Raw genomic sequence first — 57,671 nt, 5'->3', positions numbered from 1 at the left:
GTCGTTTGGGGCAAATTCGTATTGGATTGAGAAAATGAAAGGCGGTTTAACTGGTGTAGTAGGCATTTGGGATACAGGGCGGATTGGTCCAACACTTGCCTTCAGATTTGATATTGATGCATTGGAAATAGCTGAGAATAAAGGATCAAATCATGTTCCATGGAATCGAGGTTTTCATTCGAAAGTAGAAGGCTATATGCATGCTTGTGGACACGATGGACATATTGCAATTGGGTTAGGAATGGCACAATTGATTTCAAAAATGAAAGGGGAGCTTTCAGGAAAAATTAAACTCATATTTCAACCTGCTGAAGAAGGTGCGCGTGGTGCGAGAGCGATGGTTGATTCGGGAGTCTTAGATGATGTTAATTATTTCTTTAGTGGTCATATTGGTGTAACAGCAACAAAACAAAACCAACTTGTCTGTGGCGTAACAGATTTTTTCGCGTCAACCAAGTTTGATTTAGAACTGGAAGGTGTGCAGGCCCATGCTGCATTAGCACCACATGAAGGTAGGAATGCATTACTTGCGGCATCTACTATTACATTGCAATTGTATGCAATCTCACGTCATGGATTAGGAGATTCAAGAATAAATGTTGGAGTGATTCAAGGTGGAGAAGGTCGAAACATTATTCCAGCGCATGCTAAGCTAAAATTTGAAACAAGAGGAACGACCAATGAGGTTGATCAATATATGAAGAATGAATCTATACGGATCATACAATCTGTTGCTCAGTTGTATGGGATTAAGGAACATACCGAAGTAGTAGGACGTTCGATTATAGCAGATTGTGACGCTGATCTTGCAAATCTTGTATATGATATAGGATCAAAAGTTAAACAAACGAGTGAAATTGTTATTTCTCAGCCTTTTCTTGCTTCAGAAGATGTAACGTATATGATGAAAGAGGTTCAAAAAAATGGTGGGATGGCTACTTATCTATTGTTTGGAACTGAATTGGCTGCAGGACATCATAATTGTTCATTCGACTTTAATGAAAAAACAATTACGTATGCAGTTGAAGTTTATGGAAACTTACTTGTACATTTAGCCAGATAATGAACTAGAGAGAGAGGGGAATATAGTATGTTTTTTCTTGCATTAATTAGTTCTTTTTTGAATGCAGTAAATGCGTTGTATGCTAAAAAAATAACAATGCAAATGAAGGATAATAATAGTTTTATTGTAACATCTTTTCTAGTGGTCACCATTTTGTTAGGTTGCGTAATGCCTTGGTATTATTCCTTTTCTATTACCCCAGCTACAATAGGTTTATTAATCATTGTAATTATTTTGGATGCATTGTCTAATGTAACATTTTTCTTAGCGCTAGGACGAATAGAAGTATCTCAACTAGCAGTGTATACTGCGTTAACTCCATTATTCACGTTTATTCCAAATAGCATATTGCATGGATTCGATATACATATTTTAATTCCGGTATTGCTTATTGTGCTTGGTGTATATTTCCTGAACGTAAGAGGTAGAAACATGTTATCTCCATTAGTAGAAATAAAAAAATCAGGGAATTTATTAGGAGTTGCAGCTGCAGTTACTGCTGGACTCAGCATGGTTCCTACACAACAATTGCTCGTTCATCAATGGATAAACGCCCCCACACTTTATTTTTTCAGAGCGAGTGGGATTGCCCTAATAATCTATTTAATACATCGTCCGAAAATTTGGTACCCTAAACTGAATATGCACCTTTCGATTCGCGGGGTGCTTGCGATTTCTCAATGGATCGCATTGTTTGCAGCCTTAAAGATTGCCAATGGGACTCTAGTTGTAGCTTTAGCTTATACCTCACCAATATTTGCATTGTTTTTAGCAAGAATTTATTATAAAGAAAAAATTACAGCAGCTAAGTTGATTGCCTGCTGCATTACCATTTTAGGAATTTTATTTATTTTAGAGTAGTGGAGGAAATGATGAAAAAAATCCGTTTAGGTTTACTTGGATCTGATGATTCGATTGACGTTATTCAATCTGTAATAAAGGAATACCCTGAATTTGAATGTACTCCAATTATCTATTGGAGAGAAGAGGAAATACCTGATCTTTTAAGTCCTATTGCAAATGATTATGATATTTGGCTTTTTTCAGGCAAGGTCCCTTATGCAATAGCAAAAAGTTGGGGTGGAATTACAAAACCCATGTTTTTTACGCCCCACACTGGACCGAGTCTATATAAAACTTTGTTACAAATATTCTATCATAACCAGATTGCAATGGAGCAAATCAGCTTTGATAACTTCCATTATGATGAACTCAAAAGTATTTTAGATGAAGCCGAAATTAAAGCTGATCATTTATTTTTGAAATATTATGAAGGGGAAGTTGATGCAAATGTACTTGCAGGATACCACTATGATTTATGGAAAAGTGGGAAAACGAAAGCAGCAGTTACATGTCTTCGTTCGGCACATATCGAACTTGAGAAAATGGGTGTCCCTGTTTATCGCGTACTTCCTGCTAAGTCAGCTATTGAGTCTGTCCTAAATTTAGCACTTCGAACTTATGAGATGTTACATTTTAAGGAAAGTCAAATTGCAGTTCAAATGATTGAGATTGACTCTTATTTTGGTTTGGCGAAGGATACTTTTTCAACTGATGAAATTTACAAAATAGAAATTAAAATGGCAGAGAAGCTTCTTGTTTACGCAAATAAACTTCAAGGATCACTTAAATCTGCTGGTCCTGGTAGATATGTCATTTTTACAACCCGAGGGCTTTTACAGGATATAACGAATGAATTTTCTATTATACCGAATTTGGAAGATCTCGAAGAATTAAAGAAAGAAGTCATTACGTGTGGAATTGGAATCGGTAAAACGGCTTACGAAGCAGAAATTCATGCCGGAAGAGCGTTATTTCATGCTAGAGAGTATGGAAAAGGAAGTTGGATGGTTGCTCTCGATAATCAAACGATAGCGGGTCCATTGGGAAGAGAGGAACAAATTACATATTCTTATGTCTCAAAAGAACTACAAAAAATAAGCGAACAAACATCTTTAAGCATTTCGACACTTAGTAAGTTAGAATCTATTCTTAAAAAAATAGGAAAGAGTGAGATTGGAGCTCACGAACTAGCACAATATATGCAAATCATGCCGAGAAGCGCGCGTAGAATTTTAAAAGAATTAGAGGAACAAGGAATTGCTCAAGTTGTTGGAGAGGAAACCCCTTATTCGCGTGGAAGGCCTAGAAATATTTATAAAATTAGCCTTTGATATTAGAAAAATAGGAAAATTTAATATTCTGAATATTATTACTTAACAAAATAAATAATTAGTGATATAGTTATGGTCATAGCCATAAATAGACCTTAAATATTAGTTTGTAATGGGAGGAAAAATGATTAATCAGGATAGATTGTGGAATCGCCTTATGGAACTCGGGTCCGTAGGAAAACAAGAATCTGGAGGAATTACTCGTTTGTCCTTTACTGAAAATGAGAGAAAAGCTAAAGAATTAGTTACTTCCTATATGGTTGAAGCAGGATTAAAAGTTTACGAAGACACCGTTGGAAATCTTATTGGACGTAAAGAAGGAACTAATCAAAACGCACCTGTTGTACTCGTAGGCTCTCATATTGATTCTGTATATAATGGCGGAAATTTTGACGGACCACTTGGCGTTCTCTCTGGGATTGAAATTCTCCAGACGATGAATGAACAGGGAATTACAACAGTACATCCTATTGAAGTAATTGTCTTTACAGATGAAGAAGGTGCAAGATTTAGCTTTGGAATGATTGGGAGTCGAGGAATTGCTGGAACACTCACTTTGGAAGAACTCCAAAATAAGGATCAACAAGGAATTACTGTAGCTCAAGCGATGAGCGAGGCAGGTTATGACCCATTATTAATTGATCAGTCAGTCAGAAGTATTGGATCAGTAAAAGCCTATGTAGAATTACATATTGAACAAGGTAAGGTGCTTGAAAACGATAATTTATCGGTTGGTATTGTTACAGGAATCGCAGGCCCATTGTGGCTTAAATTCACAATTGAAGGTAAAGCAGGGCATGCGGGGACAACTCCAATGAATGACCGTAACGATGCCTTAGTTGCTGCTTCCCAGATTGTTCAACTAATTGAAACTGAGTCAGCTAAGACAGGTTCAACGGTTGGAACAGTTGGTCAATTGCAGCTGTTTCCTGGAGGAATCAATATAATTCCTGGGAAGGTTGAATTCACCTTGGATCTGCGTGATGTAAATGAAGCAATTCGGGATGGGGTAGAAAACCGAATTTTAGAAGGAGCTAAAAATTTATGTGGACAACGTGGTGTAGGATTGCAAGTTGAAGTTTTACAACGCATTGCACCTTCATTATGCTCTAATGAAATACAAGATATAGCAAAACTAGCTTGTGAAACGATAGGTGTAGAACCATTTTTTATCCCAAGTGGAGCTGGGCACGATTGCATGCAGCTTACAAGTCTATGTCCTATCGGGATGCTTTTTATCCGTTCAAAAGATGGAATAAGCCATAATCCAGCTGAATGGAGTTCAAAGGAAGATTGTACAGACGGTGCTAATGTACTTTATCATACTGTACTTCAGTTATCTAATAATGAATAGAGGGAGATACAATAATGCAAACAATATCATTAGATAGTTTAGTAGAGCAAACAAAAGAAGAAGTAATTAAGTGGAGAAGGCATTTCCATCAGAATCCGGAGTTATCTTTTCACGAGGAAAAAACAGCTCAATATGTGTATGATACACTTCAAACTTTCGGGAATTTAGAGATATCTCGTCCAACAAAGACTAGTGTTATGGCTCGTCTGATTGGTTCTCAGCCCGGCAAGGTGCTAGCAATTCGTGCAGATATGGATGCTTTACCGATCGAGGAAGAAAACACTTTTGAATTTGCCTCTACAAATCCAGGTGTAATGCATGCTTGTGGGCATGATGGTCATACAGCAATGCTTCTAGGCACAGCAAAAATTTTAACTAGTTTAAAAGATAAGATCAAAGGTGAAGTTCGCTTTTTGTTTCAACACGCCGAAGAGTTGTTTCCTGGTGGTGCAGAGGAAATGGTACAAGCAGGAGTAATGGATGGAGTTGATATGGTAATTGGTGCTCATCTTTGGGCTCCTATGAAACTAGGTACAGTAGGTGTAGCTTATGGACCGATGATGGCTGCTCCAGATACTTTCTATATTACTGTTGAAGGTAAGGGTGGACATGCAGCACTTCCTCATGACACGATTGATTCAATTGCGATCGCTTCTCAAGTTGTAACGAATCTTCAACATATCGTTTCTAGAAATACTGATCCGCTTGATAATCTAGTACTTTCTGTTACCAAGTTTATTGGAGGTACAACTCATAACGTAATCCCAGGTTCGGTTGAAATCTGTGGAACAGTTCGAAGTTTCAACGCCGACCTTAGGAAATCAGTTCCTGACCTTATGGAACGAATTATAAAAGGAATAACTGAGGCTCATGGGGCACAATACAAATTTGATTATGAGTTTGGATATCGCCCTGTTATCAACGATGAGCAGATTACGAAGGCTATTGAAGAAACGATTCTAGAAGTGTTTGATGAAAAGACTCTCGACCTTATGAAACCAAACATGGGCGGTGAAGATTTCTCTGCTTTCCAACAAAAGGCACCAGGAACTTTCTTCTATGTGGGAGCAGGAAACAAAGAAAAAGATATTACTTATCCGCATCATCATGCACGTTTTACAATAGACGAGGATGCTTTGGAAATTGGTGTAAAGTTATTCGTTCATGCAACATTTAAGCTTTTAGATTAATAGACTTATGGTTAAGTAGACCTTATTTTATAAGGATCTACTTAATCTAAACCTTTATTTTCTGAATATTAAAACTAATATAAATTTAAAATTGAAAGTGGGGAACAATTTTTGAAAATCTATCATTTATTAGCACTTATTCCATTTATTGCTATTCTGGGCTTTTCATCTTGGGCAAACCACGTTGAGCCATTTGTATTAGGAATGCCTTTTCTACTTTTTTGGGTTGTACTTTGGACTGTTTTATCAACACCAGTTATGTTGATTATCTTTAAATTAGATACGGCGAATAAGGGGGACAGATAAGATGAATAGTGCATTAATTATAATTTTTCTTTTTCTTGCAGTATCGATTTTTCTAGGGGTACAAGCTAGGAAAGGAAAAGACATGAATCTTGAGCAATGGAGTGTTGGTGGAAGAGGATTTGGTACGATTTTCGTCTTTCTTTTAATGGCAGGTGAAATCTATACAACCTTTACGTTCCTAGGTGGAAGTGGTTGGGCTTATGGAAAAGGTGGTCCAACATACTATATCACTGCTTACGGTGCACTTGCTTACATTATGTCTTACTGGTTGCTTCCAAAAATATGGAAATATGCTAAAGAAAATAATTTAATGTCTCAACCGGACTTTTTTGCAAGTAAATACAAAAGTAAAGCCCTTGGCGTTTTAGTTTCATTAGTTGGTGTATCTGCTGTAATTCCTTACCTAGTACTACAATTAAAAGGGTTAGGAAGCATCGTTTCAGAGGCTTCTTATGGAATGATTTCACCAACTTTTGCAATTTGGATCGGTGCTATTTCAGTGACTATTTATGTAATGATATCTGGTATCCATGGATCTGCATGGACTGCAGCGTTAAAGGACATTATGATTCTTGGTGTTGTTCTTTTTCTAGGAATTTATCTACCTTTTCATTATTATGGTGGATTCCAAGCGATGTTTGAAGCAGTTGATAAAGCTAAACCAGGTTTTCTAAATCTCCCTAAAGAGGGATTAAGTGTATCTTGGTTTAATTCTACAGTTCTTCTAACAGCCTTAGGTTTTTATATGTGGCCGCATACTTTTGGCTCCATTTATTCAGCTAAAAGTGAAAACGTATTTCGTAAAAATGCGATTATCATGCCTTTATACCAACTTGTGTTGCTTTTTGTGTTTTTCGTAGGATTTGCAGCAATTCTTCAAGTTCCTGGACTACAAGGTCCGGATGCCGATCTGTCTTTATTAAAATTAAGTAAACAATCTTTTAACCCGTGGTTTGTTGGAATCATTGGTGGAGCAGGGGTATTGACGGCAATCGTGCCGGGTTCGATGATTCTAATGGCATCTGCTACTTTAATTTCAAAAAATATTTATAAAGTGTTTGTACCAACTGCAACAGAAAAGCAGGTTGCAGTTTTAGCTAAATATCTAGTTCCTGTAGTTGCATTATTCGCAGTTTTTTTCACATTTAATGGTGGAACTACATTAGTAACTCTGCTTTTAATGGGATACAGTCTAGTTACTCAATTGTTCCCAACACTTGTCTTTAGTTTAATGAAAAAGAACTTTGTAACGAAGCAAGGTGCATTTGCTGGTATTTTTACTGGAGTTGCAACAGTTACTTATGTCACTATAAGTAATACAACAATCGGATCATTATTCCCAGCACTGCCTCAATATATTAAAGATTTGAATATCGGTGTGATTGGTTTAGTTGTAAATCTTGTATTTTTAGTCGTAGTTAGCTTACTTACTAAAAATATAGCGGTTCAAAGTAAAAAAGAAATTGTAGCTTAAATAAGTATTACTTTTTAGCAAAGGGGGTGATTGATTTAATCAACCCCTATATTTTGTGGAAACATTCTTAAAAATCTAGTAGATTTACAAAGTTAGGTTTTTATCTATGAACTCTTCAAAACTTTTAAAGTATCTGGAACTTGCTTTATACATAGCTAGTCCAATAATTGTTCCAATTGTATTTAGTATTATGTCATCAATATCACATGATCTGTAGTTATAGCCAAGGAACAGTCCAGAAATAGCTTGAATTAATTCGATTGCTAGACTTAATGTAAAACCTATTAAAATCGTTTTTTTGTTTGTTATTTTAAAAAATAGAATAGGGAATGCAAATCCTAGTGGTATAAATAATAAAACATTACCAGCAATTTGTTTTAGAACAATTGAAATTGAGCCATAATTGATGGTATCTACGATCGATTTAAAGGGAATAAAATTATGATTATGTCCCAACTGATCTTCTATCATTACTTGAATTAAATATTTTTGATAGGGGAAAGGAAATAAAGTGAAGTTAATAATACATGTAAAGTAAATACCAAAAATTAACCAATAAAGAAGTTTTAGGAGAGTTATTGAACCTTTTAGAAATTGATATCCAAAATAAAGGATAAAAAAAGTAGAAATAATTGTGCTAGGAAATAAGAAATTTAACAATCAATTGTACCAGCCTTTCATATTAGCAGACTTAATAACTTAGTGATCCTGAACCTTGAATTCTTTTTCCATTCATATTTTCCATATTTCATAAGTATATGTGTGACCAGTAATGACTGAATCATCGGTATCCACATATGGGGAACCAATACTGGACTCTTCAAATCCTAATCTAGTGATTAATACACTTGAGCCACCTTTTACTTCATATACATGAATTGTGAAGTATTTGTCACCTCCCCAATTTTTCATATTAACCTTACCAGTTACACTTCCTTTTGTAGATTTATAGGTTCCAATGGAAAGTTGATGTGTCATACTAAAAGTAAAATTTTTAGTTGCAGCATGTACTGCTAAGGGGCTCATCATAAGCGTTCAAAAAAATAATAGAGAAATTATTTTTTTGCTTGTTCTTCTGTGAATAAAACTCACAATATTTACCTCCGTTTCCAATCGTTTTTATTACACATAGAGAATATCATATTTGTATAGTTTTCCTTCATCATTTTTATGTCAAATTTTAGAAACTTACTAAATTAGTTTGATTAGTTCACAAACTTTATAAGCAACTGAGGAAGTAACTAGTTTGATTTAAGCCGTATTAATAATTAAATTTTGCTTAGAAATATAGTGTGTTAACAAGCTTTTTTGGAAAAAATAATAGCTTTTAACCCAATTCCCCCAAATGAATATTTATAGTTAAAAAGATTTTAAGAATAGAGAATCCCTTAGAAAACCACCAATTATAGGTGGTTTTTCTATTTGAGTAATATAATATTGGCCTATTTAACATAGATTTCTTCTGAAATTAGCCGTATCAAACTGGAAAATTCAATAAAATCAAGGCAAAAATAACCCAAGTTTAAATCAAAGGGAAATCAATTTTAATTGTAGAACTTTTCCTTTATTGGTTGGTATTATTTGAAATTGTTCAGTTGGTTTTTAGGAAGGAGATTACATACGCAGTTATAAACGATTAATTCAGTGAAAAATCATTATTTAATCAGAAAAAACAATATTGATACTTTTTTTCAAAATTAAAATCACATCAACACTTAATATAATAAAACTAGATCAGGAAAAGGAACATCTTAGAGTATGGAGGAAGTAATATGAAAATTGAACAATTAAGTCATCTTTGTGGGGTTTTAGAGAGTGGTTCCTTTACGATTGCAGCACAGAAATTTTTTATGAATGAAGCTGACTTGAAAGAATCAATCATTAGTTTAGAAATTGAATTCGGCATAAAGTTAATTGAGTGTGACGACGAATCTAAAGTGGTGCCTTCTTTTGGATGTTTACAAATTATTTCATATATAAAGGAAATCGTAAGGAATTGTCGAGAAATTGAAGAGGAAATTAAATCCTTACATAAAAAATCTTCTGTTAATACAATGTATGATGTGAGTATGTTTTAACTCATTATAGTTTTAAATATAGGACCAAATCATAATTGATTTGGTCTTTTTGAATAACGCTTACTTTTCAAATAAACGGCAAAAAAAAGGCTACAAATTCAGTAGCCTTCTTTTAATTTGTCTCATATATAATTTTCCCGGTCCTGGAAGTATCATAATCTCCTAAAGAATCAACCTCTGATTGAAACTGATTTGAAGATAAAATTTCTGTGACAATTCTGATCAGTCGTTCATTTGGAGGTTTTTTTAAGATGACAAGGTCATATTGTTCTGTGATTAGTGGAATAAAATCAATTCCTACAATTTTAGCAGCTTTTTCAATTCCGACTCCAACATCTGCTACCCCGGTAGAGACAGCAGAGGCCACGCTTAAATGATTGCTTTCTTCATGCTCATATCCGTTAATTTTTTTAGACGAAATTTCGTTGATACGGAGCTGTTCATCGAGAAGAATTCGTGCACCCGAACCTTTCTCTCTATTTATGATCTTTATATCTTCACGTTCTAAATCTTTCCAAGATGTAATCTTTAAAGGGTTACCTTTTTTAACATATAAACCTGCTTTCCTAGATAGCAGATTGAATAAAATAAATGGATGTCCCACTAAAATTTTTTTAAGATATGGTAGATTATACTCTCCTGTATCTCCGTCAAAAAGATGAAGGCTAACGATGTCACATTCGCCATTATACATAGAAATAAGACTGTTTAAGCTTCCAGTAAAAGATCTTAAAGATTTATAGGATGAGTTTTTCTCGATCTGTTTACCGAGCATATCTAAAACTAAATCTTGGCCACTAATAACAACATGATTTGATTCTTTTGGATCGCTTCTGCGAGGTTCAGAAACAGAGGCAGGCAATGTGGTGTTCGGATTGGTTTTATTGTTTTTTATGTAATTATCCAAGTCATTTGCTGCTATTCTCATCTGTCTTCCTACACGGAATACAGGTAATTCACCTTTTTTGACAAGGTCATAAATGGTTAATTTCGATACTTTTAAAAACTGTGACACTTCCTCGATTGTATAGGAAAGTTCCATCGTCATTTACATCCCTCCATTTTCTATTTTAACTCAATGCCTTTTAAAAAGCATATTCCTAGTAAGGTTAATGGAAATTTTAAAATTCTATTTCTTATTTAGTTATAACTAAATATAATTAGATATAACTAGTTATGTTTTAGAAAGGAAGGCTGATGAATAATGAAAAAATTTTATTCTTTATTTTTATCGATAACGATGTTATTAGGACTAGCAGTATCCGGTTGTTCAACAAATGAACAAGCTACAAAGTCTACAGGCAAGAAACAAGAAACTGTTCAAAAGAATGTGGAATTGACGATCTCAGCAGCAGCTAGCTTACAGGATGCACTAAATGATATTAAAGCAAACTTTGAAAAGGCAAATCCTAATGTGAAAATAAATTTTAACTTTGGAGCATCCGGAGCATTACAACAACAAATTTCTCAAGGAGCACCGGTAGATCTTTTCTTCTCGGCTGCAGAAGACAAATTTAATAATCTAGTACAAGATGATCTAATTGATAAGAGCCAAGGTAAAGATGTAGTTGGGAATGAACTGGTATTAGTTGTACCAAAAGATACAAAAAAAGAAATTAACTCCTTTGAGGATCTTACGAAAGCAGATAAAATTTCAATCGGTACGCCAGAAGCGGTACCAGCAGGACAATATGGTAAAGAAACATTGGAAAATTTAAATGTTTGGAAATCAATTGAAGGAAAAGTAGTATATGGTAAGGATGTTAGACAAGTACTTTCTTATGTAGAAACAAATAATGTAGATGCAGGGATTGTATATAAAACAGATGCGCTGAAATCAACAAAAGTTAAGATTGTAGCAACTGCAGCTGAAAGTACACATGATCCAATTATTTATCCGTTAGGCGTAATAAAAAATAGCAAGCAACCTAAAGAAGCTAAAAAATTCTATGAATATCTTCAAAATGATGAGTCTATGAAGATATTAGAGAAGTATGGGTTTAAGGGACTAAATTAACTGACATTAGCTGACATAAGTTTTAGAAATGAGCCGATTAGTTGATTGGCTCATTTTTCTTTTAGTGGAAATATTAAAGAAGCTTATCAAGTATTCGATACAGATGATTAGAACATCTTTAAAATACAAGGATTCGTACGTTCTATATAAAGAACAGTTAGGTAGCTTTGTTAAAGCTTGTTTAGAAGAGGAAATTTAAGAGAGGAGGATATTAATAGTAAGAATGGGAATTGGTTAGAAAAATTTATATCAATGCCGAATAATATTAGTGCATGTATTCCTTTATTGATATATTGAAGAGTTTTCGGTCTCTTTTCCCTTTTTGACCAATTAGCCAGTACCAGCTTTGTCCAATATAAAAAGAGTTTGAAACAAGTTGTTCAATATACTTTGAAATAATTCCATTGATTTTTTCTTTTTCAATTTTATTTTTTATAGACAAGGCAATGACAAAATAGGATTTATCACTTTCAAATTCAAGTAATTGTAGATGATATTTACCACCTTTTTTTTCATTAAAATCATTTAATACGTGATCTATACAGTTTCGGACGTCAATTTTATATTTAGCTGCATCGTTCCAATTTGATATAAGAGAGTCATTTAATGATACAGTTAAGATGTAATATGATGCATAGTCTTTAGGATTAAATTTTCGTTTCTCACCTGTATTTTGATATAAAGGTGGAACAACAAATTTTTCATAATCAGCAAAAAAATCTTCAGTCATGTTTAATACCTACTTTCTAGATTGAACAAAAGTTTACTATATCGAATCTTAATTTAGTTTTTCCTATTCTTTCCAAAAATAGACAGGTAAAGATGAATTGGATTAAGGAAAAGAAAATATAAAATTTTTAGTAAAAAGCAGAGTTGAAAAAATTCAACTCTGCTTTTTTTATTTTAATCGGATAGACAATGGAATTTTTCAATCTATTTAGCTTTATAGTATTTGAAGCGAGAATACTAGGGAGGTAAAATCACCATTTGCAAAAGCATCATTACAATTGTAGAACATGACATCATTCTCCTTTTTGATTCTCATACCAGACTGAAAATCATGGAATCCCACCATTCGTTCTTCTTCCCACACATTAAAAACATTTAAAAAGCCACTAGAGCATTTTAAGATTAGTTCTGATTGAGTTTCACTTTTCCATATAATCACTGTTTTTTGTTTTGGGGCATCGTTGATTGATATACCATTTTCGGATATAAACCCGATACCTTGATTTCTTGGAGAATTTGAACTCAAAAATTTCAACCTAATCACTTTTTCTTCTTTCATTTGAAATACTTCTGTATGAAAAGTTTCATCGGATTTTACAGACTTGTTAGTACTATACACTTTTTCTTTTACTAGTAACATTTTCACTTATCTCTCCTGTTAAGTTATTTTGATCCCCTAATGTTAATTTCAAAAAGTAACACAATCCTAAACAGGGGATACAGACTAATGCCATACCTAAAAAAGCAAAAGATGGAGATATAGAGTAGAGGTAACCACTTACTAATGTTAAAATACCGCTACCTAAACTTAAACCCAGAGCTGCATAAACTCCATGAGCAAAGGGGAAGTACTTATTTTCAATGTTTTCATCTAAGTATTTTACAAAGGCATACTGAGTAAGCCCAAACGTAATAGAATGTAATAATTGAGACAATACAAAAACTGAAATACTGTTAAACGAAAAGATCAATACCCATCTTAATATGGATGCACTTACACTAAACAGTAATAAAACTGGAACAGATCGTCTTTTAAATAGAGAGTCTGATATATAGAAGAAAACAATTTCTGATATTACTGCAATGATTAAGATGAATCCTGTTAAACTAGTTTTTACCCCAATACTTTTCAAAAAAAGCACAGCATAACTATAATATGCTGCATGTGCAGCCTGAAGGGTGATGCAGATCGCTAAAACTATTAAAAATGCTTTTGATTTAAACAACTTAAACAATGGAACTTTCTTTGATATGATTTTTGCTTTTAAAGGTAAAGGAGCGTTAATGGTAGTTAAGAAAGAAAGTAGAACACATCCAATGATCAAAAAGTAAATAACTACATTTTCACTTTTTAAAGATATGATTATTCCAGTTAATGATAGAGAAATAATATAGCCAATCGAACCATATGATCTACTCTTTCCATACTCTATTTTGCTTTCCCTAATAAGGATAGATGCCATAGACTCATACATAGCTAAAGGCATTGGATAAACAAGGCTTAGTAAAACTGTAATAAAAGCTACTGCAATTAAACTATTAAACGGGATTAATATGATTAATAGCGTAACAGAAGTTAAGGAAACCACTTGATTTAATCTTGCTAAATTTAGGTATCTACTGATAAATGGAAAAATAAAAAAGGTTGTTATTGACCTTGTTATTAATCCTAAAGCAATGATTAGTCCAGCTTCATCAGCTGTAAAACCTTTACTTGTTGTTAGCCAAGTAGACCAATAGGGCACGAAGATTCCGAAAGTGAAGAAAAACCCAAAAAACTGTAAAGACATCCATCTTTGAGCGGTCATTTGATTCCTCCAGTTTCGGAAAAATTATTATTTTGTTTCATAATAAAATCACGCACTTTTTGAAAACAATATTCAGTAGCATACTGATCATAATTAGAAGTTGATTGATCGGTAAAACCATGACTTCCTTCTACATTAAGAATTTGAATCCTATCTTTTGTTTTCAATTCAGTTATGACAATTTCAGGGGCAAATGATTTTTCTTTTGTTGGGAATACTAGTAGGGTCTCACATTTTGGACTAACCTCTAAATAGTCCCTAATCCTCGAACCATAAAATCCAATTACTCCATCAAATAACCCGTCATATTTACTGCATAGCCATGCAATCGTTGCACCTACACTAAAACCCAAAATATACAAATTAGCACACTTAGTTCGAAGTTCTTTTGCAAGAGTGATCATTTTATTAGTAGCTAACTCAAACCCAATCTCATTCACAAAATGCTGATAAGCTTTGATTTCATCTTTATAGCAATAGTTCTCAATATTACTTAATAGATTTGGACATACAACTGTAAATCCTAACTTATTTAAACTGTCGCAAATATCTTTTATATGTTTGTTAATACCATAAATTTCGTGAACAACTAAGATGGTGGTATTATGAAACTCGCAATTATTCAATTTTTAATCACCTCTAACTTAGAAAAAATAGGAATAGAATTTTGTTCTATTCCTATCATTGTGTAACAGAGTCCAAAAACTTGAGTTGAGTTTCAGACTGATTGCAAGCGCTTGACTTTCGAGGCGCGAAGCCTGGTGAGGAGCGGAGTTACCTTTGAGGGTAATGAGCACCGCTCAACAGGCGAAGCAACGAAGAAAGCGAGCATTTGTCAACAGTCTGCTAGATTTTTACTTGCATCTGGATCATTCCAGTGAAAGTAGGGTTTGCAGTCCACTCTGGATTTTCTAAATCGTATAATGAATCGATTGTTGGAAAACGAGTTATTACTTCCTTAAGAATCTCCATGATCTCTACACGAGCAAAAGCAGCAGCAATACAAGTATGATAACCTCCACCGAAAGCTACATGACGGAAACCTGTTCTACTTATATCCATTTTGTCAGGATTTGCAAATACTCGCTCGTCTCGGCCAGCAGAAGCTAAGAAGAAATAAACTGAATCATTTTTCTTGATTTGCTGTCCGTGTAATTCGATATCATTTGAAGCATGTCTAACAATATATTGGATTGGCCCTTCTAGTCTCATTGTTTCATCTAATACTTTTGGAAGAAGAGACATATCATTTTTAAGCATTTTTAGAACATCTTGATTCTTAAATAGAAGATGTAATGTATTACTTAACACAAATTGAGGAATTTTATGTCCACCGAAAATTAAGTGCATTGTTTGAGCAATTAATTGATCATCAGTAAGTTCACCATCTTCACCAGGAGTCTCAGATATTAACCTACTTAACAAATCATTTTTCTTTTCTTTTCGTCTTTCCGCAATCGCATCTGAAAGGTATGTCCAAATTTCTCTTACACTTCCTCTAACTTGTTCACTAATTTTTTTACTAGGAACATGAGACACAACGAAATCTTGCATAAATAATGCGATATCATCAGACCACTTAATGAATCTGTCAACTTCTTCACCAGGAATTCCTAACATTTTACAAAGTACCATCGCAGGAATAGGGTGTGCGATCTCTTTTACAAAGTCAAATGAACTTATGTTTTTTTCAAGTACTTTATCAACGATTGTAGAAACAATTTTCTGAATTTCCGGAGCAATAAGTTCAATTTCATTAACTAAAAAGGCTCTGTTCATATAACCTTTTAACTGTGAATGAACTGGTCGATCATTATAGACCATCCAAGTCTTAATGATATCGATTATATCTTTAAAATGTTGATCTTCTCCTTCAGCGAGATTACTCATTTTATTCGGAATTACATTACTTGAAATAAATTTATCCCCAAGTAAATTCTTGGACACATCCTCATACCTAGCTATAAACCAGGATTGCATTTCTTCATGCCAAAAAACAGGTGCATCATTTCGTAATCTTTCATATAATTCGTATCTGTTTTCAAAATACTCTTTACTATTTAAACTGAACTGCTCGACAGATTGTTTTACATTTATACTCATATTATTTCCTCCTGTTATACTACAATTATTTTTTTATTGGATTTTCTTACAAAATTTCCAATATCCATATCACCTAAATGACATATTACATCACAAACAAAACGTGAACGCTCAATAATATTAGAGATATTAATCAATTGTTGTAAGACTTCCTTATCTAATTTCAACAAAGAATTCTCACTATTTAAGTTAAAAAGATAATCGTAGGTGAACTGGATATTATGAGTAATCTTTTTATCTATTTCTCTATTAACTTTTCTTTCTAAGAAACATTTCTTTGTAATTTGATTTAATAGAAAAAGTTTTAATTCATTTTCTATTAGGAGACTCAATTTACTATACATTGGTTGTGCATAGTTTATCTTGATCACTAATGTATCTATAAAATCATGGATAATAGATTGTAGTGGTTCCGATATGAACTTACGGTAATTTTGTAAAATTTCCCTAAGTATATTATTTTTAATGTCTTCCATAATCTTTGGAATGAAATAAAGTAATTCAGATCTACTAATTTCAGGGAAAAAAAGCATTGCCTCTTCTAGCATCGCGCCTTCAGTAAAATATTTGTTAAGTAATTGAGCAAATCTATTTTCTCCATAAAATTGAATTAAATCTTTTAGATCTGATAGGGCATAGGATAATGTATCTGCTATGTCTACAATCGATTGTTCAATGACATTTTCTTGATATGTCAAAAATAAGGGTTCTAAATAGTCTGTCATATACCCGTAATAGCCTTTGATTAAACCGTTATATTCTTCTCTAATTAAAGGAATTTTGGTTTTGTATTTCATTAAGGCTGTAAGGGTTCTGTATTTAAAATCATCCGAACTATTAACTAAAATTTTAACGCTCTGTGCATTCGATTCAAATCCACCCATAGTTTTCATCATTTCATCTAGCGCTCGTTCACCGGTATGTCCATATGGTGGATGACCAATATCATGAGCTAGACTAATAGCCTTTACTAAATCTTTATTTATGGGTGTAATATTATTCTCTTGAAAATAATGGTTAAGATGTTCCACGATTAAGCCTGAAACATGGCATACGTCAATAGTATGGGACAAACGATTATGGCAATGCTCTGAGTTGGGAATTAACTGTGTTTTTTTTGCTAAATTTTTTAAATGGGGGGATTCTAAAACTGCATTAAAGTCATGTAAGAACGCAATATTCGCTACTTGCGTTTGCTTGTCAGATAATCTTAGGTGGTCAAAAGTATGATACATGGCCTTATACATATCAATAAACCCCTTCTATAAACAGTAATTTAAGAAAACATTTAAATGACATAAAAAAACCAAGATAAAGTAGGACATATTCTCCACTAATGAGATAAGTCCTACTTTATCTTGGTTCGCAAAAAAAGTTGAAATTTTAAAGGTATATAAAGCCCTTCAAATAGGTGAAGAATACGCACTTTTAAATAGTCTAAGATTAATAGAGTATTTAAAAGGATCTATTCAAAGGGATATGGTTATCCTTTACTAAATTCAGCTTTTTTTTACTAATAAAGTAAAAATTACCTCGTAGTCTAATTCTTAACGGGAATTAGGTAGAGACTCCCAGACCATATTTCTGGAGATATACGAGCTATAATATATTTATGGTAACTAATGGTAAAATTGGAAATAATAACCTGCAGAATTATCAATTAATATATTACATTCAATCAAATTAAATATCAACAGTGTCTATATGAGGATAAAGTATGAAGTTTTTTGGGTTAATTTAACTAGAACGCTATATGAAAGCTCAATTTATAAAGACGCATTTAGTTGAGCGATGATTCATTTTCGATATTGACAGTGAATTTACTGTGTAATAGTATAATAGTTAATTTTTAAATATTAAGTATTTTTAGAAAAATAGATTTGGCTTATACATAATGGAAAGATGATAGTGAGTTTCATCAAAAGGTTTGAGTTATACGCAGTTACTGTGTCCTTAAAATAAATAGATTGCTAATTTAGGAGGAGTAATAATGAAAGCGATTACTGAAGGTGCTTTATTATGGGAACCAACTAGGCAGCAAATTGAAAATGCTGGAGTTAGCCATTTTATGAACTGGCTCGAAAATGAAAAAAATCTATTTTTCAATACACAAAGTGAGTTATGGAAATGGTCTGTCGATGAATTAGAGTCCTTTTGGGAGAGCGTATGGAAATATTGTAATGTAATTTCATATGCACCATACGATCATGTTCTTGAAGAGCGAAAAATGCCAGGCGCAAAATGGTTTACCGGCTCTAAAATTAATTATGCAGAACATGTATTTCGAAATGATAAAGGAGACCAACCTGCATTAATTTTTCAATCAGAAATTACTCCAAAAACAGAAATAAGTTGGAAAGAGCTTAAGGAAAAGACAGGCTTGGTCGCAAATTCTTTAAGAGAATTAGGTGTTAAATCTGGGGATCGAGTTGTGGCATATATGCCTAATATTCCTGAAACGATCATTGCCTTTTTAGCTTGTGCAAGCATTGGAGCAATTTGGTCCAGCTGTTCACCAGATTTTGGAACGAGTAGTGTAATTGACCGATTTAAACAAATCGAACCGACTATTTTATTTGCAGTGGATGGTTATTCTTATAATGGAAAAGTTCAAAATAGGTTATCAAGCGTGGACGAGCTACAGTCTGAATTACCTACATTAAAGAAGACAATTTTAGTGCCTTATGTAAATTTTGATGAATCGAAAATGGAAGTTGAAACAGTTTTTTGGAATGAATTATTAGTGGGAAGCAGTGAACTTACTTTTGAAAGTGTTCCTTTTGATCATCCACTATGGATTCTATTTTCATCGGGGACAACAGGGTTGCCTAAACCAATTGTACAAAGTCAAGGTGGAATATTAGTTGAGCAACTTAAGACATTAGTAGTTGAACAAGGAATAAATCAAGATGATGTCATGTTTTGGTTTACTACTACTGGTTGGATGATGTGGAATCAATTAGTAGGAGGCTTGTTATCTGGCAGTACGATATTATTGTTTGATGGAAGCCCAACTTATCCTAGTCTACATGTTTTATGGGACCTTGCAGAAGAAGTAGGTGTAACATTTTTTGGCACAAGTGCAGGATTCTTAAGTGTGTGTGAGAAGCACGCAATAAAGCTAAAAGATAGACATAGTTTTTCTAAATTAAAGTCTATTTGTTCAACGGGATCCCCACTATCAGTCGAAGGATTTTCCTGGGTATATGAAAATATAAGAGATGACATCTGGCTTGTTTCAACTAGTGGAGGTACTGATGTTTGCACAGCTTTTGTTGGAGGTTCACCGATTCTTCCTGTTTATGCTGGAGAGATTCAAGCTCGTTCATTAGGTGCTCATGTACAATCATTTAATGATGAGGGAAAATCAGTTATTAATGAGGTGGGAGAACTAGTAATTACTTCTCCTATGCCATCCATGCCGCTTTATTTCTGGGGTGATTTGTATAATGAGCGTTATCTTGAAAGTTATTTTGAAGTTTATCCAGGTATTTGGAGACATGGAGATTGGATTAAAATTGATGAAAAAGGTAGTTGTGTCATTTATGGGAGATCAGATTCAACAATAAATAGACATGGAGTACGTCTAGGTACAAGCGAAATCTATCGAGTTGTTGAGTCACTTGATGAGATAATGGAAGGTTTAGTAATCGATTTAGAACTACTAGGCCGTCAGTCATTTATGCCATTATTTGTTGTACTTAAACATGGGGTTGTTTTGACAAATGAATTAAAGGAAAAAATAAAAGTAGAAATTAAACAGAAGGTTTCACCGCGATTTGTACCTAATGAAATTTATGAAGTTGAACAAATTCCAAAAACATTAAGTGGCAAAAAATTAGAAGTTCCAATACGTAAAATATTATTAGGGTTTTCTCCTGAAAAAGTTGTCAATCAAGGTTCAATGTCTAATCCGGAGTCATTAAAGTTTTTTACCGGGTTGGCACAAGTTTTAAATGAACAAAGTTGAAATCAGTCTAAAACGTTATCTTCATTATGAGATAGCGTTTTTTTTAGGCTCTGTTAAGATATATTGTTGATTTTCTTATGCAACTACCTGGCAGATTAATTGAATAAAGATAATTGTAAAATGATGTAAAAAGAGGCAAAATAACTGTTAATACTATCTTCTATGGTACGAAGAAATAAGGAGATGACAATATGTCAGAAGATGAATTATTCTCAAATAAGGCATCTAATGTTTATGAAATATATTCAAAAATCCTCGATTTATTGAAAGAAATAGGTGCATTTGAAATTAAGTTTAAAAAGACCTCTATTCATCTTTTGAATAAATCTTCTTTTGGAGGAGTTCATCCAAAAAAGAAATGGTTAGATTTTAATTTAGTTACAAACCACCAAATTGAACACGAAAAGATTACTAAAATTGAACAAGTTTCCAAAAACCGATTTCACAATAATTTTAGATTCCATAGTGTAGACGATCTAAATCAAGAGTTTTTAGTTCTTTTAAAAGAATCATATCAATTGATGTGTTAGTTAGAGAAAGGATAATTTTTACCAATGAATAGCAGTTTCTTAGGATTTATATCTGGTCTAGAACAAAATTGCAGTTTAGTAGTATAAGGAATGAAAAAATAAATTGTTTAATTCAATGTAGTTGATAGATTTAATTCTAAGGAGTGAACTCAATGAAATTCAAGTTCTATAATGATTATAGACCAATAGAAAAGCGTTCTTTCTTTTTACAAGAAAAACTTATCCTTGGGTAAAAATGTGGGATTATGGAGAAAAAAGCTTATTTAGAAACATGCACTAGAAAAAATATAAATAATATATTGGAGATATCCCGTTTGAATGCTTGAGGAGGATATTATGAAACCAATGTTACCTAGTGAAAAATATTTCGGTAATTTAGAACTAGTTTATGCATTTTATGGGGCTATGCCTACAGGTGTTACTGTTTCAGAAACCGGTCGTATTTTCATTTGCTTTCCGAAATGGGGAGACGATGTTAAATTTACGGTGGGGGAAATTGTTGAGGATAGATTGCAGCCTTATCCTAATTTACAAGCCAATTTGGTTAACCCCGAGAATATCACAATGACTTTCATCAGTGTCCAAAGTGTAGTTGCTGATGGAAGGGGAACGCTTTGGATATTAGATACAGCGGCACCCAATTTTTCTGAACCTATTAAAGGGGGGGCAAAATTAGTCGCTGTTGATTTAGAAACTAATACAATAAGAAAAGTATATACCTTTACAGAAGATGTTGTCCTGCCTACAACTTATCTGAATGATGTCCGTTTTGATTTTCGTGTTGGAAAAGCAGGTTATGCCTATATAACGGATTCATCTTCAAGAGGACCAGGAGCTATTATCGTCGTAGATTTATCAAATGGTAACGCATTTAGACGGTTAAATGGGGCAAATTCAACATCGCCCGATCCCTATTTTTTACCGAAAGTAGAAGGTCAAATTTTAGTGAATCGAAACAAAGACGGTTCAACTTCTCCATTTAGATTGGCGTCTGATAGTCTTGCCATTTCTCCCGATGGAAAGATATTATTTTTTGCTCCACTAACTAGTCGTCACTTGTTTTCGATTTCAACAGAAGCCCTTAGAGACAGAACGATACCGGACATGGATGTACCTTATCATGTGAAGTATTGGGGAGAAAAAGGTGCGTCTGATGGAATGATCACCGATGCAAATGGAACTGTTTATGCTGGAGATTATGAAAACAACTGTATCCGTAAGATATTTCCAAATGGTATAATGGAAACTATCGCACATGATCCGAGAATTTTGTGGCCTGATACTTTTTCAATTGGTCCGGATCAATATTTGTATTTCATTGTGAACCAATTACATCGACAGCCTAGATTTCATTATGGAGAAGACTTACGACAGAAACCTTATAGTTTACTTCGTATCAAAATTGATGAATTCCCTTCTCCGACCTTCTCATAATAAAAATAGTCAATGTAATTGTTTTAATTAAATAGTGTAAAACAAACAAAGGTTTATTTACTTCTGCCAAATAAACTCAAAATGAATTAATAGGAACAGTTTATTTAGTGAGTGGTAAACCGTTCCTGAAAAATTTTTTATAATATCGGTAAGTTCAATGCTGTATTGATATTATTTAAATCCAAACTGATCTGTTCGTTTGTATCCCAAGCATGGTACCATCCTTTTTCTGCCATATATTTGGATATTTGTTCATGCATATCAAGAGCTTCCACTAAATGGCGAGTGAGCATTTCTTTAATTTCCGGTGTTCCTGCCTCCGTAACAGCCATGGCATAATTTCTAATACCACTTTTAGCTGAAATGAGTAGATCCATTGCAACCACTTGATCCGATAGTGCGTCCATGCCAGTTAAAGTTTCAATGATTGGATTCATGTTTATTCATCTCCTAATTTACTGCTTAGCGTTGGAAAGGATAGTAGCATATTCTTGTAATTGTCTCGTAGATATATCAATGTCTTGCTGCATAATATCTTTTAATAGCTGATCTGTAAGTAACGCTTTCATCGTTTTGGATTTAGTTAAACAAGTGGTCTTAAATGCAGCCATCTCATGGACCTCAAGAACTTCATGTAAGGTGTAGTTCATTTTTTATACCTCCTTCTTCAAGGTTTCAACAGGACTTTTATACAATTATCCATTTTTGTGTCAAAAATCTCATAGCCACGCTTTGCTTCACTAAGTGGAAGTACATGACTTACGACATCTCCTGGGTCAATTTTCCCGGTCGACACTAATTCAAACATATATGGCATATAATGAATCACAGGTGCTTGTCCAGATCGAATATTGACGTTTCGGTTCATAATATCTCCCATAGGGAATCCATTATATCTGCCACCGTAAACACCTGTAACTTGAATTGTCCCGCCTTTACGCACTGCTTGTGAAGCCATGATAAACGCACTGAATGCTCCACCATGAAGTTTCATTCCGCTCGCCAGGAACTCTAAATCAGTCATTTTACCGTCCATTCCAACTGCATCAATGACAACATCAGCGCCGCCCTTTGTTATTTCTTTCAAATGCATTCCCACATTTTCAAAGTGTTCGAAATTTACAATTTCAACTTTGTTGGTACGTTTTGCGTGTTGCAAACGATAGTCTACATAATCTACGGCAATGACACGCTTTGCTCCTTTTAGCCAACAAAATTTTTGAGCAAAAAGACCAACCGGACCACAGCCAAGAACAATAACTGTATCTCCACCCTTTACTCCTGCATTGTCAACACTCCAAAAACCAGTAGTCATCGCATCTGCAATAACTGCTAACTTTTCATCTGGTTCTTCACAAGTCTCTGGAATTTTGAAATGAGTAAAGTTGGCAAATGGCACTCTTAAATATTCGGCTTGCCCACCTGGATAGCCACCCGTATTACCAGAATATCCGAAATAGGCACCCATATCACCATTATCATTAGAATTATCACATTGGCTTTCCAAATTTGTTTTACAGTAATGGCATTCACCGCATGCTATATTAAAGGGGATATTTATTTATTTAACGAGGTTTATAACGGTCTACAAACAGCAGTGAATATTGGCAAACCTAACAATGAGCATTTTTTTGAGCAAATGAAACAGTTAGTTAATTATATTAATCGTGCTATTCCAACTATATTAAGCAACATCGAATTAAAGGAAATGAAAAGCTTATTGAACTAAAGCAATACTTTAGCTCAACAAGGACAACGAGAAATTCGAGAAATAATATAGAATTTAATATTGGAACTAAAATATTCAGAGGTGCGAGACAGTGAAAATAAGATTAGACAAAGCAACAGACTCAGATGCACAAGTAATTTTCGATATGCAAGTGAAAGCCTTTATGCCATTATTAGAGAAATATAAAGATTACGATACTAATCCAGCAAATGAACCGATTGAAAATGTTATTAGGAGAATTAACTATTCTTCTGGTGATTTTTATAAAATTTATTATAATGATGTACTTGTAGGAGCAATTTGTATCTATTGGAAAGAAGAAACTAAATTTTGGATCAGTCCAATGTTCATTTTACCAGAATACCAAGGATTGGGAATTGCCCAGAAAGCTATCCAGTTAATCGAGGAACAATTTCCACAGGCAGCTACTTGGGAATTAAGAACAATTTTAGAAGAAAAACGTAATTGTTATTTATACGAAAAAGTGGGTTATAGACTTAATGGAGAAACAATACGATTAAATGAAAATATTACACTTGTTAGTTATAAAAAAATTTGTTAACGCTTATGCAACTAACTCAAGCATTAGTTGTATAAGATTACGGTCGGTATTGCGGCTTTTTTTAATGAAGTAAATGGCGGGATAGTTTCATATTGTTTCAATACCAACGATAGATATATTCCAACAAAAGATCAAAATGTGATATCGTTTAAATATGATTTTTCTAGAGTAGAAACATGAGAAAGGTGTGCAGAAGTGTGAACAAAAGAATATTTTTGATTTTATTTACTGTGATTTTACTATCAGTATCTGTGGGTTGCGGAAAAATCACTGAACAGACGTCGTCAAAAAAAGTGGAAACTCCAACGAGCACGGCTTCTAAGACAGTAGAAACTAATAAGACTACATCTGACGATGACAAAGAAAAACCAACGAGTGATAGTGAACCAAACAAAAGTGTTCCTGCATCTAGCACTTCAAAGGCAACAGGTACAACGGGCGGATTTGATTACAGCAAATATACCCTAATTGTAGTAAACGGCGGGGATATGTCGGGACATAGACAGCCGAATGTCAAAGTAGATGTTGGATATGGAGAACGGGAATATTGGGCGTATACAAATGAATACAGTCAGCTAATACGTGTTGAGGCGAAAAAGATAACACTTCAAAATTCGAATACTGATCATGTTTTGTCATCAGGTAGATATTACGCTGATGAAGCAAATGTTCCTGGTACAGAGAGTCCGATCTTGGATAAAGGGCATGTGATTGCAGACTCGCTTGGTGGAGTATCAAACGCATATAACATTACACCTCAGAACAGCAATCTTAATAGGCACGGTGATCAAGCTTATATGGAAAAAGTGATTCGAGATGCAAGAGGTTGCACTGATTTCGTAGCAGTGATTCAATATCCAAATACTAAGACGCAAATTCCTAACCATTATAAATTCACATACAAAATTCAGGGCAGATCCATTACAGATGAATTTGACAATGTAAACCCAGATGAAGTGAACAAAAATTTAGGGAAAACGACAAATGCGAGCAGTACTCCACCGAAAACAAACAATGCATCTTCAAACAAAACGAAAAATAGTAATGAAGATGTTAGTAAAGTGGATACCAATCATAACGGAAGTGTTACAATCGCTGAAGCCAAAGCTGCTGGCTTTAAAATGCCAATTACGCGCGATTCATGGCTCTATAAATATATGGATGATCGAGATGGTGATGGCTTAGTAGGCGAATAAATGGTGTCAATAGTTAGCGTTATAAATTTTATATTGCCATTTTCATCAAATGATTCACCAAAGAATAATGTATCAATAACATAGTTTTCTTATTAAAACTTTACCCCTTTAAGTATGCTTAGTTATGTAAGCTTTTAAATGGGTAAAAAAATGGGGGTTTTTAAACGTATAAGACTTTTCATGGGTGTATTAATTCATTTATTCTAATCAATGAAAATTAACATTCGTGATTAATAATTTTGCCTTGATCAGTCAGTTTAACAAGAGCCGCATAACCGATCCCTTTTTTTACGACAGTTGCCATACCTTCACCAACAAGTATATTTAATGTTTTTAGTTCGTCTTTGTTTAATTTTGTATATCGGTAATAACCATCACCAATTTTGTGAATTAATCTGCCTTCTCTTGTCATTCCTAAAACAGTAGTCATATGTTTCCCTTCTTTCGAAAGTGGTTTGGATTAATGATTACATACCTATCGTATATTGTTTGTGCAAATTTGTCTGTGAATAATTTGTGAAATATTGAACAAGAGTTTAAGTCTGTAATAATTTGGAAGGATAAACATATTTTCATCTCGCCATACTATTTTTGTGTCTAATAAATGGAGGTGTGTTGGTATATCGTTTCAAAATCGTGGTATCGGACATCCTGAACATCAAGATGATCCAAATAAATTACATATCGTCGCAGTACGAAAAAATGGCGATGGTGATATTACAGATGTAAAATTTCAAAATGGTGAAATAGTCGGGATCGAACAAGCCATTGCGATGGCAGAACTTGAACAAATTGAAGATGTAAACACAGGTCTAACTCGTGGAGATAATCCACATAAAACACTTCGTTCTTATCCTGATGGTGATCCTACAAATAATTTAAGTAATTTACCTACTTTTTAGTGTCTATACGCTAAAAAGGTGCACAAGTTATGTGCACCTTTTTTATTTCCGAGTAAATCATGAGAAAATGGAAAATTTAATATTAGAAATACCAGTAAAGTAGGGATCTATTTTGAAAAAAACTTTTATATTTCTTTCAGTAGTGACTTGTATGTTAATCGGAAATTATTTAGTTACTTCAAAAAATACTGTGAAAAGTGAAAGTAATGCTTCCCTTATCTATAAAAATGAGAAACCCGACAAAGTCTCGGAAACTCTTAGAGCATTAAATATAAAAAAAGCAAAAGAAGGAAGAACAGCATCATTAGAGCAAAAACGAATCGAAATTGAAAAACAAATAGTCCCAACTCCTTCTAATATTAAAATTAAGGGAGATAATATTGAAGGAACAAAAGTGGAATGGTTAATTCCAAATGGATCTTCAGAAGATAAGATTGTTTTTTATATACACGGCGGAGGTTGGTCCAGAGGTGGGTTAGGTTTTTCGAGGAATTTAGGAACAATCTTAGCTAGAGAGACAGGTTATAGGGTACTAACGATACAGTATAGACTTTCACCTGAAAATCCATATCCAGCTGCATTAACCGATGTTGAAAAAGTTTATAATTATTTAGGAAAAAATACTGGTCCTAATTCTAAAGTTGTTATCGTTGGGGATAGTGCTGGTGGCAATTTAGCATTTGCTTTGTTAAATAAAATAAAATCTTCAAATGGAAACTATCCAACAGCTGTTGTAGGGTTTTCTCCAGCGACTGACTTAACGAAAGAAAGTCAATTATACACTTCAGATTTAGATAGTATTCATGCAAGTTATCATGGAAATGATATCAATATTGTTGATACATACGTAGGGAATAATAATCGAAAAAATCCTTTAATATCACCACTTTATGGTGATTTAAAAGGTTTACCTCCAATGCTGATCCATGCTGGCGCAAGGGAAGAGTTAATCGATGATATTTTAGCTTATGCGGCAAAAGCAAATGCTAATGGCGTAGAGGTTACATGTAAAGTGTGGAGAGGAATGTTTCATGATTTTCAGTTAATGGACAAGGCTTCAAGTATTAGTAAGCAAGCGAACGCTGAGATTGCACAGTTTATTAAACAACACTTGGAAAATAGATAGTCAAAATACAAAAAGTAAGGCTTATTTTGCCTTACTTTTTTATGTCGAGTTACTTAAGAAATTTGAAATTTGATCAATATCTCTTTGCGTAAGAACAGGGTCAATTGTAATGATTGGATGAATGATTTCTCCTTCAAGCAAGAAATCAGAAATAATAAATTCAATGTTTAGTTCATTTATAATAGTTGATTCAAACTCACCTAATTTAGGAAGAATAAAATCAATTTTATGACCAAAAGCAGTAACCAATTTCGTTTCAATATAACGATGTACTCCTGGACCATTACTTGTTAATAATAAAACCTTCTTCCTTAATGATGAGAAATTAATTTTAGAAGCTTGAACATTTAATGCAACTTTCGCAATTTTATCTCTAGTAATTTCAGGGTATGAAAATTTTTTCGTCCAGATTTGTAAGGCTTTTGATACTTTTTTATATAGGTCTGAATACTGATTTTTAACATAGCGGTCCATTGAATAGGATGGTTCTTTTTTATCGATTGAGTATAAAATGAACGAGTATCTTTGGAATTGGTCATGTAATGTGTAAAGAAACTCCTCGTCTTCATCTAACGATATACCTGTTTTTTTCTTTAATAGTTCAACTAAGTGATAGAGTTCCTTAAAATACCTTGTCTTTTGATTTTGATATAAATAAAGAAATTCGTTTTTTTCCATGTTGTCAAAACTATAATATGGAAGAGTTGATATTAATAATGAAAAAGCAATTCGTTCATTCATAGAAATATGATGTTTATATTGATGTTCTAAATGATTACAAATTTCATTAGCAATTTTAAAATAATTTGATTCTAAAATCTTGTTTATCGATTGATCAGTTAATTCAAGTTGCATTTTTTTATCGATTCTATATAACATCGTTCCAAGTAAATAGACGTACTTATTGGTAGTAGAAGGGTAGAGGAATAATTTAAACTTTTCAGTAGTGTCTAGTACAATTTTTTTAATATCTTGAAATGAGAATGCTTCAAGTGGCCATTCTTGATCATCCGAATAAGCGCATAAGGCATCTAGGATATCACCACACAATAGCCGAATTTCAAATTCTCTTCCTACGATCTCAAGCGGCCCACGTTTTAAAGTTAAATGGTAAGCCTCCAATAATTCCTCAACTCGATCAAGTATTGAATAGACAGCAGGTTGCTGTGTATAAAGCGCATTTGCTAATTCTGCAATACTTTTAATTTGAGTAAATTGTATGAGCATAATAACTTGAAAACTCAATGAATTTTTTACGTAAAGTGAACGAATTTCATTAATCGATGAAGAAATTGGTTTATTAATATAAATTCCTTTACCTTTTATTGTTTCAATTTGCCATCCTTTAGGTAGGTGTGTGTTAATTGCCTGTAAATCATTTCGAATTGTTTTTTCAGTACAAAGTAACTCATTTGCTAATTCTTCTGTTTTAAACCACTTATCTTGTTTACTCAAAATATTAATTATTTGTAATTTCCGTTTAGTTGATTTATCCATTCAAAATCTCCAAAATTTTGTCCAATTTATTACTATTATTGCTTTTAATGTTCCGTCTTAATTCAGTGAAAGTTTATTTATCTATTGGAAAACACCTTTTTATGCGATTTTTAGAGTTAAATGTGAATTTTTAATGAAGACAGGATATTATTTTTACCTAAATCAAAGGTAAAAAACATCATGGGAATCACTTTACTACAGCGATATAATGACATCGTTGAAACAAAAAAAATAATTTTAAAGGAGTAAAGTGAAATGAAATATACAAAAGTCGCGCTTGTTAGTGTAATAGGGATGTCATCATTAGTTGGAGCTGCTCACTCAACTTTTGCGGAGGTATCATCTGTAGGAAATTCAAAAGGGTCAATTACATTCGTTGCTGGAACAGGCCCAGTTACACCTGTTGATCCTACAAATCCAATTGAACCATTAGAACCAACAGGTCCAACTGATCCAACAGATCCACCAACAGGGAATGCTGGTTCATTAACATTAGATTATGTTTCATCAGTTGATTTCGGAGTAAATGAGATTTCAAATAAAACAGAAGTCTATTCGGCTAAATCTAAAAAGCCGTTTATTCAAGTGTCAGATCGCCGCGGTACAGGGGCAGGTTGGTCAGTAACTGCTAAAGCAAGTAAATTTACAAGTGGAACAGCAGATTCACTACCTGGGGCAATCATTACATTTAAAAATGGTTCCGTTATTTCATTAAGTACAAGTGGGTCTCCAGTAGCAACTGAAACAATTGCTTTAAATACTGACGGAAGTACAGCTTCACCTGTTGTTTCCGCATCTCCGGGTAATGGTTATGGTACATGGGTTACTCGTTGGCTTGGACCAAATCCAGAAGTAAATGATGGGGCATTCAATGATAATGTCACTTTGACGATACCTGCAGGCTCAGCAACGATTGGGAATCATGAGGCAACTATTACGTGGACATTAACGGATGCTCCGGGTTTATAGTAGTTAATTTGAAAAATAACAATTAATGGAATGGACTTTATATTATTTGGAACCTATTAGATGAAACGTTATTAAATGTCTTATAGTGAAAATGATATAAAGTCTCTATTCTAAAGGGGGAATATAAAATTGGATCTTATACGTCAAAAATTATTGCTAATTTTTTCTGCTATTCTGTTAACTTTATCGTTCATCCCTCTATCTGTAAAAGCAGAGAATAATATCGATTTTTCTGTAAAAGCGATCATTCCAACAAATCAAATTGATCATCTCAAATCTTATTTTGATTTAAAAATGTCTCCAGGACAAAAACAGGATCTTAAAATCGAGGTCTTTAATAATAGTAAAAAAGAAGAAACAATCCAAGGGAATATTACTTTTGCAACAACAAATGATAATGGACTGATTGATTACACTGAATCGAATAGTAAGGATGCAGATAAATCTTTAAAGTATCCATTAACTAGCTTAATAAAAGAACCTCAAAAAGAAGTTGTTATTCCACCAGGTAAATCAAAAGTAGTGTCATTTTCGATTACAATGCCGAAAGATGAATATGATGGAGTTATTTTAGGAGCAGCCCACTTTAAGAAAAAAATCGAAGAAACTGAAAAAAGTTCTAAAAGTGAAAGCATTAATATAAAAAATGAATACGCATATGTGGTTGGAATAAAATTATCGGAAAACACTAAAGAAGTAGAGCCGGATCTACATTTGCTTGACATTAAACCTAAATTAGTAAATTATCGTACAGCAATTGCTGCGACAATCCAAAACAGCGAATCCTCCATTGTGAAGGATATGAGTATTGATGCGCAAATCTTTAAAAAAGGTTCCAATAAAGTTTTATATAGTTCGAAAAAAGCTGAGATGAGCATGGCCCCAAATTCAAAATTTGATTACGCAATCGATTTAAATAATAATCCAATTGAACCAGGAACTTACCGTTTAAAGATGAAAGCGATCAGCGGAACTCAAGTATGGGAATGGGATGAATTATTTACAATTGGAAAAGAAGCAACAGATTTGAATAATAAAGCAGTTGAAATAAAAAATAATCATTTCTGGTATTATATCGAAGGCGGATTATTACTTTTAATAGGGATCATTTGGTTAATTGTTTTCCTAAAAAGAAAGAAGGAAAAAGAACAATCGAGTAAACAAGAATGATTTTTGGAAGATTGGATCTATTGATTAGTTGTCTTAAAAGATTAAAATTAAAATAAATATTATATTGATAGAAAAAAAAGGCTCATTTCTTCATTGAAATGTTGCCTTTTTTATTAATATGGTTTTTTTTATGAAAAATTTTGTCCACATTTTTTAGCATTCAAATTCATTGAAATATATCTAAATCTTTCAACTAAGAAAGTCAATAAAGTTCACTCAGGGTCAGAGTTCGTTACAATGGATCACTATTTACGAAATGATTACTAGTTAGTTTCACATAACAATATAAGAAAAGAGTCGTTATTTAATTTACGAGTATGTTGTAACGAAGTATGTTTTATTAGATTAAATTATCATTTTCGTATATTATAATATATAAATTGGTTTATTTATTATAATTTTATCTACTATATTATGTAAAACATTAATAATTATTTTACTTTATATTTTCCAACGATATTTCAAAGGGTGGCTCAAAATGAATTTAGAAGCTGATGATCAAAGGCAAGTTGTTTTACAAGTAGGAACAGTACTAAAAAAACTTCGTAAAGAAAGACGTTTAAGTCTTGAAGACTTATCAGAATTTTCGGGTGTGAGTAAGCTTACGCTAGGAAATATTGAACGCGGAGAAACAAATCCAACAATAGGAATGTTATGGAAAATTTCAAATAGTTTATCTATACCACTCATGGCTTTATTCTCATCTGAAAGTAATGTGAATCTATCTAGAGCGGGTGAGGGACTACGAATTGTTGGGGACGAAAATAACTGGGCAATTGAGCCGATATTTCAAAATGTAAATAATAATATAGAAATGTATCGTGCTTATTTACAACCAAATAGCACCTACCATCCAGAAAAACATCATCAGAATACAACAGAACTCGCGACTGTTATGTCTGGAACCCTTACAATTACAGTCAATAATGAGACATTTACGTTAAATCAATATGATTCGATTAGTTTTTCTACTAACGGTACTCATTCATATGCCAATCATACCAACGATGTCGTTGTTCTCCATATTATATTAAAATATGGAATTTGAATTACTATAGCTTAACGATAGATTAGGTATTCCTTTACTAATTTAAAATAAATCTCTCTTCCTGGATAGATAGAAACTTGTCTTTATAGTAAAACATATTGAACAAGCTACAATACATAAATTTTTCACGAGCTAGGAGGGAAAAGGATGAATTCAATGGATCAAGTAATTAAAAAGGAGAATAAAAGGGCCATTTCAACTGTTGGCAAATCAACAGTTTGGATATTAATTGTTGGTATTGTATTTATTGCTGCTAACTTAAGGGCTCCTTTAACCTCAGTAGGACCAATTGTCGGTCTTATTAAGAATGATATGAATATTTCAAATACATTGGCAGGAATGATTACCACGTTGCCATTATTAGCTTTTGCGCTTTTTTCACCTATTGTACCTAAACTAGGGCAAAAATTTGGGGTGGAACGAATTATTTTTGGTTCCATTGTCTTTTTGACTGTTGGTATTGCTATACGTTCCCTATCAGGGGTTGCTGCTTTATATATAGGTACGGCTATTCTTGGATTGGCTATCTCCGTTGGTAATGTATTGTTACCTGGCCTGATTAAACGTGAATTTCCTGAACGAATTGGCTTGATGACTGGAGTGTATTCCATTTCTATGAACCTATTTGGAGCAATAGCTTCTGGTGTGAGTGTTCCCATTGCACTTGGAGTAGGATTTGGGTGGAAAGGCGCATTGGTAATATGGGGGATTTTTAGCTTTATATCTATTATATTTTGGTTACCACAGATGAAACATCTTAACGCGAAAAGGGATACAGTTCATAATAAAACGGTTAACAATCATGTGAATTTGTGGGGTTCGGCACTAGCGTGGCAAGTAACCTTGTTCATGGGTCTGCAGTCCATGATTTTTTATGTACTTGTCGCCTGGCTGCCAGAAATTCTTAAACAACATGGATTGAATTCAAGTCAGTCTGGATTGATGCTTTCTGTTATGCTATTGGCTTTGCTCCCATTTACCTTTATCGTACCAGTCATCGCAGGGCGCATGTCTAGTCAACGTTCGTTAGTGATTATTACAGCAATTTTACTTTTGATAGGGATGTTTGGGTTACTATATGGTAGTTTAAATTTAATCGTCTTGTGGATCAGCGCTTTAGGTATAGGAGGTGGCTTCGCATTTAGCCTAGCCATGATGTTTTTTGGCTTACGTACAAGGAATGCACAACAGGCTGCGGAGTTATCTGGTATGGCCCAATCGATTGGATACCTACTTGCGGCTATTGGCCCAACCCTATTTGGATTTATACATGATGCAACTAATAGCTGGACGATTCCACTTTTAATATTAGTTGGTGCATCGATTCTACTCTTTATATTTGGTCTTGGAGCATCCAAAGCGCAATATATTGGTTCTGCCCAAAAGGAAAACATATAATTAGAAATGAAAACACAATAATAACGCATTTTTATAAGAAAATAACTATCATTTGCTCAAAAAAATCAAAACTGAGCCAAATTAAAAAAGGATGTCCACAAGTTAGAAATTTAACTTATGAGACATCCCTTTTATTTACAATTGAATTCTAAAAATAATTAACAGGCGAAGCAAAAAACAAAAACCATTTTTAATCGATTGTTGTCCAATCTTGCGACCATTTCATTAATTCCTTAATAACTGGTTCTAAAGCCAGTCCTTTTTCTGTCAAAGAATATTCGATTCGAACCGGAGTTTCTGGGTAAACATCTCGTTTTACAATACCTGCTTGTTCTAAATCTTTTAGTCTTTCTGAAAGAACGCGCCCGCTAATTGGCAAAGTTGATTCGATCGTACAAAATCGTTGTGATCCAGAAAGAAGTTGAAAAATTATAAGAATTGCCCAGCGTTTACTAATTAACTCTACGCTTTTTTCAAACCGTGGGCATAATAAAGAAAAATCCATTTAAAACCACCTCACCTATATCCATATTATAACTAAATTTGTATTAATAACAAGATTACCATACATAAATTTATTACTTGACGTAAGTTTATTACTAAATTAAACTTACTTACATAAAGTAACTAAATAATTTTTTTTGAAAAATAATAAATGTCTATAAATAGGTGGCAAAACAACATGATTATGAATACAGATGTATGTATTGTAGGTGCAGGACCGGGTGGTGCACTATTAGCATATTTGCTTGCTAAAAATAATATTTCAACTGTTCTTGTGGAACGACATAGTGGTATTGATAAAGAATTTAGGGGGGAACATCTAAATTCTGATGGTGAACTAATATTAAAAAAACATCATCTTTATGAAAAAGTTAAAGAATACGGACTGCTGCTAATGGATCGTGTTGAATATTGGAATCATAATAAAATAATAAAAAGTATTTTTCCATCACAAGGTTCAATACATGTTGGTATTCATGTTCCACAAAATCATTTATTAAATGTTATTTTAAAAGAAGCAAATAAATATGAAAACTTCAAGCTTTTGATGAGCACACGTGTGTCTAAATTAATAGAAGATCAAAATGGACGCTATATTGGTGTTAAAGCAATAAAAAATGGTACCGAAATAACAATTAATAGCTCGGTTATAATTGGTGCCGACGGTCGATTTTCAACAATCCGTAAATTAGCAAAAATACACACGGATATTATAAAACATGGATACGATCTACTTTGGGCTAAAGTACCAAGACCAGTAAGTTGGGATCCAACAGTTAGATTAACATTGATAAATAAACAACAATTGGCTTTGTTTACTCAAGCAGGTGGGTTTATTCAAATTGGATGGAATATAGATGAAGGTTCTTTTCCGAACTTAAGAAAAAAATCTTTTAATCCTTTTGTAAATCAGCTAATCGAAGCATTTCCAGAACTGACTGAAACTGTTCAAGAAAATATAAAATCTTGGAACGATTTTGTATTATTAAATGTTCAAAGTAGCCGTAGCAAAACATGGGTAAAAGACGGCTTAATTATAATGGGTGATGCGGCACACACTATGAGTCCTACTGCAGCGCTTGGTGTAAATATTGCGATGAGAGATGCTGATACTTTAGCAGAAATCATACAAGATGCTATTCAAAACAAAGATACTAGTACAATAGTGTTAAAGAAATTTGAATATGCTAGACGAGGAGAAGTTGAAAGCTTACAAAAGCAACAACTAACACAGGAAAGTACTTTTAAACATCACTTTGATGTGACTTTATAAGAATGCCTTTAAAGTTTAAAAATGGACAAGTGAAAATTAAGAAATATATTATATCAATATGAAATCGTGTAAGAAAACAGGAGGAAACCTCATGATCAACGAAAAAGTAGTTTCTTTATTAAAAGAGAAAATTAATGTAATAAAAAATAACGATAAATCAATTTATTTAGTTGGACCAATTAAATTACCAGTAAATTTAGATGGAGAAACAGTCCTTTTTCAATGGTATTGTTGGCTACGCTGTGAGGATATCGAAGGAGATTTTTGTAGCGATGGTTCATATAACACTGAAAAAATTATTAGTAAATTAGCTTCATCAAATTTAGCAGAAATGCAACAATCAAGCGTATTAGTTTATGGTGACTTTGAAAATTCAGAGGATGCTCTAATTCGAATGCATAGTATTTGCCATACAGGTGATATTTTTGGAAGTAAGCGTTGTGATTGTGGATTCCAATTAAAAGAAGCAATGAAAATGATTTCTTCAAATGAATCAGGTGCATTATTTTATTTAGCAAATCATGAAGGAAGAGGAATCGGTTTATTTAGTAAAGCTATGGCGTATGTTCTCCAAGAGCAAGGATATGATACTGTTGAGGCAAATGAAGAGCTTGGTTTTGTAGATGATGCACGAAACTACGAAGATGCTATTCGAGTATTAAAAACGCTTCGCTCAAAGCCGGTTACTTTAATTACAAACAACCCAAGAAAATTGGATGCTCTTCAAAAATCTGGAGCTAATGTATCTGGAAGAATTCAATTATGGGGAGACAAATCAAAGTATAACGAAAAGTATTTAGAGACTAAAATTGTTCGTTCTGGTCATTTTAAAGGAGGACGTACAAGTGAGTAATCATAAATTTTATATGAATTTAGCTATTCAAAATGCAATGGCTACGAAAGGTCAAACCGACCCCAACCCATTAGTAGGATCTGTAATCGTAAATGATAATCGAATTGTTGGAATTGGTGCTCACCTAAAGGCCGGTGAACCTCATGCTGAAATTAATGCGCTTAGAATGGCGGGCGATAAAGCTGAAGGTGGAACAATTTATGTAACGCTTGAGCCATGCTCTCATCATGGACGAACTGGTCCTTGTGCAGAAGCAATTGTACGTGCAGGTTTGAAAAAAGTTGTTGTTGCTACACTTGACCCAAATCCTTTAGTTGCAGGAAGAGGAGTAAAAATTCTTCAAGATGCGGGAATTGAAGTAATCATTGGAGTTTGTGAAGAGCAATCGATCAAAATGAATGAAGTATTTAACAAATATATTGTTAAAAACATTCCTTTTGTCGTAATGAAATCAGCGTCTACATTAGATGGGAAGATTGCTACCCATTCTTCTGATAGTAAATGGATCACTTCAGCGGAAGCTCGAAATGATGTTCATCAATTAAGAAATGAAATTGGCGCGATATTAGTTGGTGTTAACACAGTATTAAAAGATAATCCAGAATTAACAACTAGAATTCCAAACGGACGTAATCCAGTACGAGTGATTCTAGATTCAACTTTAAAAATTCCTTTAGAATCAAAAGTAGTAACCGATCAGCAAGCTGAAACATGGATATTCACAAGTCAAAAACACGCTGAACAAAAAAGAAGTGAATTAGAAAACTTAGGTGTTAAAGTATTTGTTACGAGCGATCTAAGTCGAGTTGATTTAAACGAAATGCTAAAAGTTCTAGGTGAACATTCAATCTCTTCTTTATTAGTTGAAGGTGGGGGAGAAGTGAATGCTTCCTTTATGAATCAAAATTTAGTTGATAAAGTGATTGTCTATTTAGCGCCTAAATTAATAGGTGGAAAAAATGCACCTACATTTTTAGAAGGTACTGGACTTGATAAAATGGGACAAGCGATTGAACTTGAAGAGATCGAATTAACGAAAATTGGTCCTGATTATAAATTCATAGGCTATCCAAAATATACTACTTCATGAGGAAGGACTTTTAGAATGAAATTCGGATTCGATATAGACGATACTTTAATTGATTTAAGACAGCATGCTTTTCACATTTATAATAAAAAATTAAATAAAAACATTCCTATAGAAGCTTATAATGAATTAAAAACTGTTGAAATTCATGAACCTTTTGGCTTAACGGCAGAAGAAGGAAGCGAAATGTGGAAGAGTAATTTAGAAGAGACATATTTTACTACTTGTCCTCCATTTCCATATGCTGTTGAAACATTACAAGAATTAGAAAAGCAGGGACACGAAATTTATTATGTGACTGCAAGAAATAAAGAATATGGTGAACGAACGAAAGAATGGTTATTAAAGAATGGATTTCCAGTTCATCAAGATCGATTTTATTGTGGAATGAAAGATTCTGAAAAAATTCATATAATAAAAGAATTAGCTTTAGATTTCTATTTTGATGATAAACCAGAAATATTGAACACACTATCAGAATTACCTTTAAAAGCTTACGTGAAAGACACTTCATATAATCGAGGGTTGGACATCCCACGTATTACTTGTTGGTCTGAATTAAAGGATATCATTGAACGTAATTAATAAAAAAACACCTGTGATGGGTGTTTTTTTGTGTGATGAAAAATGAGTAGGTCAATTAGTAGGTATTTGTTGCTGATGTCCATTACAACCTGTTATGAGTAAGTTATAATTAACGTTTTAATTTTATACTAACTCACGAATTAGTTGTGAGTATCATTGTTTTGCTATAATAGTTCCTCGTGAAACCGTTTATGAGGAAGTAAAAAACAACATTTAGGAAAAATAGTTCCTCATGAAGCCGCTATGAGGAAGTAAAAAACAACATTTAGGAAAGATAGTTCCTCATGAAGCCGCTATGAGGAAGTAAAAAACAACATTTAGGAATTTTAGTTCCTCATGAAGCCGCTATGAGGAAGTAAAAAACAACATTTAGGAATTTTAGTTCCTCATGAACCGGCTATGAGGAAGTAAAAAACAACATTTAGGAATTATACTTCATCATGAACCGGCTATGAGGAAGTAAAAAACAACATTTAGGAATTATAGTTCCTCATAAACCCGCTATGAGTAAGGAATAATCAAGATTTAGCAATTATAGTTCCTCATTAACTTGAGTAAGTAATGATCACCATTTGGCAACTTTACATATCATGAGCCGATTATGTGTATTAGACTTTGTTTTATGTCAACAAGCTAAAAAACACCCATGATAGGTGTTTTTTTAGTAAGGTGTTTGCAATATCTATTTAAATCTTTTAAATCCTAAAAAATGTTGGTTCCAATATGAATTGTTTATTTTAGAAATAGTTACGCCTGAACTGCTACTTGCATGGATAAACTCATTATCATTAATCACTATACCCATGTGGGACGGTCCATAAGTATAAGTGTTTTGGAAAAAGATTAAATCTCCAGGTTGAAAGTCATCTACAGTTTTTAAATTTGAACTATTATACCAATATCCTGCAACATTTGTTCTAGGAAGTGACAATCCAGATTCTTTGAATACATAGGAAATAAATCCACTACAGTCAAAACCTGATGGATTTTCCCCACCCCAAATATATGGTACACCTGAATACTTTTTAGATAAGGTGATTAAAGATTGTACATCAAATGATTGAGAGGTATTTGAATCCACTTTATTTGTATCTGTCTGACTTGAATCAACTTTGTTTGAATCTGTCGTATTTGAACCTGTCTCTTTTTCAACATAAGATGCACCAATATACCCTATTACCCCATTAAATATTACCTTATACCAACCGTTAGATAATGAGATGACATCTAGTTTTTGGTTTTTATTAACACTACCTAAAATCTGATAAGAAGTTCCAGCCCCAGATCTTACGCGTAAACCATTAATAGTAGAAATATAGTTTCCAGAACTGACCACATGATTATTATTACTATTATTCGATTCGGTAACTTTTCCAACATAAGAAGCACTAATATATCCAGTTACCCCATTATATTTTATTTTATACCAACCATTAGATACTGAGATCACATCTAGTCTTTGATTTTTATTAACACTACCTAAAATCTGATAAGAAGTTCCAGCGCCTGATCTTATGCGGACTCCATTACCAGTAGAAATGTAGTTACCCGAACTGACCACTTGATTATTATTACTATTAGTCGATTCGGTGACTTTTCCAACATAAGACGCACTAATATATCCTGTTGACCCATTAAATTTTATCTTATACCAACCATTAGACAATGAAATGACATCTAGTTTTTGATTTTTATTAACACTGCCTAAAATCTGATAAGAGGTACCAGCTCCAGATCTTACGCGGACACCATTACCGGTTGATTTATATGTACTAATAGTATTATTTGAATAAAGTTTACTAGATTGCAGAGTTTTCTTGGAATCAATCGAGGCTGCAGCTGCAGTAGTATTATATGGAATTTGAATTGTTAATGTTGAAGCAAGTCCAACTAATGCCAATGAGTTTATAGTTCGCTTTTTGTTTCTTTCTCCTTTCAAATTTAACTTTAATAAGGTACTTGCTGATTTTGATTTCATTACTAACCTTCCCTCTAACCAATAACTGAAATAACAAAGAAAAAATCCCTTACCTCATTTAATAGTAAGGGCGAATCTAAGATTACATGAACTTGGTAATTAAATTATTTAAAATGTGAGATCACATTTAGTTTAAATTCTAACATAAGATGATAGGTATCTTCACTTAATTAGTGTCAAATTTTTCCGTAAAAGTAAATTTTGTTCAAAATTTACTAAAAAAAACAAGTAAGAATATGAAACTCTTATTATTCATCAAAGTGAAAAAGCTGAAATAGTTTTTAGTAAATACAGATAAGATTATTGATTTAAGAAAGTTTTGTTAAGTAAACTAATAATATAGATTAGACAAGTTGTCAGGAAATATAAGCGCAAAAAAGTCTATTAAAATCTTAATCCTACTCTTTAATTGGAGGTGCAAGTCAAAGTGACAAAGCTTGAACTTGATATTGAAAACGTACAGATTGCAAAACATACGGATTATAAAGGCTATAAAATTAGATTTTCGATTAATCACCAGCAGTATGTACTTTTAGTCGGTAAAACAAATATATTATTTCCCTTGTCTCTAATTCACACTTTTAATGAAAAAGGAACATGCCAGCTTTGTAATAAACTAGTTTTATCTTCAATTATTAGTCAACAAGTTTGTCCAACATTATTTAATAGAAGAAAAGAATTATTAGCCTATTTCCAAGAACATTATTCTGAACAATTTTAATCAGACATAAAATAGCTTTTGACAATCGTCGACCACAGTAAAATAATAAATTAATAAAGAAATCGTGATAAAAAACTACTTTTTGGGTAGTTTTTATTTTTTTATGAAAATATTTAACGATAATGAGACATAAAAATAGCATTTCGTCATATATTTTGTTGAAAACGGAGGTGCTATTTCACATGGTGATTCAAGATTTAGATATTCAAAACGTGGTAATTAGTAAGCTTGGAGGATACGACGGTTATAAAATAAGCTTTTCTGTTAAACATCAAAGCTACATATTATTAGCTGGAAAGCAAAAGACGATTTTCCCTTTGTCTATTAAACATGCATTTATTGAAAAGGAAAAGTGTCAGTTTTGCAATAAACTTGTATTTAAATCTGCGATTAGCCAGCAAATTTGTTTGAATCTCCTTCTTAAAAAAAGCGATTTATTATCGTATTTTCAGCAAAATTATCCCGAACCATTTGAGCAAGTATAGGTTTTTTATTTAAGAAAACTGTCGAGGAAAAACCACTAAAGAAGTGGTTTGGATACATATTAGGATTTAACCCTCCATGATTTCAATATAGTTGTTTAAGAATTTTAATGATCTAGTAAAAAAACACTGTAGAAATACGATTATAATTGTTGTACTATTCTTATAATTATATTTTTATTGGAGGATATTTTCATGTTTAATTCTTTATTACCGACAAATACTATTTCATTACAATTTTATAATGATCAATATGATGATCAATTAAAAAACTATTTTCTAGCTGATGAGCATCTAAAATTTACTGGTCTACCTATAGAGAATATAGAAAAATGTGTAATAGAGGCTGATCGTCATGCGATTTTAATTTTGAGTAACAATGATGTTGCAGGATTTTTTGTTTTACATGGTTGGGATGGAGTTAGACAATATAGTGATAATAAAAATGCAATTCTATTAAGGGCTTTTTCTGTTGATACAAATTTTCAAGGAAAAGGGATTGCGAAACACTCTTTAAATTTATTGCCTTCTTTTGTAAAAGCGAATTTCCCCAAGCGAGATGAAATTATTTTGGGAGTCAATCATAAAAATATTACTGCACAGCATGTTTATTTAAAGAGCGGATTTATTGATAAAGGAATTAGAGTAATGGGGAGAAAAGGTGAGCTCTTTATTATGCATATGGATCTAGTATAAGTTTAGAAAGAGGGAAGATTGATGTACGGAGTTGTAGCATTATTTGATGCAAAAACCGAACAAATTATTAAAGATATTTGGACAGAGTTAAGAGAAAAATCGATTTCTTTCTATGCTGATGAAGTAGTAGATCGAAAACCCCACATTACTTTAGCTAGTTATCATAGCTTAGATAAGCAAAGGTTTATTGAACAATTAGATGATTTTTATGAAAATAAGACGGAAATAGATATTAGTTTTAATTCAATTGGATCATTTTTAAATACAGGCATATTGTATTTTTTACCACATATTACTAAAAATTTGATTGAGTTGCATGAGAATTTTCATATTCAGTTTAAACATTTTAATGATAATCCAAAGTCTATTTATCTACCTGAGAAGTGGGTACCACATTGTACTTTAGCAAATAGATTGTCACCGGATAAATTAGCCGAAGCGTATAATTATTGTTTATATCGAAATGATATGATAGTAGGGAAAATACAGGAAGTTGGTATTATTGAGATGGTTAGTAAAAATAATGCTCCAATTATCTATTCAAAGTCTTTAAAATCTCAAGGTTGAAAAAATATGTTAAGAATGACTTATAATTAGAAAAAGTTCAAGTATTGTTCTTGAACTTTTTCTGTTTAATTTTGCTGATTAATTAACTGTATCAATTGCTTTTAGTTCATAAAGCATATAAGTATTCTTATTTTTCCATTCGATTTTCTGTATAACAGCTACTCCAAAAGGTTTTTCATCATTCTTTCTTGAGACATTGATTGGTGTGTCAATAGGATATACATGGTATCCGTTTTGCTCTAGCGTGAATAGATTGTTTTCGTGTCTAACGGCGTGATCATTCGTTACAATTAACCAATTAAATTCAAATGGCATACTCATATTTTGAAAACTCCTTAAATTGAATAGATAGAATATTTTATATAGAAAAGATAAAACACTTAAAAATATCTTAATATATTTTTGTTCTGAACACAAAAATGGGATTGGATAAAATTTATAAGATAAGTAGGGACTCTTAATGAAAAGGAAGCATAGTAAACAAGTTCGTTTAACCGGTGGGCTTCAAAATGATGTATTTTATGATGAAGACTATAATAGGGTGGTTAGGCAGTCTAAATTAGGAAAAACAAAAGAAATGGTGTTACAGGAAATTGATTTTATAAATTTTTTACATATGCAAGGAGTAAATGTCCCAAGAGCGGATCGTAATTTTAGAGAAGAGGATGGAAGAGTCATAACTTATTTTGAGTATATTGATGGCGAACAAATTGATGTGACAAACCCTAACCATTGGAATAAACACCTGTTTGAACAATGGGGTAAAAAATTAGGAAAGATGCACTCTTTAGCCAAGCAGTATAAATTAAGTGAAGTTCATCGTCCTGCCTGGTCACCTAATCGTATTGATGTTTTTGGGATTAGAGATCAGTTAGTTCCTAATATGAAAGAGTTTTATGATAAACACATGGAAAAGCTCGTACAATTTCAAGTGACATCCGATGCATTTGGGATCATACATAATGATTTTCATCAAGGGAATATAATTTTAGTCGGTAATAGTCTCTTTACGATCGATTTTGATGATTGTGCATTTAATTGGTTCGCACAGGATATTGCTACAGCTTTTTATCATGCATATTGGCAACAGAATTCTTTTAACGAAATGAATGAACAGTTTATTGAGACTTTTATGGTGAACTTTTTTAAAGGATATAAACTAGAAAACTTACTTCATAATGATATAGTAAAACAAATCCCGATCTTTCTTAAATTGAGAGAAATATTTTTGCACCATTTATTTGTCCAAAAATGGGATATGAATCGATTAGAGGAGTGGCAAAAATATACACTTGTTGATTTAGAAAATAAGATTAAAAATGATGTGCCATATGCAGATCTTATAGATTTTTCGATTTATCAATAATGGAAGCCATAGGATAGCTCTAGTTATAATAACCTAGCTATCCTTTTAATTTTTTTAAACTTTTACATATACTCAAAAACGTATGGTCATTGATTCGTTAATTCGACTATATAATAAAACAAACAGTATTTTTTGTAATTGCTTTATTGAAAGGGGCTGATGTTTATGCGAAGAAATAAGAATGCGGCTCTTATTGTAATTTTATGGTTATGCATGGCGCTTTTTATAGTTATAAATGCAATACGTCATATTCGAGTATATATGGTTTACAGTTCAGGCTTAATGCCTTTTATTGTTTGTGGAATGATTATCTTTGCGATTATTATCCTATATGTAAGGGGTTCGAATCAGCGGAGATAAAGAGTTTTAATGAACCCATTATGTTTTAGGGTTCTTTTTTTTGAAAGATATTGGAGAACAATTTAGAAAATTAATTGAGACAGTATATAGTTGCATTAAAAAAATCCGTTCTTAAATGTATAAGAGCGCTGCAACGCGTGTTTTCTATTATTGAAAGTACCTGATTTTTATAAGTTTTAGGTCGTAACACCCTTAATGGTATGGGGAATTTTTTTAAAAAAATTGCAGTTCCTTGGAATTTAATTGCAGATTTGCTAATTGCGATTCCTTATAATTTAATTGTAGATTTGCTAATTTTAATTGCAGTTCCTTAGAATTTAATTGCACTTAACTGTTTATTTGCACTTTTCTCCGACTTATTTGCACGGACAGAACACTTATTTGCAGCCCCTGATATTATTCAACACTACTCATCTCTTCAATCAAAATAGGAGGGCCCCATTAAATGGACCCTCCTCCTTTTATCTATTCTGAAATTACCAGATTAGTATTTGTCTTATTAAATTTAGAAATAAAACTTTTATTAATATGAGAATCCGTAATGATATAATCAATTTTTTCAAGCGGTGCTATATGAACAGTGACGTTCTTGCCGAATTTTGTGCTGTCAGCTGCTACATAATTAAGGTTGGATAACTCAATTATTTTCTTCCTTGTAATTGCCTCTTCTAAATTATAATCGGAAATTCCTTTTTCAATTGTAATTCCACTCGCGCAGATAAACGCCTTTAGAATATTTAATTCATTAAAATTAAATAAGTAATCGTACGTAACGACCGATCGTTCATTTCGTCTAATTTTACCGCCGATTATGATCAATTCAATTGAACTATTCATTAACTCATTGATGATTGGGATCGAATTCGTAACGACTGTTAAATTCTTTTTATCTTTAATATATTTCGCAATTTGTAGTGTAGTAGAGCCGCTATCTAAATAGATACAATCTCCATCTTCAATATGTTCAGTGCATTTCTTTGCAATCTTTTCTTTTTCCTCTAAGTGGCTCACCATTCTTTCTTCCATTGATGATTCAAAGAACTTCGATTCAGCTATTTTTGCACCGCCATATATTTTCTCAATTTTGCCTTGTTTTTCAAGTAGATTTAAATCTCTACGTAAAGTGTCAGTAGATATATTTAGAGCTTCAGTTAACTCAGTTATTTTTAAAACATTATTTATTTTTAATAAATCGATTATTTTTTGTTGTCTTTCAAGTGGAAACATAACCTCACCCATTCAGTATTTATTAAGACTTGCTTTTCAGTTTAATGAAACGAATGCACATTATCAATAGTAGTAATGAAAATGTTTGGTTAATTAAATGTAAATATATGCATGAGTTATGCAAAACTTACTGATAATTTACATATTATTTACTTAAAAGTCTAATTGGGTTTACATATGAATTTTATACTAAGGTTGTACTTAAGGGGGTGAACAGTTTGCTGAAACTACAAAATGTTAGCAAACAGTTTGATAAAAAAGTCGTATTAACAGATATAAATCTTGAAATTAAAACTGGAGAAATCGTCTCATTACTAGGTCCAAGTGGAAGTGGAAAAACAACTTTATTAAATCTAATTCTAGGTCTAACGCAAATGGATCAAGGTCAAATAATATTCAATGATGTAGATATTACAAAAACACCAATGAAAAATAGAGGATTCAATATTGTTTTTCAAGATTATGCACTTTTTCCTAACTTGAATTCATATGAAAACATTGTTTACGGATTAAGGAATAAGAAAGGTCTTGTTTCGGATCAAGAATTACAGGAATACATTGACTTCTTAGAACTAAAACCTCATTTAAATAAGAAAATAGGAGAGCTATCCGGAGGTCAGAAACAAAGAGTTGCACTTGCTAGAACATTAGTAACGAAGCCAAAAATTTTATTATTAGATGAACCTTTAAGTGCACTTGATGGTGTCCTAAAGGAATCAATTAAAGAACGAATTAAATCAATCGCAAGAGAATTTAAACTAACGACGATTATCGTTACACATGATCCAGAAGAGGCTTTAACTTTATCGGATAAAATTTTAATTATTAATGAAGGTAAAATTTCGCAATTTGGTACGCCAAGTGAAATCATAAACCAACCAAATAATCGATTTGTTGAAGAGTTTATATTAAAGCAGCTTCAAATTAAGAGACATAATATTTACAACTTGTTTGGTGAGAAATATGCATAAAGTTAAACCGGAAATGCAAGTTATTTACTTAGCGATTCTACTATTATTTGTCTCATTTCTATTACTACCATTAATCATATTATTTTATCGGTCAATTGAAACGGATCATGGGTTTGGAGTTAATAATTATCTAACAATGCTGGCAGATAAAACCCTTATTCAAGCAGTCTGGAATAGTATTAAGATTTCTACTATTACTGCTTGTGTCAGCACAATATTAGCTTTTATTCTGGCATATTCAATTAACTGTACGAAATTGATTCAACCTTTAAAAGGATTTATGAAAATCGTTATTCTCATACCAATGTTGCTGCCGACAATCACTTATGGATTTGCGATTATTTATTCCTTTGGTCAACAAGGTTTAATAACAAAACTAATAGGAAAAAACTTATTTGAAATTTATGGATTTAATGGATTGCTAATTGGATACGTAATTTATACATTACCAGCTGCATTCCTATTAATTAATAATTCTTTTAAATATATTGATAAAAAATTTATGGTTGTTTCTGAATTGATGGGTGACGGTCCATTTAGAAGCTTCAAAAATACAATTATTCGCCCATTAATTGGAACGCTTGGTGGAGCTTTTGTTCTTTCCTTTATTTTAAGCTTTACAGATTACGGTATTCCAGCTTCGGTGGGTGGTACATATTACGTTGTAGCTACCCAGTTATATCAAGTTATGCTTGGATCAATTCCTAATTTTAATAATGGGGCAGTTATTGCAGTATTAATGCTAGTTCCAGCTGTATTTGGCGTTTTATTACTAAACTATCTTGAAAAATTCAATTTTCATTATGACAAGTTTACAAACGTTGAAATGATTTCCAATAAAGTAAGAGATATTTGTTTCGGGATCATTTCTACAATCATATTAGTTGGAATTCTTTCAGTATTTGCAGTAATGTTCATCATTCCATTTTTTATTAGTTATCCATTTAAATTAACTTTTACGCTACAGCATTTCGTAGATGCTTTTCAATCAAGTGATTTAATAGGAGTTTATAAAAACTCTTTATATGTTTCAGTTGTAACAGCAATACTAGGAACTCTTGTTGCATATAGCTCGGCACTATTAAATGTGCGAACAGCTATAAAAAATAAATCTAAGCTAGTCATTGATTTAATTTCGATGCTAACAAACACTGTTCCAGGTATGGTTTTAGGTTTATCGTATTTACTATTTTTCAATAATAGTAGCTTAAAAGGAACATTTGCCATTATCATTCTTTGCAACATCGTTCATTTCTTTACTACACCTTATTTATTAGCGAAAAACTCATTATCTAAAATGAATCCTGGTTGGGAAACTACTGGAGAATTAATGGGAGATTCATGGTTTAAAACAATTTACCGAGTTGTTTTACCAAACTCTAAATCAACAGTTTTTGAAATGATTAGTTACTATTTTATCAATTCAATGGTAACGGTGAGTGGGATCATTTTCTTAATAACAGCTGAAACCTCATTAGTTGCAAGCAAAATTAAAGAACTTCAGCATTTCCAAAAATACGATGAAATATTTGTATTATCTCTATTAATCTTTTTCACGAATTTAATTGTTAAATTCATCTGCGACTATTTCCAGAGAAAAAGTGTTATTCAGGGATAATCAATCATTTATAAAAAAATTAAAACAAGAGAGGTTATTTTATGTTTAAGAAATTTAAAGGAATCATGTTGTCATTATTCGCATTATGTTTAGTTTTTTCATTAACTGCATGTAATAGTTCAAAAACAAATGCCTCAGGAAAAGTTGTTATTTATACGAATGGTGATGAAGAAGCTATTACATCAATGGAAAGTGCATTAAAGAAAGCTGGTTATGAAGGGAAATATGTGTTCCAAACATTTGGTACTTCGGAATTAGGTGGAAAACTTATGGCTGAAGGCGATAAAATCGAAGCGAATTTAGTAACAATGAGTTCATATTTCTTAGATAGTGCCCAAGAAAAACATAATATGTTTGAAGACTTAACATTTAAAACAAATTCACTAGAGAAATATCCTTCATTCTATACACCAATTTTAGCTAACACAGGATCAATCTTTGTAAATACAAAAGTAATGAAAGAAAAAGGCTTACCAATGCCAACTTCAATCAAAGATTTAGCAAAACCAGAATTTAAAGGTTTAGTATCAATTCCAAATATCATGGATTCTTCAACTGGCTGGTTATTAATTCAAGCTATTATTACTCAGTATGGAGAAGTTGAAGGTAAAACCATTTTACATGATTTAATCGCAAACTGTGGTCCACATTTAGAGAGCTCAGGTTCAGGTCCAATTAAGAAAGTAGAAGCTGGCGAGGTTGCAGCGGGTATTGGATTACGTCACCAAGCAGTATTAGATCAAAAATCAGGTTTACCAATTGACTATGTAGATCCAACAGAAGGAAACTTCTCACTAACTGAATCAGTTGCAGTTGTTAAAAAAGATAAGAAATCAAATGAATTAGCAATGAAAATGGCGGAAGTAATTATTAAAGATGCTCGTAAAGATTTAATCAAAAATTACCCAGTTGCTTTATATAAAGGAGAAACTGTTAGCGATGAGCATAAACCAGCTCATTCTATGAAATTTAGTCAACCATTAACAGTTAAGTTATTAGAAGAGCACCAACAGTTCTTTAATGCTGCAAAATAATTACTAAGGGGATGAAAAGCCATGAAAAACTATAAATTACTAACACCAGGTCCATTAACTACTACAAGTACGGTCAAAGAAGAAATGCTCTTTGACCGATGTACTTGGGATAATGATTATAAAGAAATAACACAAAAAATTAGAACACAACTTCTAGAACTAGCAAATGTATCCGAAGAAGATTATACAGTTGTTTTAATGCAAGGTAGTGGTACATTTGCAGTTGAATCAGTTATTAGTTCAACAATCTCAAAGAATGACAAGGTATTGATCGTAACGAATGGAGCATATGGCGAACGTATTGTAAAAATGGCTAAATATATTGGACTTAATTTCATTCAATATAGCATTGCATATGAGGAGCTTCCTAAAGAAGAAGAGTTAAGAGATATTATTGAAAAAGATCAAGCGATTACTCACATCGTGATGGTCCATTGCGAAACAACAACTGGTATATTAAACCCAATTGAAATGGTAGCCGAACTTTCAAAAGAATATAATAAAACGTTAATGATCGATGCGATGAGTAGCTTTGGTGGGATCGAAATTGATGTGCGAAAACTGGAAATAGATTACTTAATTAGTAGTGCGAATAAATGTATTCAAGGAGTACCAGGATTTGGATTTGTTATTGCAAAACTAGATCAGCTTGTTCAATGTGAGGGAGTTGCTCGAAGTTTATCTTTAGATTTATTCGATCAATGGAAGGAAATGGACAAGGATGGAAAATGGAGATTCACTTCTCCAACGCATGTTGTTGCAGCATTTTCAAAAGCAATTGATGAATTGATTGAAGAAGGTGGCATTTCTGCTAGATTTGGACGTTATCAAAATAATAACCGCTTGTTAAGAATGAGATTAAAAGATGTAGGAATTCATGCTTATATAACTGAGGAAAATCAATCGCCAATTATTACAACCTTCTTATTTCCAAGTGAACAGTTTAGCTTTGAAAACTTCTATTATTTCATAAAGGAAAAAGGATATGTAATCTATCCAGGTAAGCTAACAGCTGCAGATACATTCCGTGTAGGAAATATTGGAGAAATTTATGAAGAAGACATCCAAGGTTTATGCAATATTATCGAAGAATATATGGGAGTGGTGACAAAATGAACAAAGTTGAAGGAATTATTTTAGATTGGGCTGGTACAACAGTTGACTTCGGATGTTTTGCGCCAGTAAATGTGTTTATCGATATTTTTAAACATGCTGGAATTGAAGTAACAATGGAAGAAGCGCGAGCACCAATGGGAATGTTAAAAATCGATCATATTCGTGAAATGCTTTCAATGCCTAGAATTTCTAAGCTTTGGATTGAAAAATATGAGAGACCATTCAATGAACAAGATGTGAATATACTTTACGCAAACTTTGAACCAGCTCTAATGGCTTCACTATCTGACTATGCAGATCCGATTCCTGGAGTCATCGAAGTAGTGCAGGAATTAAGGAATAAAGGTCTAAAAATAGGTTCAACAACAGGGTACACAAATAAAATGATGGATGTAGTCGTACCAAATGCTGAGACGAAAGGCTATTATCCAGACTTCTATATTACACCTGACGAAACAAATTCATTTGGTAGACCTTATCCGTATATGATTTACCGTAACATGGAAGCATTAAAGTTAACAGCTCCTTGGAAAGTCGTGAAAGTAGGCGATACAATTTCGGATATTAAAGAAGGGATTAATGCAGGTGTTTGGTCTGTCGGCGTCATTATCGGAAGTTCAGAAATGGGACTTAGTTTAGAAGAGTTTAGTAGTTTAACAGATAGTGAGAAAGAAGCAATCATTTCAAAAACTGAACAATCATTTAGACAAAATGGTGCAGACTTCACAATTAAATCAATGAGTGAATTACCTATTTTAATTGAAAAAATTAATGATTTAATTGTAGAAGGTAAGAAAGTAACATGTTAAATACTCATTTGAAAAGAGAAGGCGATATTAACTCAAGTCCTCAACGCACGGAATGGATGAATCAATTAAATCAAATTAGCAGAGAAGTCATTCAAGAGGATGAAAGGGTTTTTGTAAGACAATCAATGTCTACGCCTTGTCTTAATGGAATAGTCGATGCTTATGGAAGTTATCTAATTGATGTGAATGGAAACAAATATTTAGATTTTCATGGAAATAGTTCACATCAAGTTGGATATAAAAATCCATATGTAGTGGATGCAATCAAAAGACAAGTTGATGAACTCCCATTTATTCCAAGAAGGTTTACATCTGAGATTGTCATTAAGGCAGCTAATGCATTAGTAAATAAAACAACTTCAAAAGATTACAAAGTTTTATTTACACCTTCTGGAAGTGCCGCTGTCGGATTAGCTCTTAAAATTGCGCGAAAGGTAACTGGGCGTCATAAAGTCATCTCAATGTGGGAATCATTCCATGGAGCTGGTTTAGATGCAATTTCTGTTGGGGGAGAATATGTCTTTAAAAAGGATATGGGTCCACTTATGCCCGGTACTTTAAAAGCAATCCCTTTTAATGGATATCGTAATCTATTAAAAAATGATTTGCATGAAGAAGTAGCGAATTTTTGCTTAGACCATATTGAATATATGATTGCGCATGAAGGAGAAATTGGGGCAATCTTATTAGAACCAATTCGAGCAACTGATACACATATCCCACCAAAGTCTTATTTTAAAAGATTAAGAGAAATATGTGATCGAAATGGCATTCTATTAATATTTGATGAAGTCCCGACAGCCTTAATGAGAAGTGGCGCATTTTATGTTCATCAAAACTTTGAGATTGAGCCAGATATTCTAGTTCTAGGAAAAGGGCTAGGTGGAGCGGTCATACCTCAAGCAGCTGTACTAACTCGTACAAAATACGATGTTGCTGAAGAAATATCACTTGGTCATTATACACATGAGAAACCGGCATTAGGTTGTGCAGCGATTTGTTCAACAATTGAGTATATAGATGACTACAACTTGGAAGAGAATTGCCGAGTACAATCCGAATTCGTAAAAACAAAGCTAGTTGAACTGTATGATCAGTATGAGAAGATTGGCGATATACGAGTTGCCGGATTATTGATTTCTATTGAGTTAGTCAAGTCTCGTGAAACAAAGGAAAAGAATGATGAATTAGCTGAAAAAATTCTTTATTTTTGTTTAAACAATGGGCTTTCTTTTAAGCTTTCTGGAGGCAATTGCATAACATGGCATCCACCTTTAATTGTTACAAAAAATGAGTTAGAGTTTGCTGTTGGGCTTCTTGAAGAAGGCTTGAAAAGGTTTAGTTAATTCTTATAAGTGTAGCTAATCTTTAGCATATGAGTTTAGCTACACTTTTTTGATGGGACAAAAAGGCAGCGATATAAAATCTGAGAATTGTAAATGAATTCTGGTGCTGCAAATAAAGAGTCCAAGAGTGCAAATAAATGTTGAAATGCTGCAAATAAACAGCTGACTGCAAATAAAATCTGAGAATCGCAATTAAAATTGGAGAAACTGCAATTAAAAATAGAGAATCGCAAATAAAATTAGCAAAACTGCAATTAAATTCCAAGGAACCGCAAATAAAATTTAAATTTACCTATACTGGTTAGGGTATTTAACCTGGGGATCGTACAATAGTAGTACCTTTCTAATGGTAAAATAGCAAAACAGCTCTTATTCAAATTAAACCGAATAAAAAATCTGCTAATAATCTATAAAAAAGATCAACTAGTTCAATTACAAATGATAAGCACCCCAGAGATACCCCCCTCTAAGTTATGACTACAGAATACCAGACGAATAATATATTCCATTTACAATTAAAAAGGGGGCATCCAAGAGTCAGTTAACCTAACTCAGGGGACAGCCCATTGATAAATCATATTATATTAAAATTATTTCACTAGTCCGCCTCTTAACTTAGTTACCCCAAATTCTAAATAACATTTTAAACAGCTTAGCATAAATACCCAGCCTTCTTTATTATCGATTAAATGATGAACATATTCTGGGTTGCTTTCACTAAAGCCTTCTTCTACCACTTCAATAATTGTGTTATTTTGATCTTGTTCATTTAATGTAATCGTTACGATATTTCCTTCTTCTGTAGGTCCCCAAGCAAACACAATCTTCTTATTTGTTTCAACTTCGATGATTTTAATTTTACCTTCAGCATTGTAAAGATCATATTTTAAAGTAATGACTTTTCCTTCTTCCCATCGTTCAGAGCTAGAAGAAAACCAAAAGTTACCTATTTTACTTGGATCAACAAATGCCTCAAATATGTCTTTTGCTGGTTTGAAAATATTAAACTTAGTCACATTATTCATTTAAGTATCAGCCCACTCTCAATTAATTTCATACGTATTATCTTCGTCCTTACAAACCTATTTTAAACTGTTAACTTTTAATTGTGAATATTTAAGTTGCAATATTCAGTTAATAATCTTTTACCTATCATCTATAGTAAAAAGCTTTAATCCGAGTAGTCTGGTCGCTATCATCCTGAAAATGATTAAAATCAATTTTAGAGTATAGAAGAAACAGAATAGGAGAATTGATGGGTAATAAGGTCTATTACATAGGTCATTTTATCTAAAACAATCTTTTTTTCACATTTTTGATTGTGTATACTTAAAGATGTATTTTATATATTGGTTAAATTTTATAGTTATTAATACAAGAGAGGGAGAGAAACAGTGGGGTTCTTTATTTTTTTAATCATTGCATTTTTTATTATTAAATCGATCTTTTTTTCAGGTGGTTCAGGTTCAAGTGAAGGTCATAGTCATCAAGGCACAAGTAACGGTTCAACCTATTACCCAGCTGGTCAATTTGAAACAGGATTTTATATTGAACAGATTCATGTTTATGCAAAGGGACCCGTCTTTACTTATGATACTCCAACCATAAAAGATGAATGTTTTTATGTATTTGGTGAAGGAGTACTACAAATTAGTAACTCAACAGGGGAATTGAAAATTGCTCTAAAAAAAATAAGTGATAATCGAATAGTGCCTATGCACTTTTATATTAATGGTAGCTATCACTCTGTTATTGATCGATATGGAAATACTTATGCTGGTATTGATTACACGACAGTGAGTGTTGCAAGAACAGCGGCTGCTTTGTTAAATGAATTAGAAGCATCATTGGTAGATCAACACCTTTATAATAGAACTTGTTTATTTTTAAAAGAACTACTTGTGTTTAATATGTTAGTAAAAAGAAAGATCATTACAAGTTATAGTAATCACCATATAACTGTTTCTAATGCAGATATTAGCACGTTTTACCAAACCTTCGATAAGTTAAGTGAGCAAGCGTTTAATCTAATGGATAAATATATTACAGAAGGAACAGGTGAGCAAAGAGAGGATTATATCACTAAGTTACTTAAAATATTAGAATTACCTACTGATACAAGAGATTTAAATGTCATTAAGAATCAATACAAACAATTAGCTAAGAAGTATCATCCAGACCGAAATAAAGGTACAGAAGAATTAATGAAAAAGATAAACGTAGCATATGAAGAGATATGTGAATATCTGAAGGCATCTTGAATTGGGATTCTTAATAGGAAACAAAATTAGTGGGTAGAAAGCAGAAAGCAAAAGTAAGGGGTATTGTAGCTGTATCGAATGTTATTTGAAAACTTGTTCGTTTCGATTTTATAATAATAAACTATTACGCTAAAAAGGATAGGCGATTGCCTATCCCAGTTTATACCTTTAATATCGATCCGATTCATGGCCCATATTTTTCGCTTTATCAGATGTGACATCAGCTGCTTCGGTGCTAGTGTGTTCAGTTTGATCACGATTCGCTTTTTCTAAACCTTCGCGCACTCTGCGTCCGTATTCTTCATCAGCTTTTGTAAAATAACCAACCATCGTTTCTTGGATATGAGGCTTACATACTTTTAGTGCATCTACTAAATTTGAAATAAGTTCATTTTTTTCAGTTTCGTCGAAAGCACGGTAAGTATTTCCAGCTTGGATAAAGTCGTTAGGTCGGTCGATTTTTTGTCGTACTAACTTATTATTGTACATAGGTTCATGATCTTTTCCATTCTTTGGCGCCTCTTTTAATCCACCTAGTGATGAAGGTTCATAGTTTACATGTGGGTTTTGACCTGGAGCTGCGTCAACTTTATATTCCATTTGTCCATCACGTTGATTTGTTGCTACATGATTTTTTGGCGAATTAACTGGTAGTTGTAAGTAATTTGTTCCAACTCGATATCGTTGTGTATCTGAGTACGAAAAAGTACGACCTTGAAGTAATTTATCATCTGAAAAATCCAGTCCGTCTACTAGAACACCTGTCCCAAATGCAATTTGTTCGACTTCTGCAAAATAGTTTTCTGGATTTTTATTTAATACCATTTTTCCAACTGGTAAAAAAGGAAACTTTTCTGGATCCCATAGTTTTGTAGGATCAAGTGGATCAAAATCAAGCTCCGGATGCTCATCATCACTCATGATTTGTACACATAATTCCCATTCTGGATAATCACCTTTCTCAATAGCTTCGTAAAGGTCTTGAGTTGCATGATTATAATTTGTAGATTGGATTTCATCTGCTTCGCGTTGTGATAAATTTTTTATTTCTTGTTTTAGCGGTTCCCAGTGGTATTTAATAAGAACTGCCTCGCCATCTTTGTTTACCCACTTATATGTATTAACACCGGACCCTTGCATTTGTCGATAGTTAGCTGGAATTCCCCATGGTGAAAAGAGAAATGTAACCATATGAGTGGATTCTGGTGTTAGATGAAGAAAGTCAAACATTCTTTCAGGATCAGGAAGGTTTGTTACTGGATCTGGTTTAAATGAGTGAACCATATCTGGAAATTTTAAAGGATCACGAATAAAAAAGATTTTTAAATTATTACCAACTAAATCCCAATTTCCATCTTCAGTATAAAATTTTGTAGCGAAACCACGTGGATCACGTAAAGTTTCAGGAGAATGTCCACCACCTACAACTGTGGAAAATCGAACATACACAGGTGTTTTTTTTCCCTTCTCTTGAAATAATTTTGCTCTAGTATATTTAGAAATTGCGTGATTTCCTACTTTTCCATAGGCTTCGAAATATCCTTGTGCACCGGCTCCACGAGCATGCACAACACGTTCAGGAATTCGTTCACGATCAAAATGTGAGATTTTTTCAAGAAAGTCATAGTTTTCTAAAGTTGTTGGTCCCCGATTACCAACGGTTCTTACGTTTTGATTATCTGTTACTGGATGGCCTTGCCGATTCGTCAATATTTCTTCATTGTTCGGTTGGTTATCCATGATTCTCCTCCATTCATACAAAATACAAAATTTAGATTGTCCATAAATTTGGAAGTATATGCAAATTTTTCCTGTTTAATGTATCGGAACAGTATAATTGAAAAGTTTACAATTTGGATACATTTCATGACCAATTTTGAAACATTGATTCAATATTATTGAGATGTAAAGTGAGAGGAGGAATTTAAAATGAAGAAAAAATTATTAAAAGCTTTTGTATCAACAATGGCCTTATCTGGCGCATTATTCGTTTCAAATGGTGTAACAGCCGGGCCGACACATGTTAGTGCAGCGGTTATAAATGCTCCGATTAGTGTGTATGAGGTAACTGCAAGTGTATTAAACGTACGAAGTGCTCCAAATACTAGTTCAAAAGTAGTAGACACTTTAAGAAAGAAAGATCAAATTGAGATTGTAAAATACTATAATGCTAGCTGGGCACAAATTAAAACAACAACTACTAAAAATGGTATAGCTTATGTAAGTACTAAATATTTACAAAAAGTACCAACTACTGTTACAACAAAGTCTAATTTAAATTTACGTACTGGTCCAAGTACAAAATATAAAGTTCAAACAGTGATACCAAAAGGTGCAAAAGTCAGCTTCCTTGGCTATCAAACTGAAGGGAAAACAAAAATCGATTATAATTGGGCATTTGTTTCTTACAATGGTAAAAAAGGATTTGTGAGTACTAGTTATTTAAATATGAAGTAATCACCAATTGGCTAAATCTAACAAAAAATTCAAAAATGACAAAATCGTAACGAGAAATCCAATGATATAGGATTAAAAAAAGATTACCTTAACTTTGAGTTTTTGTTTCATTTCCCTATTCCCCAAAAAAAGAAAGTGAGCTAAAAAGCTCACTTTCTTTCAGAGTGTTGAAATATAAAGTAGTCAATAGGGAAAACGGACATTAAATGAGCATTTTTGATGAAATTATCATTTTTTGAATGATTTGTTAATGGTTTTAAATTTTAATATGTTTGAGCGATTTTATGATTCCAATAACACAAGTAAGTTTTTTTAGAAGTTAAAAATATTATGAGCTAATTTTTAGAAAAACGAATTCAATTGATTAGTTTATTAATTAATGTTCGATATTAATTGACCTACAAACTGATTAATAAACAACTGTTAGATTACTCTAAGAAAAGGCTATCTGATTAGGATTTATTGCAGACTTTTTTTGTTGAATAAGTTGATTGGAACGGAGGGGTGCTCGACTCCTATGGGATAAGCGGGAA

58 protein-coding genes, 1 pseudogene and 1 riboswitch (1 of these 60 running past the window's edge) are annotated in these 57,671 nt (G+C 32.7%); of the genes and pseudogenes, 39 read left to right on the top strand and 20 right to left on the bottom strand.

What is annotated here, in order from left to right; genetic code table 11:
* The 7 genes from COJ46_RS01195 to COJ46_RS01165 form a co-directional block, all read left to right on the top strand.
* Positions 1-1,063 carry the 3' portion of an amidohydrolase gene (locus tag COJ46_RS01195; protein WP_218008674.1) on the top strand. 239 nt of this gene lie to the left of the window's left edge, so only the last 1,063 of its 1,302 coding nucleotides appear in the window; the start codon falls outside the window, past its left edge; it ends in the stop codon at positions 1,061-1,063.
* A gap of 27 nt (positions 1,064-1,090) precedes the next feature.
* Entirely contained in the window at positions 1,091-1,924 is an 834-nt protein-coding gene (locus tag COJ46_RS01190; RefSeq protein ID WP_098565616.1) for a DMT family transporter, read from the top strand.
* Between the two features lie 11 nt (positions 1,925-1,935).
* Positions 1,936-3,237 carry a transcriptional regulator gene (locus COJ46_RS01185; RefSeq protein ID WP_097978451.1) on the top strand — a complete coding sequence of 434 codons (1,302 nt, stop codon included), beginning with the start codon at positions 1,936-1,938 and terminating at the stop codon, positions 3,235-3,237.
* Between the two features lie 124 nt (positions 3,238-3,361).
* Positions 3,362-4,591 (top strand): Zn-dependent hydrolase, encoded by a 1,230-nt coding sequence (locus COJ46_RS01180; protein WP_098565615.1) that lies wholly within the window; start codon positions 3,362-3,364, stop codon positions 4,589-4,591.
* 14 nt (positions 4,592-4,605) lie between these two features.
* Positions 4,606-5,781 (top strand): M20 family metallopeptidase, encoded by a 1,176-nt coding sequence (locus COJ46_RS01175; RefSeq protein ID WP_097978453.1) that lies wholly within the window; start codon positions 4,606-4,608, stop codon positions 5,779-5,781.
* 111 nt (positions 5,782-5,892) lie between these two features.
* Complete coding sequence (locus COJ46_RS01170) at positions 5,893-6,087, top strand: DUF3311 domain-containing protein (RefSeq protein ID WP_097978454.1); 195 nt, start codon at positions 5,893-5,895, stop codon at positions 6,085-6,087.
* 1 nt (position 6,088) lies between these two features.
* Positions 6,089-7,561: a sodium:solute symporter family protein gene (locus COJ46_RS01165; RefSeq protein WP_097978455.1), complete on the top strand. Its 1,473-nt coding sequence runs from the start codon at positions 6,089-6,091 to the stop codon at positions 7,559-7,561.
* Positions 7,562-7,645: 84 nt separating this feature from the next.
* On the opposite strand, the gene COJ46_RS01160 is transcribed toward COJ46_RS01165, so the two are convergent.
* Together COJ46_RS01160 and COJ46_RS01155 are read right to left on the bottom strand one after the other, a co-directional pair.
* Positions 7,646-8,221: a VanZ family protein gene (locus COJ46_RS01160; protein ID WP_097978456.1), complete on the bottom strand. Its 576-nt coding sequence runs from the start codon at positions 8,219-8,221 to the stop codon at positions 7,646-7,648.
* Positions 8,222-8,293: 72 nt separating this feature from the next.
* Positions 8,294-8,587 (bottom strand): hypothetical protein, encoded by a 294-nt coding sequence (locus tag COJ46_RS01155; protein ID WP_097978457.1) that lies wholly within the window; start codon positions 8,585-8,587, stop codon positions 8,294-8,296.
* A gap of 746 nt (positions 8,588-9,333) precedes the next feature.
* On the opposite strand from COJ46_RS01155, the gene COJ46_RS01150 reads away from it, so the two are divergent.
* A complete protein-coding gene (locus tag COJ46_RS01150) occupies positions 9,334-9,639 on the top strand; it encodes a helix-turn-helix domain-containing protein (RefSeq protein WP_097978458.1) in 306 nt (101 codons plus the stop codon).
* 112 nt (positions 9,640-9,751) lie between these two features.
* On the opposite strand, the gene COJ46_RS01145 is transcribed toward COJ46_RS01150, so the two are convergent.
* Complete coding sequence (locus COJ46_RS01145; RefSeq protein WP_097978459.1) at positions 9,752-10,687, bottom strand: helix-turn-helix transcriptional regulator; 936 nt, start codon at positions 10,685-10,687, stop codon at positions 9,752-9,754.
* A 156-nt stretch (positions 10,688-10,843) separates the two neighbouring features.
* Between COJ46_RS01145 and modA the strand changes: the two genes are divergently transcribed.
* Positions 10,844-11,656, top strand: coding sequence for a molybdate ABC transporter substrate-binding protein (modA, locus tag COJ46_RS01140; protein ID WP_097978460.1), 813 nt, complete (start codon positions 10,844-10,846; stop codon positions 11,654-11,656).
* 265 nt (positions 11,657-11,921) lie between these two features.
* Here the strand turns inward: modA and COJ46_RS01135 are convergent, their stop codons facing one another.
* The 6 genes from COJ46_RS01135 to COJ46_RS01110 form a co-directional block, all read right to left on the bottom strand.
* Complete coding sequence (locus COJ46_RS01135; RefSeq protein WP_097978461.1) at positions 11,922-12,386, bottom strand: hypothetical protein; 465 nt, start codon at positions 12,384-12,386, stop codon at positions 11,922-11,924.
* 213 nt (positions 12,387-12,599) lie between these two features.
* The gene (locus tag COJ46_RS01130) at positions 12,600-13,025 is read right to left on the bottom strand and encodes a hypothetical protein (protein ID WP_097978462.1); all 426 of its coding nucleotides are present in this window, start codon (positions 13,023-13,025) and stop codon (positions 12,600-12,602) included.
* The gene (locus tag COJ46_RS01125) at positions 12,997-14,193 is read right to left on the bottom strand and encodes an MFS transporter (RefSeq protein WP_097978463.1); all 1,197 of its coding nucleotides are present in this window, start codon (positions 14,191-14,193) and stop codon (positions 12,997-12,999) included. Before COJ46_RS01125 ends, COJ46_RS01130 begins: the two co-directional genes overlap by 29 nt.
* Complete coding sequence (locus COJ46_RS01120; RefSeq protein WP_097978464.1) at positions 14,190-14,819, bottom strand: dienelactone hydrolase family protein; 630 nt, start codon at positions 14,817-14,819, stop codon at positions 14,190-14,192. Before COJ46_RS01120 ends, COJ46_RS01125 begins: the two co-directional genes overlap by 4 nt.
* Before the next feature lie 220 nt (positions 14,820-15,039).
* On the bottom strand, positions 15,040-16,296 hold the full coding sequence (locus COJ46_RS01115; RefSeq protein ID WP_097978465.1) for a cytochrome P450: 1,257 nt from the start codon (positions 16,294-16,296) through the stop codon (positions 15,040-15,042).
* Between the two features lie 14 nt (positions 16,297-16,310).
* Entirely contained in the window at positions 16,311-17,543 is a 1,233-nt protein-coding gene (locus COJ46_RS01110; protein WP_097978466.1) for an HD domain-containing protein, read from the bottom strand.
* A 269-nt stretch (positions 17,544-17,812) separates the two neighbouring features.
* Positions 17,813-17,914: riboswitch (purine riboswitch) on the bottom strand.
* 372 nt (positions 17,915-18,286) lie between these two features.
* Here COJ46_RS01110 and COJ46_RS01105 point away from each other — a divergent pair.
* The 3 genes from COJ46_RS01105 (at position 18,287) to COJ46_RS01095 (ending at position 22,230) form a co-directional block, all read left to right on the top strand.
* Positions 18,287-20,266, top strand: coding sequence for an acetoacetate--CoA ligase (locus COJ46_RS01105; RefSeq protein ID WP_097978467.1), 1,980 nt, complete (start codon positions 18,287-18,289; stop codon positions 20,264-20,266).
* A 191-nt stretch (positions 20,267-20,457) separates the two neighbouring features.
* Positions 20,458-20,796, top strand: a complete 339-nt coding sequence (locus COJ46_RS01100) for a DUF5655 domain-containing protein (RefSeq protein WP_097978468.1) — start codon at positions 20,458-20,460, stop codon at positions 20,794-20,796.
* Positions 20,797-21,132: 336 nt separating this feature from the next.
* Positions 21,133-22,230, top strand: coding sequence for an L-dopachrome tautomerase-related protein (locus COJ46_RS01095; protein WP_097978469.1), 1,098 nt, complete (start codon positions 21,133-21,135; stop codon positions 22,228-22,230).
* Between the two features lie 137 nt (positions 22,231-22,367).
* Here COJ46_RS01095 and COJ46_RS01090 read toward each other — a convergent pair whose 3' ends face one another.
* The 3 genes and pseudogenes from COJ46_RS01090 to COJ46_RS01080 all read right to left on the bottom strand — a co-directional run.
* Entirely contained in the window at positions 22,368-22,667 is a 300-nt protein-coding gene (locus tag COJ46_RS01090; protein ID WP_097978470.1) for a spore coat protein, read from the bottom strand.
* A gap of 18 nt (positions 22,668-22,685) precedes the next feature.
* A complete protein-coding gene (locus COJ46_RS01085) occupies positions 22,686-22,880 on the bottom strand; it encodes a hypothetical protein (RefSeq protein WP_097978471.1) in 195 nt (64 codons plus the stop codon).
* 17 nt (positions 22,881-22,897) lie between these two features.
* Positions 22,898-23,785, bottom strand: a pseudogene (locus COJ46_RS01080) (zinc-binding dehydrogenase); the annotation flags it as partial.
* On the opposite strand from COJ46_RS01080, the gene COJ46_RS24755 reads away from it, so the two are divergent.
* From COJ46_RS24755 to COJ46_RS01070, 3 genes are all read left to right on the top strand, one after another.
* Positions 23,726-23,959, top strand: a complete 234-nt coding sequence (locus COJ46_RS24755) for a hypothetical protein (protein WP_097978472.1) — start codon at positions 23,726-23,728, stop codon at positions 23,957-23,959. The pseudogene COJ46_RS01080 and the gene COJ46_RS24755 overlap by 60 nt on opposite strands.
* A 91-nt stretch (positions 23,960-24,050) precedes the next feature.
* Positions 24,051-24,521 (top strand): GNAT family N-acetyltransferase, encoded by a 471-nt coding sequence (locus tag COJ46_RS01075; RefSeq protein WP_097978473.1) that lies wholly within the window; start codon positions 24,051-24,053, stop codon positions 24,519-24,521.
* Positions 24,522-24,697: 176 nt separating this feature from the next.
* Positions 24,698-25,717, top strand: coding sequence for a DNA/RNA non-specific endonuclease (locus COJ46_RS01070; RefSeq protein WP_097978474.1), 1,020 nt, complete (start codon positions 24,698-24,700; stop codon positions 25,715-25,717).
* A gap of 217 nt (positions 25,718-25,934) precedes the next feature.
* Here the strand turns inward: COJ46_RS01070 and COJ46_RS01065 are convergent, their stop codons facing one another.
* On the bottom strand, positions 25,935-26,147 hold the full coding sequence (locus COJ46_RS01065) for a hypothetical protein (protein WP_097978475.1): 213 nt from the start codon (positions 26,145-26,147) through the stop codon (positions 25,935-25,937).
* 163 nt (positions 26,148-26,310) lie between these two features.
* On the opposite strand from COJ46_RS01065, the gene COJ46_RS01060 reads away from it, so the two are divergent.
* Positions 26,311-26,619, top strand: coding sequence for a DUF3892 domain-containing protein (locus COJ46_RS01060; protein ID WP_353652152.1), 309 nt, complete (start codon positions 26,311-26,313; stop codon positions 26,617-26,619).
* Positions 26,620-26,731: 112 nt separating this feature from the next.
* Positions 26,732-27,745 carry an alpha/beta hydrolase gene (locus COJ46_RS01055; protein WP_141437833.1) on the top strand — a complete coding sequence of 338 codons (1,014 nt, stop codon included), beginning with the start codon at positions 26,732-26,734 and terminating at the stop codon, positions 27,743-27,745.
* A gap of 39 nt (positions 27,746-27,784) precedes the next feature.
* On the opposite strand, the gene COJ46_RS01050 is transcribed toward COJ46_RS01055, so the two are convergent.
* Positions 27,785-29,242: a BglG family transcription antiterminator gene (locus COJ46_RS01050; protein WP_097978477.1), complete on the bottom strand. Its 1,458-nt coding sequence runs from the start codon at positions 29,240-29,242 to the stop codon at positions 27,785-27,787.
* 255 nt (positions 29,243-29,497) lie between these two features.
* On the opposite strand from COJ46_RS01050, the gene COJ46_RS01045 reads away from it, so the two are divergent.
* The 4 genes from COJ46_RS01045 to COJ46_RS01030 all read left to right on the top strand — a co-directional run bounded on the left by COJ46_RS01045 (position 29,498) and on the right by COJ46_RS01030 (position 33,827).
* Positions 29,498-30,211 (top strand): WxL domain-containing protein, encoded by a 714-nt coding sequence (locus COJ46_RS01045; protein ID WP_097978478.1) that lies wholly within the window; start codon positions 29,498-29,500, stop codon positions 30,209-30,211.
* Between the two features lie 129 nt (positions 30,212-30,340).
* A complete protein-coding gene (locus tag COJ46_RS01040; RefSeq protein WP_217993278.1) occupies positions 30,341-31,381 on the top strand; it encodes a WxLIP family cell surface protein in 1,041 nt (346 codons plus the stop codon).
* Between the two features lie 478 nt (positions 31,382-31,859).
* Complete coding sequence (locus COJ46_RS01035; protein WP_097978479.1) at positions 31,860-32,429, top strand: helix-turn-helix domain-containing protein; 570 nt, start codon at positions 31,860-31,862, stop codon at positions 32,427-32,429.
* A 147-nt stretch (positions 32,430-32,576) separates the two neighbouring features.
* A complete protein-coding gene (locus tag COJ46_RS01030) occupies positions 32,577-33,827 on the top strand; it encodes a CynX/NimT family MFS transporter (protein ID WP_097978480.1) in 1,251 nt (416 codons plus the stop codon).
* A gap of 190 nt (positions 33,828-34,017) precedes the next feature.
* On the opposite strand, the gene COJ46_RS01025 is transcribed toward COJ46_RS01030, so the two are convergent.
* Positions 34,018-34,332: a winged helix-turn-helix transcriptional regulator gene (locus tag COJ46_RS01025; protein ID WP_025671317.1), complete on the bottom strand. Its 315-nt coding sequence runs from the start codon at positions 34,330-34,332 to the stop codon at positions 34,018-34,020.
* 177 nt (positions 34,333-34,509) lie between these two features.
* Between COJ46_RS01025 and COJ46_RS01020 the strand changes: the two genes are divergently transcribed.
* The 4 genes from COJ46_RS01020 to COJ46_RS01005 all read left to right on the top strand — a co-directional run bounded on the left by COJ46_RS01020 (position 34,510) and on the right by COJ46_RS01005 (position 38,129).
* On the top strand, positions 34,510-35,604 hold the full coding sequence (locus COJ46_RS01020; RefSeq protein WP_097978481.1) for an FAD-dependent monooxygenase: 1,095 nt from the start codon (positions 34,510-34,512) through the stop codon (positions 35,602-35,604).
* Positions 35,605-35,695: 91 nt separating this feature from the next.
* Positions 35,696-36,457 carry a GTP cyclohydrolase II gene (locus tag COJ46_RS01015; RefSeq protein WP_097978482.1) on the top strand — a complete coding sequence of 254 codons (762 nt, stop codon included), beginning with the start codon at positions 35,696-35,698 and terminating at the stop codon, positions 36,455-36,457.
* The gene (gene ribD / locus COJ46_RS01010; protein ID WP_097978483.1) at positions 36,450-37,547 is read left to right on the top strand and encodes a bifunctional diaminohydroxyphosphoribosylaminopyrimidine deaminase/5-amino-6-(5-phosphoribosylamino)uracil reductase RibD; all 1,098 of its coding nucleotides are present in this window, start codon (positions 36,450-36,452) and stop codon (positions 37,545-37,547) included. Before COJ46_RS01015 ends, ribD begins: the two co-directional genes overlap by 8 nt.
* Positions 37,548-37,562: 15 nt before the next feature.
* The gene (locus COJ46_RS01005) at positions 37,563-38,129 is read left to right on the top strand and encodes a 5' nucleotidase, NT5C type (protein WP_097978484.1); all 567 of its coding nucleotides are present in this window, start codon (positions 37,563-37,565) and stop codon (positions 38,127-38,129) included.
* Positions 38,130-38,811: 682 nt separating this feature from the next.
* On the opposite strand, the gene COJ46_RS01000 is transcribed toward COJ46_RS01005, so the two are convergent.
* On the bottom strand, positions 38,812-40,107 hold the full coding sequence (locus COJ46_RS01000) for a C40 family peptidase (RefSeq protein ID WP_097978485.1): 1,296 nt from the start codon (positions 40,105-40,107) through the stop codon (positions 38,812-38,814).
* Between the two features lie 427 nt (positions 40,108-40,534).
* On the opposite strand from COJ46_RS01000, the gene COJ46_RS00995 reads away from it, so the two are divergent.
* The 4 genes from COJ46_RS00995 to COJ46_RS00980 all read left to right on the top strand — a co-directional run bounded on the left by COJ46_RS00995 (position 40,535) and on the right by COJ46_RS00980 (position 42,573).
* Positions 40,535-40,828: a hypothetical protein gene (locus COJ46_RS00995; RefSeq protein ID WP_097978486.1), complete on the top strand. Its 294-nt coding sequence runs from the start codon at positions 40,535-40,537 to the stop codon at positions 40,826-40,828.
* Between the two features lie 182 nt (positions 40,829-41,010).
* Positions 41,011-41,313, top strand: coding sequence for a hypothetical protein (locus COJ46_RS00990; protein ID WP_097978487.1), 303 nt, complete (start codon positions 41,011-41,013; stop codon positions 41,311-41,313).
* Between the two features lie 192 nt (positions 41,314-41,505).
* Complete coding sequence (locus COJ46_RS00985) at positions 41,506-42,006, top strand: GNAT family N-acetyltransferase (protein ID WP_097978488.1); 501 nt, start codon at positions 41,506-41,508, stop codon at positions 42,004-42,006.
* A 21-nt stretch (positions 42,007-42,027) separates the two neighbouring features.
* Positions 42,028-42,573, top strand: a complete 546-nt coding sequence (locus COJ46_RS00980; RefSeq protein ID WP_098565614.1) for a 2'-5' RNA ligase family protein — start codon at positions 42,028-42,030, stop codon at positions 42,571-42,573.
* Between the two features lie 78 nt (positions 42,574-42,651).
* Here COJ46_RS00980 and COJ46_RS00975 read toward each other — a convergent pair whose 3' ends face one another.
* The gene (locus COJ46_RS00975) at positions 42,652-42,894 is read right to left on the bottom strand and encodes a DUF2584 family protein (RefSeq protein ID WP_097978490.1); all 243 of its coding nucleotides are present in this window, start codon (positions 42,892-42,894) and stop codon (positions 42,652-42,654) included.
* Positions 42,895-43,033: 139 nt separating this feature from the next.
* Between COJ46_RS00975 and COJ46_RS00970 the strand changes: the two genes are divergently transcribed.
* Both COJ46_RS00970 and COJ46_RS00965 read left to right on the top strand, forming a co-directional pair.
* On the top strand, positions 43,034-43,939 hold the full coding sequence (locus COJ46_RS00970) for a phosphotransferase enzyme family protein (RefSeq protein WP_097978491.1): 906 nt from the start codon (positions 43,034-43,036) through the stop codon (positions 43,937-43,939).
* A gap of 165 nt (positions 43,940-44,104) precedes the next feature.
* Positions 44,105-44,299 (top strand): hypothetical protein, encoded by a 195-nt coding sequence (locus COJ46_RS00965; protein ID WP_097978492.1) that lies wholly within the window; start codon positions 44,105-44,107, stop codon positions 44,297-44,299.
* Between the two features lie 465 nt (positions 44,300-44,764).
* Here COJ46_RS00965 and COJ46_RS00960 read toward each other — a convergent pair whose 3' ends face one another.
* The gene (locus COJ46_RS00960; RefSeq protein ID WP_097978493.1) at positions 44,765-45,526 is read right to left on the bottom strand and encodes a DeoR/GlpR family DNA-binding transcription regulator; all 762 of its coding nucleotides are present in this window, start codon (positions 45,524-45,526) and stop codon (positions 44,765-44,767) included.
* Positions 45,527-45,744: 218 nt separating this feature from the next.
* On the opposite strand from COJ46_RS00960, the gene COJ46_RS00955 reads away from it, so the two are divergent.
* Genes COJ46_RS00955 through pbfA form a run of 6 tightly spaced genes read left to right on the top strand, consistent with a single transcriptional unit; the run spans position 45,745 to position 52,420 of the window.
* Entirely contained in the window at positions 45,745-46,497 is a 753-nt protein-coding gene (locus tag COJ46_RS00955; protein ID WP_097978494.1) for an ABC transporter ATP-binding protein, read from the top strand.
* Positions 46,490-48,115, top strand: coding sequence for an ABC transporter permease subunit (locus COJ46_RS00950; RefSeq protein WP_097978495.1), 1,626 nt, complete (start codon positions 46,490-46,492; stop codon positions 48,113-48,115). The genes COJ46_RS00955 and COJ46_RS00950 overlap by 8 nt, the downstream gene beginning before the upstream one ends.
* 41 nt (positions 48,116-48,156) lie before the next feature.
* Entirely contained in the window at positions 48,157-49,149 is a 993-nt protein-coding gene (locus COJ46_RS00945) for an extracellular solute-binding protein (RefSeq protein ID WP_097978496.1), read from the top strand.
* A 21-nt stretch (positions 49,150-49,170) separates the two neighbouring features.
* On the top strand, positions 49,171-50,265 hold the full coding sequence (locus tag COJ46_RS00940) for a 2-aminoethylphosphonate--pyruvate transaminase (protein WP_097978497.1): 1,095 nt from the start codon (positions 49,171-49,173) through the stop codon (positions 50,263-50,265).
* Positions 50,262-51,074 carry a phosphonoacetaldehyde hydrolase gene (gene phnX, locus COJ46_RS00935; protein WP_097978498.1) on the top strand — a complete coding sequence of 271 codons (813 nt, stop codon included), beginning with the start codon at positions 50,262-50,264 and terminating at the stop codon, positions 51,072-51,074. Before COJ46_RS00940 ends, phnX begins: the two co-directional genes overlap by 4 nt.
* Complete coding sequence (gene pbfA / locus COJ46_RS00930) at positions 51,068-52,420, top strand: (R)-1-hydroxy-2-aminoethylphosphonate ammonia-lyase (protein WP_097978499.1); 1,353 nt, start codon at positions 51,068-51,070, stop codon at positions 52,418-52,420. Before phnX ends, pbfA begins: the two co-directional genes overlap by 7 nt.
* A 590-nt stretch (positions 52,421-53,010) precedes the next feature.
* Here pbfA and COJ46_RS00925 read toward each other — a convergent pair.
* Positions 53,011-53,445 (bottom strand): SRPBCC domain-containing protein, encoded by a 435-nt coding sequence (locus COJ46_RS00925; protein WP_097978500.1) that lies wholly within the window; start codon positions 53,443-53,445, stop codon positions 53,011-53,013.
* Positions 53,446-53,814: 369 nt separating this feature from the next.
* Between COJ46_RS00925 and COJ46_RS24830 the strand changes: the two genes are divergently transcribed.
* Entirely contained in the window at positions 53,815-54,681 is an 867-nt protein-coding gene (locus COJ46_RS24830; protein WP_097978501.1) for a J domain-containing protein, read from the top strand.
* A gap of 168 nt (positions 54,682-54,849) precedes the next feature.
* Here COJ46_RS24830 and COJ46_RS00915 read toward each other — a convergent pair whose 3' ends face one another.
* Positions 54,850-56,421, bottom strand: coding sequence for a catalase (locus COJ46_RS00915; RefSeq protein ID WP_097978502.1), 1,572 nt, complete (start codon positions 56,419-56,421; stop codon positions 54,850-54,852).
* A 189-nt stretch (positions 56,422-56,610) separates the two neighbouring features.
* Here COJ46_RS00915 and COJ46_RS00910 point away from each other — a divergent pair, with 189 nt between their 5' ends.
* A complete protein-coding gene (locus COJ46_RS00910) occupies positions 56,611-57,138 on the top strand; it encodes an SH3 domain-containing protein (protein WP_097978503.1) in 528 nt (175 codons plus the stop codon).
* The last annotated feature ends 533 nt before the right edge of the window (positions 57,139-57,671 follow it).

This window comes from Bacillus sp. AFS077874, from assembly GCF_002566505.1.
In the GTDB taxonomy this organism is placed as follows: domain Bacteria; phylum Bacillota; class Bacilli; order Bacillales; family Bacillaceae_G; genus Gottfriedia.
This window is presented reverse-complemented; position numbering and strand designations above follow the sequence as displayed.

Bases quoted from the DNA above. Each gene is read 5' to 3' on its own strand.
- COJ46_RS01110 (WP_097978466.1), bottom strand. From the start codon at position 17,543: ATGTATAAGGCCATGTATCATACTTTTGACCACCTAAGATTATCTGAC.
- pbfA (WP_097978499.1), top strand. From the start codon at position 51,068: ATGTTAAATACTCATTTGAAAAGAGAAGGCGATATTAACTCAAGTCCT.
- COJ46_RS00965 (WP_097978492.1), top strand. From the start codon at position 44,105: ATGCGAAGAAATAAGAATGCGGCTCTTATTGTAATTTTATGGTTATGC.
- COJ46_RS01005 (WP_097978484.1), top strand. From the start codon at position 37,563: ATGAAATTCGGATTCGATATAGACGATACTTTAATTGATTTAAGACAG.
- COJ46_RS01065 (WP_097978475.1), bottom strand. From the start codon at position 26,147: ATGACTACTGTTTTAGGAATGACAAGAGAAGGCAGATTAATTCACAAA.
- COJ46_RS01155 (WP_097978457.1), bottom strand. From the start codon at position 8,587: ATGAGCCCCTTAGCAGTACATGCTGCAACTAAAAATTTTACTTTTAGT.
- COJ46_RS01015 (WP_097978482.1), top strand. From the start codon at position 35,696: ATGATCAACGAAAAAGTAGTTTCTTTATTAAAAGAGAAAATTAATGTA.
- COJ46_RS01085 (WP_097978471.1), bottom strand. From the start codon at position 22,880: ATGAACTACACCTTACATGAAGTTCTTGAGGTCCATGAGATGGCTGCA.
- COJ46_RS00940 (WP_097978497.1), top strand. From the start codon at position 49,171: ATGAAAAACTATAAATTACTAACACCAGGTCCATTAACTACTACAAGT.
- COJ46_RS01000 (WP_097978485.1), bottom strand. From the start codon at position 40,107: ATGAAATCAAAATCAGCAAGTACCTTATTAAAGTTAAATTTGAAAGGA.
- COJ46_RS01090 (WP_097978470.1), bottom strand. From the start codon at position 22,667: ATGAATCCAATCATTGAAACTTTAACTGGCATGGACGCACTATCGGAT.
- phnX (WP_097978498.1), top strand. From the start codon at position 50,262: ATGAACAAAGTTGAAGGAATTATTTTAGATTGGGCTGGTACAACAGTT.
- COJ46_RS00925 (WP_097978500.1), bottom strand. From the start codon at position 53,445: ATGAATAATGTGACTAAGTTTAATATTTTCAAACCAGCAAAAGACATA.
- COJ46_RS01035 (WP_097978479.1), top strand. From the start codon at position 31,860: ATGAATTTAGAAGCTGATGATCAAAGGCAAGTTGTTTTACAAGTAGGA.
- COJ46_RS00910 (WP_097978503.1), top strand. From the start codon at position 56,611: ATGAAGAAAAAATTATTAAAAGCTTTTGTATCAACAATGGCCTTATCT.
- COJ46_RS00915 (WP_097978502.1), bottom strand. From the start codon at position 56,421: ATGGATAACCAACCGAACAATGAAGAAATATTGACGAATCGGCAAGGC.
- COJ46_RS00960 (WP_097978493.1), bottom strand. From the start codon at position 45,526: ATGTTTCCACTTGAAAGACAACAAAAAATAATCGATTTATTAAAAATA.
- COJ46_RS01115 (WP_097978465.1), bottom strand. From the start codon at position 16,296: ATGAGTATAAATGTAAAACAATCTGTCGAGCAGTTCAGTTTAAATAGT.
- COJ46_RS00975 (WP_097978490.1), bottom strand. From the start codon at position 42,894: ATGAGTATGCCATTTGAATTTAATTGGTTAATTGTAACGAATGATCAC.
- COJ46_RS00985 (WP_097978488.1), top strand. From the start codon at position 41,506: ATGTTTAATTCTTTATTACCGACAAATACTATTTCATTACAATTTTAT.
- COJ46_RS00970 (WP_097978491.1), top strand. From the start codon at position 43,034: ATGAAAAGGAAGCATAGTAAACAAGTTCGTTTAACCGGTGGGCTTCAA.
- COJ46_RS01100 (WP_097978468.1), top strand. From the start codon at position 20,458: ATGTCAGAAGATGAATTATTCTCAAATAAGGCATCTAATGTTTATGAA.
- COJ46_RS01130 (WP_097978462.1), bottom strand. From the start codon at position 13,025: ATGTTACTAGTAAAAGAAAAAGTGTATAGTACTAACAAGTCTGTAAAA.
- COJ46_RS01045 (WP_097978478.1), top strand. From the start codon at position 29,498: ATGAAATATACAAAAGTCGCGCTTGTTAGTGTAATAGGGATGTCATCA.
- COJ46_RS01135 (WP_097978461.1), bottom strand. From the start codon at position 12,386: ATGACTGAAGATTTTTTTGCTGATTATGAAAAATTTGTTGTTCCACCT.
- COJ46_RS00945 (WP_097978496.1), top strand. From the start codon at position 48,157: ATGTTTAAGAAATTTAAAGGAATCATGTTGTCATTATTCGCATTATGT.
- COJ46_RS01165 (WP_097978455.1), top strand. From the start codon at position 6,089: ATGAATAGTGCATTAATTATAATTTTTCTTTTTCTTGCAGTATCGATT.
- COJ46_RS01190 (WP_098565616.1), top strand. From the start codon at position 1,091: ATGTTTTTTCTTGCATTAATTAGTTCTTTTTTGAATGCAGTAAATGCG.
- COJ46_RS01150 (WP_097978458.1), top strand. From the start codon at position 9,334: ATGAAAATTGAACAATTAAGTCATCTTTGTGGGGTTTTAGAGAGTGGT.
- COJ46_RS00990 (WP_097978487.1), top strand. From the start codon at position 41,011: ATGGTGATTCAAGATTTAGATATTCAAAACGTGGTAATTAGTAAGCTT.
- COJ46_RS00980 (WP_098565614.1), top strand. From the start codon at position 42,028: ATGTACGGAGTTGTAGCATTATTTGATGCAAAAACCGAACAAATTATT.
- modA (WP_097978460.1), top strand. From the start codon at position 10,844: ATGAAAAAATTTTATTCTTTATTTTTATCGATAACGATGTTATTAGGA.
- COJ46_RS01185 (WP_097978451.1), top strand. From the start codon at position 1,936: ATGAAAAAAATCCGTTTAGGTTTACTTGGATCTGATGATTCGATTGAC.
- COJ46_RS00950 (WP_097978495.1), top strand. From the start codon at position 46,490: ATGCATAAAGTTAAACCGGAAATGCAAGTTATTTACTTAGCGATTCTA.
- COJ46_RS01020 (WP_097978481.1), top strand. From the start codon at position 34,510: ATGATTATGAATACAGATGTATGTATTGTAGGTGCAGGACCGGGTGGT.
- COJ46_RS01175 (WP_097978453.1), top strand. From the start codon at position 4,606: ATGCAAACAATATCATTAGATAGTTTAGTAGAGCAAACAAAAGAAGAA.
- COJ46_RS01180 (WP_098565615.1), top strand. From the start codon at position 3,362: ATGATTAATCAGGATAGATTGTGGAATCGCCTTATGGAACTCGGGTCC.
- COJ46_RS01105 (WP_097978467.1), top strand. From the start codon at position 18,287: ATGAAAGCGATTACTGAAGGTGCTTTATTATGGGAACCAACTAGGCAG.
- COJ46_RS01050 (WP_097978477.1), bottom strand. From the start codon at position 29,242: ATGGATAAATCAACTAAACGGAAATTACAAATAATTAATATTTTGAGT.
- COJ46_RS01025 (WP_025671317.1), bottom strand. From the start codon at position 34,332: ATGGATTTTTCTTTATTATGCCCACGGTTTGAAAAAAGCGTAGAGTTA.
- COJ46_RS01145 (WP_097978459.1), bottom strand. From the start codon at position 10,687: ATGACGATGGAACTTTCCTATACAATCGAGGAAGTGTCACAGTTTTTA.
- COJ46_RS01030 (WP_097978480.1), top strand. From the start codon at position 32,577: ATGAATTCAATGGATCAAGTAATTAAAAAGGAGAATAAAAGGGCCATT.
- COJ46_RS01125 (WP_097978463.1), bottom strand. From the start codon at position 14,193: ATGACCGCTCAAAGATGGATGTCTTTACAGTTTTTTGGGTTTTTCTTC.
- COJ46_RS01095 (WP_097978469.1), top strand. From the start codon at position 21,133: ATGAAACCAATGTTACCTAGTGAAAAATATTTCGGTAATTTAGAACTA.
- COJ46_RS01070 (WP_097978474.1), top strand. From the start codon at position 24,698: ATGAGAAAGGTGTGCAGAAGTGTGAACAAAAGAATATTTTTGATTTTA.